Below are 57,194 nucleotides of genomic sequence, written 5' to 3'. Positions count from 1 at the left end.
TCGGCGTGCCAATCATGAGCGCCGCAGTCCGGGTCTTCCCGAGCAAGGTGACCTTCAGGTCCGCGTCTCCCCGGAAGTAGTACAGCGTGACCGCCAGCAGGACGGCGTCGAGAATCACCAAAAGCAGCAGCAGCCACAGGGGCAGGAAGCCGGCAAGGACCATGGTGATGACGACGGCGACCAGGGCCACCCGGTCAGCCAGCGGGTCCATGACCCGGCCCAGCTGGGACGTTTGATTCAGCTTGCGGGCAACAAATCCGTCGATCCAGTCGGTGCAGCCCATCATGGCCAGGACGAAAACGCCCCAACCGTATTCCTGCCGGGCCAGCACCAGCCAGACGAACAAGGGGGTGCCGAGGAACCGGACGATGGTGATGACATTGGGGATGGTGAAGATCGCATTGGAGCTATCCATGTAGGTCCGTGAGTTTTCGGGCATGTCAGTCACCTCCCCTGATAGTTGTGCGTGCAATGGCCGTGTCAATCAAGGCTGCGTCCGTGCGCTCCCGTGTGTCCTTGCTGGGCGGAGCTATTTCTTTATCAACTTTCGCAACAACACGATACAGAGGGTGCCCGATCCGGCAAGGACAGCAAGTGGCTTCCACCGCTCCTTCACCAGCGCTGTCGCCTGACTGGCGGTGCCGCCGGTGAACCGGTTGACCTTATCCATGGCCTTGTTCTTGGCTGTGTCAAGGAAATAGCCTGCCTGCTTCTTGACGTCGGCCTCCTCCACCAGCTCCTCGCGCAGATCGAGCAGGTGCGCCCGGCGTGCTTCCGTACGCTTAATCAGCTCGGAGGTGCTGGCCTGGGGTCCGTGCTCGGCCTCCTTGGCAACCCGTTCCGCAGCGGCCCGGGCCTTGTCTTCGGCGGCCTGTGCGTCGCGTGCCTTCTTTTCAGCGCGGGTCAGCACCGGCGCGTCAAGGGTCCCCGGGTCAAAGTCGCGGCCATGACGGGCAATGCCCAGGTCGTGGCGGATGCCTCGCCACGCATGCTCCGGAATGATCGGCAGCAGGGCCTTGGATTTCTTGTAGGCCACCAGGGCACAGATGCCAATGACCACCAGCAGGCCGGCGCTCACGAGCAACGCCGACAGCCACAGCGGCATGACGGTGGCCAGCCCGGCGATCCCGGCGACCGTCAGGGCGATGACCAGCAGCACCAGGAACACCAGGGCAGTTCCCGCGAACACGGCAATCCCGCCGAGGCGTGATTTCTTGTCCCCGAGTTCCAGCTTGGCCAATTCAACTTCGTCGTTCAGCTGGCGCGGGACAAGCCTGGCAGTGGTTTTAAGTGCCTCCACGAGCGTTGACCCGTCAGCCGTTCGGTTTCCCTCCGACGCGACATGCACGTCCGTTTGCGCATCCGTCACTGAGACCGCCTTCTTAATGAGGGTTCGTGCCACTTGCGAGCCAAGGAGTGCACGAACCCGAAATCTTTGCAGCGTCCGTTTGACGAACATTGCCGTATGGTCAAAATTACCATCCATCGGCGCGGCGGCGGGTCCCGCCAAGCCGGTACTTTGTTGCGGAATAGTAAAGCTCGTCCCGGAGTTGTTGGTTCTTGTGAAGCGGAACACAAGTAAAGCCGTCGTGCTTGGTTGGGGCATTTTCCGCATACCATAAACTCTGGGCACAGCATTCGACGCCTGTTCTTCATTCGCACGCACATGATTTCTTGCAAGGATTCCTTAGTTGACCAACTTGACCCACCCCGGGGACGCGCTGTCCCGCCGGCAAAAGCTCATCTACGTTCTGGTGCTGGGGCTGCTGACCGCCCTTGGACCGTTCACGATCGATCTTTACCTGCCGGCTTTTCCCATCATTGGCGAGGAGCTGGGCGTCAGCGCCACGGCGGTCCAGCTGACCCTGACGGCCACCACCATCGGCTTTGCGGCCGGGCAACTCATTGTGGGGCCCTTCAGCGACAAGTTTGGCCGCCGGATGCCGCTGATCCTGGCGACCGCCTTGCATGTGGGCGCCTCGATTGGTGCGGCACTGTCCACCGACATCACCATGCTGGGCGTCTTCCGCGTACTGCAGGGCATCGGCGCGGCCGGCGGCGGTGTCGTGGCGATGGCCATGGTGCGCGACCTCTTTGGCGGCTACCAGCTGGTGCGGATGCTCTCCCGCATGGCCCTCGTCAACGGCATGGCCCCCATTCTCGCCCCCGTGATCGGCTCGCAACTGCTGGGCATCATGCATTGGCCTGGCATCTTCTGGTTCCTGGCCGGGTATGGCGCGTTGGTGGTGGTGGCCGCCTTCGTGTTCATCGTCGAGACCCTGCCTCCTGAAAAGCGGCAGTCCGACGGCGTGAGCGTCGCCGACCGCTATAAGGTCGTGTTCAGTGACAGGATCTTTGTGGGCACCTTGGTCGTGGGCGGCTTCAACTTTGCCGCCTTGTTCACCTATCTGTCGGCCTCCACGTTCCTCTTTCAGGACACCTTTGGCTTCACACCCCAACAGTATGGCTACCTCTTTGCGGTGAACTCCCTGGGTGTGGTGGCTGGTGTTCAGATTGCCTCCCGCATCATGCGCCACACCGGTCCGCAGTGGGTCATCGCCTGGGCCACGGTGGCGCAGGTGGCTGCCGCCATCGCCATGGTGGTCTGTGACCAGCTGGGCCTTGGACTGTGGGGTGTCATGGTGCCGCTGTGGTTCTTCATTTGCGCCACAGGGTTCATGTTCCCCTCCGTCCAGGTCATGGGGCTGGCCCGCAATGGCAGCCAGGCCGGCACCGCAGCCTCGCTGCTCGGAGCCACCACCTTCGGCTTCGCCGGCATCATCACCCCGGTTGTGGGCTTCATTGGTGTGACAACAGCAACACCCATGGCCATCATCATGGGCGGCTGCATCCTGCTGGCCATTGCCGCGCTGTGGCTCATCGTGCGGCCCCGGATGGTGCCGCAAATCTAGCACCAAACAACAAAAGGACCCCCGCACTTCAGCTGAAGTGCGGGGGTCCTTTTGGTCAGAGACAATGTCTCTTTGGCTCCCCCACCTGGACTTGAACCAGGAACCTTTCGATTAACAGTCGAACGCTCTGCCAATTGAGCTATAGGGGAATGAGGCAAGTAAATCTTAGCAGTAATTTGCGGTTGAAATCAAAACCGAACATTCCTGCGCACGAAAAGCAATAATTGTCTGACGGTTTCACAACAAAACCGTCAGACAATATCGCCTTGGCTCCCCCACCTGGACTTGAACCAGGAACCTTTCGATTAACAGTCGAACGCTCTGCCAATTGAGCTATAGGGGATCGTGCAGGAACAACAATAACAAAGGGTTGCCCAGTTGTGAAATCGGGGCGGCGCACCCTTGCTAGTTGTCTCCGCGCAGCTGCCGGCGGGCCATTTCCAGTTCCATCAGCTCGCGTTGGAGCAGCCGGTAGCCCTCAGGGTCCACGGCAGGATCCATGCGTTGCAAGGCGCCCAGCCGCTCTTCCTTCAACCGCGTGATTTGCAGCTCGAACAGCCTGCGCAAAATGTCCCGGCAGTATCTGGCGAGGGTCTCCTCGCCCGTTGCCGGCAGGGGGCTGAGCGCCAATTCCGCCACCAGGGATTCCAGTTCGGGCGGCACATTCGCCCGCACGGCCTCCAACCATTGCGAGGTGGCCGCCACCGACTCACCGGCGTGCCCGATGCCCTCCTGAATGGCCCTGTAAGCGGGAACCACGAACTCCGTGGCGGCAAAATGCTGCCAATTTCCGGCCGACAGCAGACCTGGCTGCTGCAGCACCACTTCGAGGGCCTCCCGCTCCATGCGGCCCTGCGGATCGCGCGGATCCGGGCGCGCAATGACGGCAGGGGCAGGCTCGGCCGCAGGTGCCGTTGCGCCCTCCTGGCCATGTGCCTGACCCGTCGCCTGCCCGTGCGCTTGCCCTTGCGCTTGTCCGTGCGCTTGCCCTTGCGCCTGCCCATGCACGACGGCGGCACGCGCCTGCCCGTGGCCCGCCCCCCTGGTCTCCGGCTGGGTGTGTGAACGGCGCTCGGCGTTCTTCACCGCGCGCAGCACCTCGTTGGGGTCGGCCAACCCCAGCCAGCCGGCCAGTTCCTGGCTGTATCCCATACGGGTGGAGCCGTCGCGAATGGATGCCACCACCGGGGCGGAGGCCCGCAAACCGCTCACGCGCCCCTCGACGGTACTCAGGTCAAATTTTGCCAACGTGGTGCGGATGGCAAACTCAAACAGCGGCCGGCGGGAACGAATCAACGCATGCACCGCCTCGTCGCCCTTGTTTTGGCGCAGCTCACAGGGGTCCGCGCCGGAGGGCTCGACGGCCACAAACGTCTGCGCCACAAATCGCTGGTCCTCATCGAAGGCCTTCAGCGCAGCCTTTTGCCCGGCGGCGTCACCATCGAAGGTGAACACCACTTCGCCACCGCTGCCATCGTCGGAGAGCAGGCGCCGGGCCACCTTAATATGGTCGGCGCCGAACGCCGTGCCACAGGTGGCCACGGCGGTGTCGACACCGGCAAGGTGGCAGGCCATCACATCGGTGTAACCCTCAACCACCACCAGCTGGCGCTTTGAGGCAATGCTCTTCTTGGCCAGGTCGATCCCGTACAACACCTGGGATTTCTTATACAGCGTGGTTTCGGGGGTATTGAGATATTTGGGACCTTGGTCGTCCTCAAAAAGCTTTCGTGCACCAAAGCCCACGGTGTCCCCGGCAATGTCGCGAATGGGCCACATGAGCCGGCCGCGGAAGCGGTCATAAATGCCCCGGTTGCCTTCGGAAAACATGCCCGTCAATTTCAATTCATCGTGCGTAAAACCTTTACTGGTGAGGTGTTTGAGCAGCGCATCCCAGCCTTGCGGGGCAAAGCCCACGCCGAAGTGTTCGGCCGCATCACGGTCAAAGCCTCGCTCGTTCAGGAACTGGCGCCCTGTTGCTGCGGCGGGAGTGAGCAGCTGTTCACGAAAGAACTCCCCCGCGATCTTGTGCGCATCCAGCAGGCGCTGCCGGCGGCCGATGTCCTCACGGCGCGGCCCTGTGCCACCATCCTCGTAGCGCAATTCATAGCCAATGCGCCCGGCCAGTTTTTCCACGGCCTCGGAAAAGGAAATATGATCCATTTTCTGGATAAAGGAAATGACGTCGCCGCTTTCCTGGCAACCGAAACAATGAAAATACCCCATCTGCGGCCGCACATGAAATGACGGACTGCGTTCATCATGAAAGGGGCACAACCCCTTGAATGAACCAATTCCCGCCGATTTCAAGGTGACGTAGGCATCAACAATTTCCTTGAGGTCGGTGCGGGTACGCACCTCATCAATATCTTCACGTTTTATCAGGCCAGCCACCCCGCCAGTTTACGTGAGATTGCCGGCGAGTGACGCCGGTTGTGCACAGGGCTACAACAGCGTGCGTTCGGTGCCTACGAGCCGCTCGTGCAGCGCAAGCGCCGACACATCGGTGAGTGAGGCAATCTGGTCGATGACCACCCGAAGCCGGGCATCGTCGTCGTCCGCGTCACGCCAATCCTCGGCGAACATGGTCTCCAGGTGCGCGTCGCCGGTGGCATTGAGCGCGGCGACCAGCTCGCCCAGGATGTCCTGCTGGCGCTGGTAGATGGGTTGGCGGTGGTCGGTGGTCATGACAAAGGTGGTGGCCAGGCCCTTCATGACGGCGATTTCCAGCATGGTCTCGTGAGGCACGACGACGTCCGCCGCGTAACGCGTCAGCCGGCCGGTCCCATAGATGGCCTGGGTGGCGGTGACGGCGCTTTGGCAGAACCGGCCGATGAGCTGGCTGGTCATGTCCTTCAGGGCCGCCATGGAGCGGCGGCTGCCGTCGGCGTGGCGGACCCACACGGGGGTGGCCTCGAGCCGCAGCAGTGCCGCGTCAATTTCGGCGGTCCCCACCGACGGCAGGTACCACTGCTGCGTGTAGCCGAGGACACGGTTGCGCTGGTCCTGGTTCGCCAGCCACTTCAGCTGCACGTGCCCGGCGACGATGGCATCCTCCACGTCATGCACGGAGTACGAGATGTCATCGGAGAGGTCCATGACCTGCGCCTCGATGCATGTCTTGCCTTCCGGGGCGCCTTCGCGCAGCCAGGCAAAGACCGGCAGGTCGTCGGTGTAGGCGCCGAACTTGCTGGTGCGCGAGCCGTCGATCAGCGGCGCATCCGCAGCAAGCCATGGATATTTTGAGGAGGCGTCGAGGGAGGCGCGGCTCAGGTTCAGGCCGGCCGATCCGCCGTCGGCCGTCAACACCTTGGATTCCAGCCGGGTGAGCAGGCGCAGGGTCTGGGCGTTGCCCTCGAAGCCGCCGATGGTGTGGGAGAGGCCGTTCAGGACCGATTCGCCGTTGTGGCCGAAGGGTGGGTGGCCAAGGTCGTGGGCCAGGCAGGCGGTGTCCACCACGTCGGGGTCGCAGCCCAGCACCCGGCCCAGTTCGCGGCCAATCTGCGCCACTTCAAGGCTGTGGGTCAGGCGGGTCCGGACGAAGTCGTCGGTGTCGGGGGCCACCACCTGGGTCTTGGCCCCAAGCCGGCGCAGCGCCGAGGAATGCAACACCCGGGCCCTGTCACGTTCAAAAACGGTGCGGAAACTGGTCTTTGCTGCTTCCTGCACCCACCGCTGCTCATCGTGGGGGACGTACACTGGCTCTAAATCTGAGGACATGTCCCTAAGTTTAGGGCCAACGCGGGGCTGGCCGGGGACGTTCTCCACAGGCTGGCCGCCCGGCTGCGAGGACGGGCCGACCCTGCCCGCAACGGCGCAGGGTCCCGGCAAACGGAAAATGATCCCGATCCCGCTTTCCGAGCCCGGGGAGGAGCCGGGGATTACCCGCCCGAGGCGTCGATTTCCGCCCCGGCCAGCTCTGCTTCCTGGGTGTTGTTGACAGTGCGGTTGTCCAGCCAGCCGGCGGGAAGGGCCGTGCGCTTGGGCGTGCCGGCGCGGCCACGGGGGCCCTCGGCGTCGGCGCCGGGGTACTCCCCCGACATGTCAAGCTGGTCCAGCAGCCCGCGCAGCACCTCGAGGGTGGGCACCGAGGCCAATGCGGCGCGCAGTTCCCCGCCCACCACGTAACCCTTGAAGTACCAGGCCATGTGTTTGCGAATGTCGCGCAGCGCCTTGTTTTCGTCGTCGAAGGTGTCCACCAGCAGCTCCGCGTGGCGGTACACGGCGGCGGCGACCTCGGCCATGCCGGGCTTCAGGCGCGTGTCGCTGCCCTCGAACGCGGCCATGAGGTCACCGAACAGCCATGGCCGGCCCTGGCAGCCGCGGCCCACGACCACACCGTCAACACCTGTCTTGCGCACCATGGCGATGGCGTCCTCGGCGCTCCAGATGTCGCCGTTGCCCAGGACGGGCACATCCGGCAGGGCCTCGCGCAGGCGGGCGATGGCGTCCCAGTCGGCCTGGCCCGAGTAGAACTGGTTGGCGGTGCGCCCGTGCAGCGCCACCGCAGCCACTCCGGCGTCGCGCGCAATACGGCCGGCTTCAAGGTAGGTGAGGTGGTCCTCGTCGATGCCCTTGCGCATCTTGATGGTCAGTGGCAGCCCGCCCTTGGAGGCCTCGCGCACCGCCGTCTGGACGATGTCGGTGAACAGGTCAAGTTTCCACGGCAGGGCCGCGCCGCCGCCGCGCCGGGTCACCTTGGCCACTGGGCAGCCAAAGTTCAGGTCGATATGGTCTGCGTGGTCCTCCTCGACCAGCAGGCGCACGGCCTTGCCCACAGTTTCCGGGTCAACGCCGTACAGCTGGACGGAGCGGATCTGCTCGTCCGGATCGTGACTGATCAGCCGCATGGACTCCGGCGTGCGTTCCACCAGGGCGCGCGAGGTCACCATCTCGGAGACGAACACGCCGCCGCCATGTTCGCGACACAGCCTGCGGAACGCCGTGTTGGTAATGCCCGCCATGGGGGCCAGCACCACCGGGGTTTCCACGGTGATGTTGCCAAGTTTCAGGGGCGGGAGGTCCAGTTTGGTGTCGCTGGCGGGGATATCGGTAACAGTCACCGTCCAATTCTCTCAAATCCGGGCTCATTTTGTGCAACCGGGTTCGCCCGCCACCACCGTCACGCCAGGAACGGGCAGCCCCCAGTGAACAACATCACGAAATCTCCCCCAAAAAAGCGTTCCCTGTCAGGCCAAATTCTTGCTAAACTGACTGGTCAGTACAAAGAATTGGGAGCGGCCCAGCCCTCCCCCTTACAAAGGAACCACTGTGCAGATTCAGGCCACGCAGATCCATGCCACCAACCTCGCACTGTCAGCAGGCCGCGGTCCCGTCTACGGCCCCCTGACCTTCCACATCGAGCATCCCCTCTCCGTCCTGCGCGGGGACCCCGGCAGCGGGCGCACCTCACTCCTGCTCACCCTGGCCGGACGGATGAAGCACGACGCCGGATCCCTCACCGTGGGCGGACACAAACTTCCCCGCAGCCTCCGTACCGTGCAAAAGCTCAGCGCCATTGCCGGATTTACCGGCATCGACGAACTGGAGGAATCGGTCACCGTGGCCGCCACCCTGCGCGAACGCCTCGCCTGGATTTCGCCCTGGTGGGCCATAGTGCGCACACCCAACGATGCCGAGGTCGCCCGGCTCTGCGCCAACGTCTTTGGCGAGGAACCCATCCCCCCTGCCACGACCGTCATCTGGGACCTGTCCGAGACCCAGAAGTTCCTGCTGCGTATCACCGTGGCCCTGCTGAACAAGCCGCGGCTGTTGTTCGTGGACGACATTGAACAACTGCGCAGCACCGAGTCGCGCGCCGTGGTGTGGGGACGTCTGGCCCACATCAGTGGCGGGCGCACCGCCGTCGTGGTTTCCGCATCCTCCCTCGATGAGCAGCTGTGGGCGGAGCTGGACATGGCCCCGCACATCATCGACCTCAGTACCGCCGAAGACGCCGCCGGCCCGGTTGCAGATGAAGACGCTGCTGAAGAAGACACCGCCGAAGAACCCGTTGCAGCAGAAGAAACTGACGAAGAAGTTGCTGAACCGGCCGAACCCCGCCACGAACTGATCATGGAGAGCCTCTAAAATGTTTGCCTTTTTATCCTCCGGAACCGAGCTGAGCCGCTTCAAACGCGGCACGCTGCCCAAGATCGCGGTCGCCGTGATGCTGTTCATCCCGCTCATCTACGGGGCCCTGTACCTGTGGGCGTTCCAGGCGCCGGACAAGCACATGAGTGACCTACCCGTGGCCCTCGTCAACCAGGATGCGGGCGCGCAGCGGGACGGTGAGGCCGTACACGCCGGCGATGACCTGAGCAAGGAACTGCTGGACGGCATGGACCTGAAATGGGTGAAAACCGATTCCGCAACCGCCGCGCAGGGTGTGGCCGACGGCGAGTACTACTTCGCCATGACCATCCCCTCCGACTTCTCGGCGAACGCCGTGTCCGTGGGCACCGACGCCCCCGCGCAGACCAAGCTGGATGTGGAGTTCAACGACTCCAACAACTTCCTCTCCAGCGTCCTGGGCAAGCAGGCCATGGCCCAGGTCCGCGACGCCGTCGCCACGCAGCTCGGTGAGCAGACCTCCTCGACACTGCTGCTTGGCCTGCACGACGCCGGAGAAGGACTCCGCGCCGCAGCGGACGGTTCCGCGCAGGTCACCGAGGGCATCGACGCAGCCAAGGAAGGCGCCGGGGAACTGGTGGTCGGCATGAACGACCTGGCCTCCGGTTCACTCACGCTCAAGGATGGTGCGTGGCAGCTTTCCGAGGGTGCCACCAGCCTGTCAACAGGCGTCGGCACGCTGGCGGCCGGGGCGGACAGCCTCAACAGCGGCGCCTCCGCACTGTCCACCGGCGCCGACGCACTGGCAACGGGCGTGTCGCAACTGGACACCGGCGCAGCCGCCCTGGCCGAAGGCAGCGGCACACTGGCCGCCGGCAGCTCCGAACTGGCCACACAACTAAACAACGCCGTGCCCGGTGCCCAGCAGCTGGAGGCCGGCGCAACAACACTGTCCACCGGCGCAGGCACCCTGTCGGCGAGCGCAACCCAGATAGCAGATTCCACCTCTTCCCTGGCCGCCAGCGCCGACGGGCTGGCCACCGGTGCAACCCAAACCCAGGAACAGCTGGCTGCCTTGATCGCCGGTGCGCAAGCCCTGCCGGCAGGAACCCCGGCCAGTGCCCTGCTTGAAAACCTGAAAGCCTTGCAGGAGCAGGCCGTGACGCCGCTGGCGCAAGGTGCCGGACAACTGGCGGCAGGTGCCCAGCAGCTGTCACAGGAGGGAACCACCCCCCTGGCCGGAGGTGCAGCCCAGCTTGCCGCCGGCGCCAACGAGGTCTCCACGGGTGTCAGCTCGTTGTCCGGTGGTGTGGCACAGGCGGCTGCCGGAGCCGGCAAGCTGTCCGAGGGTGCCGACACGCTGAACACGGGTGCCACCACCTTGGCCGCAGGAGCCAAGAGCGCTTCCGGCGGTGCGACGGAGCTTGCCACCGGAGCGGGGGCGCTCTCCAACGGCGCCACTGAACTGGCAACAGGCGCCGGCACAGCCAAAACCGGTGCGGAGGCTCTTGCCACCGGCGCCGGCACCCTACACAACGGCACGTCGGAACTGGCCGACGGCACAGGCAAACTGCTCACGGGCGGCACAACACTGGCCGAAGGCGCGGACAAGCTCTCTACCGGCAGCCATGAGCTGACCGACAAGCTGTCCGACGGCGGCCAGAGCGTTCCCAACGACTCCACCACCCTGCAGGCCCAAAAGTCGGCTGTGCTGGCTGAGCCTGTTGCGCTCAACCAGCAGTGGGCCAATGAGTCCAAGAGCTTTGGTGAGGGCTTTGCCCCGTTCTTCATTGCCCTGGCCACCTTTGTGGGTGCGCTGATCTCCTGGCTACTGCTGCGGGCCCTGCCCACCCGCGCCCTGGCGGCCGGTGCCAGCGGCATCCGCACCGTCATGACCGGCCTGCTGCCGGCCCTGGCCATCGGCCTGGGCCAGGTGCTCATCATGGTGGGCGTGCTGCTGTGGGGGCTGGACCTGTCCCCCGTCCACCCCGTGGCCATGGCCGGCTTCATCTACCTGACAACCGTTGCCTTCCTGGCCCTGCAGCAGATGTTCATCATCGTGTTGGGCACGGCGGCCGGCCGAGTGGTCTCGCTGGTGCTGCTCATGCTGCAGCTGAGCTCCTCCGGTGGAACGTACCCTGTGGAAACCACTCCGGGCTTCTTCCAAGCACTGCACCCCTTCATGCCTGCCACCTATGTGGTGAACGGGCTTAGGCAGTTGATGACTGGTGGAATAGACTCCCGGTTGTGGGTTTCGGTGGTATTCCTTGCACTGCTCACAGTTGCGTCGGTGGCCATCAGCGCCTTCAGCGCTGGACGCCAAAGGGTTTTCTCCATCAAGCGCCTGCACCCTGAACTGGAGATGTAGCCGGCGAACTGGAGATATAGCCACCGGCACACGCGGCCAGCAGCGCAAGGCGGGCCGGCCGCCGTCGACCATGTCCTTTCGCCTTGAAGCCCTGCCCCCTGAAACCCTGTCCGCCTGACCCTAAGGAATCTAAGTGCCTCGCATCTCACCCACCAAACAAGCCATCCTCGCGGCCGCGCTGGAGCTCGGTGCGCTGCACGGGATTTCCGGGACCACCATGGAGGAGGTGGCGGAGCGGGCCGGGGTGGCCAAGGGCAGCGTATATTACAACTTTTCCTCCAAGGACAAGTTGTTCGAGGAGCTGCTGACAACCGGTGTGGCGTCGTTGGCGGAGACGTTGCGGACGGCCCGGGAATCGGCGGTTGGCTTTGCCGCGGTGGAGGCGATGGTCACGAACATGCTGTCGCTGATTGCGGAGAACAGGGCGCTCGCGAAGTTGATGGCGGCGGAGATTTTCCGCACCGACAGGGTGTGGCAGAACGCCGTGTCGGTGCTGCGCCGGGAGGCTGTGGGCGAGTTTTCCGCCGCGCTGGAGCCCCTGGTGCCTGCAGGCACGGGCGAAGGCACCCGGCTGCTGATGGCCGGCGGCATCTTTGGGGCAACCCTGATGGGCGGGCTGGAATGGCTGCTGTTCAGTCCTGAAACACCCTCCGCGGATGTCTCGGCCGCCATCCTGTACACCTTCTCAGGCAAGCTCGCCGCTTAGACTCCAGCTGCTGACCCATCCCCCCAAGACAAACGCTCCTTCACATCCGGGGCTGTTTTCGCCAACGCTCGCTCACTCTGATCCATTGAGTGCAGGAGCGTTGGCAAAAACACCCCGTGATGTGAAGGAGCGTTTTGGGTGGGGTTAGAGGCCGAGGATGCTGGTGGCGATCAGGAAGTAGATGATCAGCCCGGTCGCGTCCACGAACGTCGAGATGAACGGGTTGGAGAACACGGCCGGATCGGCCCTGACGGCCTTGCCCAGCAGCGGCATCAGGCCGCCGATGCTGGCGGCCATGGTGCACACGCCCAGCAGGGTCAGCCCGATCACCAAGCCAATGGGCACCGTGAACGCGATGGAGGCGATGGCGAATCCGAGCGATCCCAGGAGCAGTCCAAGGAACGCACCCACCCTGACCTCCCGGGCAAAGACCTTGAACACGTCCCGGGGCCGCACATCGCCCAGAGCCAGTGCCCGGGTGATGGTGGTGGCCGCCTGGTTGCCGGTGTTTCCTCCCGTGCCGATCAGCAGCGGGATGAACAGCGAGAGCACCACCTGCTGTTCCAGCGTCGCCTCGAACGCGCCAATGACCTGGACCGTCAACGTCGCCCCGAGCGCCAGGACGAGCAACCACACCACCCTGGCCCGCACAATGGCACTGACGGGCGTGGCCAGGTAGGGCCGTCGCAGCGGCTCGGTGCCGCCGGAGCGTGCGGCGTCCTCGGTCTCGGCATCCTCCAGGATCTGCAGGGCGTCATCCACGGTCAGGATCCCGACGAGGCGGTCCTCGGCGTCGACGATCGGCAGCACCAGGACCTTCGCGTCGGCACAGTACCGGGCGGCTTCCTCGGCATCCTCGGTGGCCGGAAAGCTCAGGGGTGACTTCATGATGTCGGCGACCAGCAGCGCATCATCTGCCCGGAGCACATCGCGAAGGGAGACGACCCCCACCAGGTGCCGGCCGCCGTCGGTCACGGGAATCGTGTAAACACTTTCGGCATCATCGAGGTGGGCGCGGACCCGGGCAAACGTTTCCTGCACCGTAAGCATCGGATGGGTGGTAACAAATTCCGGGCTCATGAAGCGGCCCACCGAACGCTGCGGGTATCCCAGGACGGTGCTGGTGAGAGCCCGTTCCTTCTCATCCAGTCCGGAGATCAGGCGGTGCGCCACGGAGGCCGGCAGCTCATCCAGCAGCGCCACCCGGTCATCCGGGCTCAGCTGCGCAAAAACCTCGGCTACGTCGGCTTCCTTCAGGCCGGCGACCAAATCGGCCTGCAGCGCCGCATCCAGGCGCTCAAAGACCTCCAACGCCTGGTCCTTGGGCAGGGTCCGGTAAGCCACCGCCCGTTCAATGGTGCTCAGCCGTTCCAACTGTTCAAGAATCTCGGAGGTGTTCAACGGCAACAGCGCCTGTGAAATACCCGCCAAATCGTGTTGGCCAAGGGCGCGGCTGAGCAGCTCGGCGCTGTCGTCAAAAGTCTGGACGGGGTACTTGATCATGGTCCGGGTCCCTCCGGTGCGGCACACTTTAAGCCGCGGCAGTGTTGGCCGCAGTGGTGAGCAGAAAATGGGTGTGTGAAAAGGTGCTGTGCAACCGCAACCGCACAATCCCCCAAAGCAACCAGGGAACACTAGCTGGGAATCTGAATTCCCCCGCCAAGGCCAGGCCGCTATGAAAAGGCCGGGTGGCTCCGTGCCTTGCGGCACGTCGTGGGAATGAAAGTCAGCGTGTCATCCGATGGCGCAGGCGAGGCTCGCGCGGTGAGGTAGATCGACTATGTCCGTCATCCATTTGTGCGGCTCACCTCCAGCTTTCTAAGGCCCATCCCGGGCGTAATAATCAAGCACCAGTCCCGCAAATTCAAGGTAATTGGCCCTCTAGCCATCCTAGGCCACGGCACCGTGGAAGCACGAATCACCCGGCGCGCCTATTGTGTGCCCATTGTGTTCCGTGCCCGCTGCGCCTAAGAATGGATCATGACGGTCACATTGAGGTCCCTGGAAACCGCACTTCCACCCACCATCCTGGTTCAGGAGCAGGCCCGGGATGTGTTTGCCGCCCAGCCCGGCCTCACCCGTCTGGGGCAGCGCCTCGTGCGCACCTGTTTTGATTCCGCCGCCATCGACACCAGGCACACGGCCGTGGCCGAGATGAGTGCCGACTTTCGCGGCCCCGATCCCGTATTTTACGACGGCGTCTCCGGATTGTTGCTGAACCCCACCACCCGCGAACGCAATGAACTGTTTACGACTGAGGCGTCCGCCTTGTTTGTGGAGGCGGCTTCCCGGGCCCTGGCCGCGTGCGACGGCGTGTCCCCGGCCGATGTTTCCCACGTCATCACCGTCTCCTGCACAGGCTTTTTCAACCCCGGGCCCGACTACAAGATTGTCCGTGCCCTGGGACTGGATCCATCGGTGCAGCGCTACCATCTGGGTTTCATGGGCTGCTACGCGGCCTTCCCTGCCCTGCGAGCGGCGAAGGCCTTTTGCGAGGCGGACCCGGACGCCGTGGTGCTGGTGGTTTCGGTGGAGCTGTGTTCGCTGCATGTACGCACCTCGAACAATCCCGACACCATCATGGGTTCCTCCCTTTTTGCCGACGGTGCCGCAGCCGCGGTGATCTCTGCCCGGGAGCTGCCGGGTGCCGGGACGGGCTCCGGCGCTGGTTCCAGGACGGGCTCCGGCGCTGGTGCCGGGACGGGCTCCGGGCAGGGTTCCGGCGCTGTCATTGAGCTGGACCATTTTGAGACCGTACTGACACCCGTGGGCGAGGATTCCATGGCCTGGAACATTGGCGACCACGGCTTTGAAATGGTCCTGGACAGCTACGTCCCAAAAATCATTGACGAGCACATCACGGGCGCCTTGGAACCACTGCTGGCGCAGGCTCCCTCCCTGCACGGGCGCCCCTACAACCACATCAAACATTGGGGCATCCACCCCGGCGGGCGCAGCATTCTGGACAAGGTGCAGGCCAAGCTGCAGCTCAGCGATGAACAGCTCACCCCGTCCCGGGAAACGCTGCGCAACTTTGGCAACATGAGCAGCGCAACGGTGTTGTTTGTCCTCAAGCACATCCTCGATGCGCCCATGGAGGCGGAGCGGGAGAGCATCTGCGCCATGGCCTTTGGGCCCGGACTGACAGTGGAATCAGGGCTGTTCACGAAGGCATCCCGTGCCTGAGCACTCCTCCGACGGAAACCGGAACACATCCCGGCGAACCCTTATGGGGTTGTTCCCGCGGCCATTCTTGGGGGCCTCCTGGCGGGCCTTCCCGGTGACGGTGCGGAGGGCCCTTCGGGCGGCATTGCCGCAGCCCTTCTTGGCAGATCGGGATGTGCACGCCATGGAGGAAATGGACAAACCGGACGCCGACCCCGCCATGCTGGAGCGCACCTACGCCCAGTTCCCGCTGGTCAACCGCGTGGTCTCGCGCTGGCACGGCGTGTACAAACACAGCATCAGGCCGCTGCTGTCGCCCACCTCGACAACCACCTTGCTGGACATCGGGTGCGGCGGAGGGGACATTCCCGCAGCCTTGGCCCGGTGGGCGGCGCGCGACGGGCTGCCCCTCCATATCACCGCGATCGACCCCGACCACCGCGCCATCGTCTTTGCCCGGACCCACCACGCGGGTGCCGGGGTGGAGTTTCGACAGGCCCACAGCAGCGCCCTGACAGCGGAAGGCGAGACGTTCGACGTCGTCATTTCCAACCACATGCTCCACCATCTGACCCCGGAGGAGCTGGCCGGCCTGCTGGCGGATTCCGCTCACTTGGCGCGGGGGCTGGTGGTGCACAGCGACATTGCCCGCAGCCCCCTGGCCTACGGCTTGTTCTGGGTGGGGACGCTGCCGTTTTTCCCGGGGTCGTTCATCCGGAGGGACGGGCTGACGTCCATCCGCCGCAGCTACACGCCCGGTGAATTGCGGTCCGTGCTGCCGCCGGGTTGGCGTGTGGAATCCGCCCGGCCAGCGCGCACTCTGGCCCTTTTCACGCCGGGTCCCGGGCATGTTTGACGTCATTATTGTGGGCGCCGGGCCCGTGGGCCTGCACCTTGGCGCACTGCTGCTGCAGGAGGGCCTTGCTGTGCGCATCCTGGAACAGCGCACAGCCCCCCGCCCGGATTCGCGCGCCATTGGCATCCACCCGCCGGCACTTGCGGCCCTGGCACTTGCGCAGGTGGAGGCTCCCCTGCTGGCCGAGGGCGTGCACATCACCTCCGGGGTGGCCCGCAGCGGCGGGGCGGAGGTGGCCCGGCTGGCGTTCTCCGGCGCCCGGCCCTTCGTGCTCACGCTCAAACAGGCCCGCACCGAGGCGATCCTGGCGGCGCGGGTCATGGAGCTTGACCCAACCGCCGTGGTGCGCGGTTTTTGCGTCGATGCCATGCATGACGGCGGCACCTTCATCACACTGTCCGGCTCGCTTGGCGGCGGGCAAGGTGGGGCAGGGGAACCCGGCGCCCAGGAACAGACCGGCGGGGAACCCGAGGCCGGGGACCAGACCGGCGGGGAACCAGATGCACAGGAGCGGCGCACGCATTGCCAGGCCCGGCTGGTGGTGGGTGCCGACGGTGCACACTCCGCTGTGCGCCGTCTGCTGAGCATCCCCACGAGCGGGCGCGACTACCCTGATTCGTACTTGATGGGCGACTTCGTCGATGACGGACACGACGGGCCCACGGCCGTGCTGTATTTGGAGCCCGCAGGAATCGTGGAATCGTTCCCGCTGCCCCACGGACTACGCCGTTGGGTGGTGCACACCGATTCACTGCTGCGGGACGTGGATGCCGCAGCTTTGGCGGCACTCATCCTGGATCGCACCGGGGTACGCGTGAATGCCGGCGCGAACAGCATGCTCAGCGCCTTTGCTGTTCGCACCCGGATGGCGCGGCGCATGGTGTCCGGCAGGGCGGTGTTGATTGGCGACGCCGCCCATGAAATCAGCCCCATCGGCGGTCAGGGCATGAACCTGGGCTGGCTGGATGCGGCCGACTTGGCACCCATCATTGTGGCAGCGTTGCACGGGCGCAACACGGGCCCGCACCTGGCCGCCTTTGAACGCAACCGCCTGCGCGCAGCCCGCACTGCCGCACGGCAGGCGCAGCTCAACATGGCGCTGGGACGGAAGGCCCCGCCGTCGTTCCTCCACGCACGGAACGCGGTGCTGGGGCGACTTGTTCGGCTACAGCCGGTCCAAAAACTTGTCGCCCGCCGCTTCACGATGCAGTGACGGCGACCGACGCCCGGATAGGGTATTCAGATGCTGACTATGCACGATGTTTGGCCCTTGTTTGACCTCACCATCACCTCTCCGCGCCTGGTCATGAGGGTTGTGCGGGATGAGGACCTGCCCGGCATCGTGGCTGCGGCGCTGGCTGGCATCCATGATCCGGCGCGCATGCCGTTTTCGGTGCCGTGGACCGACGCGGACCCCGTGGACCTGGCCCGGGGCATGGCCCGCCACCAGTGGGAGCTGCGCGCCGGCGTCCGTCCTGACCACTGGACCCTAAACTTCACCGTGCTGCTCGACGGCGTTCCGATTGGCACTCAGTCGGTCGGCGCCAGCGGGTTTTCCGCCAACCAGACAGTCAACTCCGGATCCTGGCTAACCCAGTCTCAGCAGGGCAAGGGGTACGGCAGGGAAATGCGGGCCACGGCACTGTTGTTTGCCTTCGACTTCCTCGGCGCCGAGGCTGCAGAATCCAGCGCGACCATTTGGAATGCGCCCTCGCTCGGTGTTTCTCGGAGCCTGGGCTACCACTTCGGGGCCACCAAGCCCATCGAGCCCCGACCAGGTCAGCCGGATATGTTGCAAGAACTGAGTGTGGCCGCTGCCGAGTTCAAGCGACCCGCGTGGGACATCTTGGTCGAGGGCTTCGATGCCGTGGCGCAGGATTTGCTGCTGGCGGGGCCGCACGGCAGGCGCAACTGAACATGGCGCTGGGACGGCAGGTCCCGCCGTCGTTCCTCCACGCACGAAAAACGGTGCTGGGACGAATCCTTCGGCTACACCCGGCCCAAAAACTTGTCGCCCGCCGCTTCACCAGGCAGTGAATCCTTCAGGGATGGTGCGGCAGGCCGGCCCGTGGCCTTGACGACGGCGACGGCCACCAGCGTGGTGACGGGAATGGCCAGGACCAGGCCGATGGAACCAACCAGGATCCGCACGATTTCCTCCGCCAGTTCGCTGCCGGTCAGTGCCGACAGCAGCGGCTGGTCGAACAGGGAGACCATGAGCAGTACCGGCAGGGCACTTCCCGCGTAGGCAAAGGCGATGGTGTACACGGTGGAGGCGATGTGGTCGCGGCCGATCCGCATGGCCGCGGTGAACAGTTCGCGGCTGCTCGTGTGCGGGGCGAGCTCGTACAGTTCCCACACGGCCGAAGACTGGGTGATGGTCACGTCGTTCAGCACGCCGAGACCCGAAATGACGAGGCCGCACAGGATCATGCCGGACAGGGACATGCCCTGGGTCAGGTTCAGGAGCTGGTAGCCGTAGTCGCCGGTCGTTCCCGTCAGGGCCGCGGCATCCACCGCCCAGGCCGCCAGCCCCGCGGTGACGAGCAGGCCGAACAGGGTGCCCAGCAGCGCGGTGGACGTCCGGGCCGAGAATCCGTGGGCAAAATACAGCACACCAAACATGATGGCCGAGGAACCCACCAACGCCACCAGCAACGGCGGCTGGCCCTGCGCGAGTGCGGGCAGGATGAACCACGCCAGCACCCCAAACGCCCCAATCAGCCCCACCATGGCGCGCAGTCCACGCCATCTGGCCACCACCACGACGACCAGCGCGTACAGCACCGCCAGAAAGCCCATGGGCAGGGTGCGCACAAAATCCATGAAGATATAGGTGGGCCCGTTGTGGTCCGCACCCGTGATGGCGGCCAGGCCCGACAGGTTCAGGTACCTGATGGTTTCCCCGGCATTGACCCCGCGCGTCTGCACAATGTCGGGGCTGATGAGCACCGGCACCTCGGCCAGGCCCTTGACCTCAGTGAAGGCAATGAAGCACTCTGTCCCCGCGGTGCCGCCCGCATTGAGCGAGCAGTCTTCGGTGGCCGTGCGCACCACCTTGCCGGTGTCGATGCTCGCCCCCGGCGCCGCGGCGTAGGGGTTGCCGGACGGCTCGGTTGTTGTGCCTGCCCCGGGCCACATGACCACCATCGCGACAATGGTCAGCACGGCCAACGGTGCCAATATCCAGCTCAGCAGCACCACGGCACGCCGCCGCATCGCCTTGCGGCGGCGCAACTCCGGACGGCTCAGTGTGGATTCATCAGCGTGCGAATGTGAATGGCCCATGGGCTGGAGTTGGTCCTTCGATTGGGTCGGTCGTCAGAGGGCTCCGGGCGGAGCCGGCTAGCGCAGGCGGCAAACGCCGGGTCCAGAAAGCGAGCGCGGATTTTTTCGGCGAAGAATGAGCCCTAAAAAATCTTTCTGCGAGCGGTGGGCCCGGCGTCTGCCGCCGGCGGATCTATTCCCCGAGGACCAGTGTTTCGGCGCCGCGGACCTTGGCCGCACCCACGGAAATCATGGGATTGACGACGGCGGACAGGACCTCCATGGAGTCGTCCAGTTCCAGCAGGACCGGGTACTGGTGGGTGATGAGGGCTAGCAGGTCGTACACGGCCTGCACCGCCTCATCACGTTCCAGCACCGGCTCAACACCGAGGAACACCTCGGAGGCGCCCGCGGCAACCTCTTCCGTGGTCTCGATGCTGCCCTGCGAATAGCTGAGCGCAAAGGCCTGGATCTTGCCCTTCTTGCTGGGTGCAACACCGGTGCCGAAGGCGCTGGCGGGCTCGGCCCGCAGCACCAGAGCACCGTGGGCGCCCGTGAGATCGTCCAGGAACATGCGCTGGACCAGGCCCGGGCTCAATGGACCGGTGGGATCCCACTGGTTCACGGACTCGTAGTAGCGGCCCACCACGCCGGTCAGTTCAACCGAGCCGGTGGCCAGATCCTGCACTCGGGCTTCGGCTTCCGCCTCGGTGCCGCCGCCAAACTCGGGCAGCTTCAGCGCGCCGGGGCCCACCTCAACCACACGGTTGCGCTGCAGCACAGCCAACCCCATCGTCTCGGCGAAAGCAGCACCCGAGGTGCCGGGGGCAGCCTTGGTGCGCAACGCCGTCGTGCTTACCAAACCGGCAGCAAGTGCACCGTCGGCTTCACGGCGCAGCATAGTCAGCAAGGTGGCGCCAACGCCTGCGCGCCGGTGGTCCTTGGCAACCTCGACGTACGCCCACAGGCGCGCCGGGTGCAACTTCGTGGAGTACACGACGCCGGCCGCGACCGGGATGCCCTGGTCCTCGGCGACGATGGTGCGCCGCCACGGGCCGCTGTCCGATTCCGGCGCCAGTGCGGCGCGGAACTGCCCGGCCGGGGCCGAATCGGCGTCTCCCCAGATCTCCAGAAGAGTCAGGTCATCGCCGTCCTGCCACGGCCGGTAGACAAGTTCAGCCATGCTTACGCACCCAGGAGGCGGGTTGCCAGGTAGGCCTGCACCTGGTCCAGGGGCACGCGCTCCTGGCTCATGGTGTCGCGTTCGCGGATGGTCACGGCGTTGTCCTCGAGGGTTTCAAAGTCGACCGTGATGCAGAACGGGGTGCCGATCTCATCCTGGCGGCGGTAGCGGCGGCCGATGGCGCCGGCGTCGTCGAACTCGATGTTCCAGTGCTTGCGCAGCGTGTTGGCAAGCTCCTTGGCCTTCGGGGACAGCTCCTCATTCCTCGAAAGCGGCAGGACAGCGGCCTTGACGGGGGCCAGGCGCGGGTCCAGCTTCAGGACGGTGCGCTTGTCCACGCCGCCCTTGGCGTTGGGTGCCTCGTCCTCGACGAACGCATCCACCAGGAATGCCATCATGGAGCGGGTCAGGCCGAAGGACGGCTCGATCACGTAGGGGGTGAAGCGCTCGCCCGTGGCCTGATTGAAGTAGCTCAGGTCGGTGCCGGATCCCTTGGTGTGCGAGTTCAAGTCGTAGTCGGTGCGGTTGGCGACGCCCATGAGCTCGCCCCACTCGGAGCCCTTGAAGCCGAACTTGTACTCGAAGTCGATGGTGCCGGCGGAGTAATGCGCGCGCTCGTCATCGGGGACGTCAAAGCGGCGCATGTTCTCCGGGTCGATGCCCAGATCCATGAACCAGTCCCAGCACAGCTCGACCCATTCCTTGAACCACTTGTCGGCGTCTTCGCCGGGCACAAAGAACTCAATTTCCATCTGTTCGAACTCGCGCGTGCGGAAGATGAAGTTTCCGGGCGTGATCTCGTTGCGGAACGCCTTGCCGATCTGGCCGATGCCGAACGGGGGCTTCTTGCGGCTGGTGGTCAGCACGTTGTTGAAGTTCACGAAGATGCCCTGGGCGGTTTCCGGACGCAGGTACTGCAGGCCGGTTTCGTTGTCGACCGGGCCCAGGAAGGTCTTGATCAGGCCGGAGAACATCTGTGGCTCGGTCCATTGGCCCTTGGTGCCGCAGTCGGGGCACACGATGTCTTCCATGCCGTTTTCCGGCTGGCGGTTTTTCTTCGCCTCGTAGGCCTCAAGGAGGTGGTCTTCGCGGTGGCGCTTGTGGCACTGGGTGCACTCAACCAGCGGGTCGGTGAACGTGGCGACGTGGCCCGAGGCTTCCCACACGGCCTTGGGCAAGATGATGGAGGAATCCAGTCCCACCATGTCCTCGCGGCCGCGCACAAATGCCTGCCACCATTCGCGCTTGATGTTTTCCTTCAGCTCAACGCCGAGGGGCCCGTAATCCCAGGCCGACCGCGTGCCGCCGTAAATCTCACCGGCCTGAAAAACAAAGCCGCGACGTTTCGCGAGTGAAATGACCTGGTCAAGCTTGGACTGAGGCGCCACTGTTTACTCCTATTTATTACGAGGCCGCTGGGTGCGGTCCGTTCCGCGCTCAAGCCTACCTTTGGGTGCCGCTTTGGGGGAATTCCCCGGCCGCCCGTGGGCATGCTTGTGAGATGCCCAACGCCCGCACCTTTTCCCAAGCACGACGGCGTGTCCCGGCGTGCGCTGCCCGGCCCGCCTGCTGACGCATTGCCAGATCCCTGCCACGTCATCAGTTATCGAAACTTTCTTTGGGTAACTATTGCGGTCTGATTACGGTGAGCGTATCCTTGGTGTGTGAGTATTCGGGAGCAGTTCCCCGGGGACCGGGGTGGTGGGGCCACACAGGATGTGACCTCAATCCTCGCTGCGATCACTCTTCCTTCCATTGAACCCTTTGGGTCTGACAATGTTGAGCTGGCGGGCTTGCCCGAACGTCCCGTCTATCCGGTACCTGATCCGCTGCCGGTGACCCAGCTCTCCGTGGCACAGTGCGCTTATGACGCCGCGATGGCATCCTTGGCTGAGATTAAACGCCACGAGGACGCGCTCGACGGGGCCAAAGCACGCTTGATTGCCCGTGCCGTCGGGGCAGCCGGTGTGGAGGCTGAACTGCTGGGACTGGACACCTGGCAGGACGGGATCGCGGCTTCCTCCACAGCGACGGAAATCGCACTAACCCTCGGCATCCCCGAACGTACGGCAGCAGCCCTGGAGTATCACAGCGTGGTACTGGTCAAGGAACGCCCCGACGTCCTGGCCGCGTTGGAGGCTGGGGAACTTTCCTGGCATCACGCCACGATCATCAACGACGAAGTCCGTACATTGCAGGAAACCCCCACGACAACCGTTGAGGATGCGACCCTTCTTGAGGCCCGGCTGCTGGTGCTGTCAGAGAACACGACGGCGGCCTCCTTTGCCGGGAAGGCCCGGCGGGCGCGGGAGAAAATGCACCCGGAAACCATGGCAACCCGGACCAAGGAAGCCTTTCGCAAACGCACCATCAGCTGCGACCCCGGCAAAGACGGCATGTCCTGGCTGACCATGCACCTGCCCACGGTCAGCGCCTCCGCGATTTACACGCACTGCACCCGCCTGGCCCGCGCCATCAAGGCCGAGGCCCACCGCGCGCAGCACGCAGCAGACGCATTCGGCACCGGCCAGGACTGCCGGGAATACAGGACCCTCGATCAGCTGCGGGCCGACATCGCCGCGATCCTGCTCCTGGGCCAGGACCTGCCCCTGTGCCCGGCGGGCTCAACCGGCGCCTCAGACACCGGCACTGGCACTGGCACCGATACTGGCACCGGCACCGCAAAGGGTGGGTCGCCTCCGGTGTTCGGAGATTCCGGAACTGCTCCGTGGCCTGCGAAAGGGGCTCAGGCTACGGCCGACCCCGGCAAGTCAACTAAGCCGGGCAGTTCAAGCGAGCCGGGCATGTCGTCCTTGGGGCAGGCCTCCGCCTTCGAGGTATCACTGGTCGAGCAATTCGACGTGCCTCCCTGGTCACACGAGCGGGGCAGCAAGGACATCGTGGCCGGTGACGATCCCGACCAGAACATCAGCACCAGCACCGTTGAGGACCTAGGGACCAGCGACACCGCGTCCACCGCGTCCACCGCGTCCACCGCGTCCACCGGGCAGCGTGCCCCTACCCCCTCAGCTCCCTCCAGCCACCGCCAGGAACCCTTGGCGGAGGGGACAGTTCTGCCCTCCCAGGCTGACCCCGCTGTTCTAGCCGACAGTTTCATCGCACCGCGGGGCTCCAACAGCTCCCACAGCGCACAGGACGCCGACAACTCCTCTTCGCAGGTTGCCGACGATGGTGGACAGGAACCGGCCAGAGGCCCTGACGGGGGAACTGGTCGGGGACGGGTCCGGGCTGGTGGGGTGGATCGTTGACGGGATTCCCGAAGACCCGCAAACCCGAATACCAACAGCAGCTTCAGGAGCTGGCCCACTCAAAGGTCCTGACCGATCCGCCCCTGCCCGAAGCCCTGGTGATCGTCACGGTGCCCTACCTGGGGCTGTTGGGGATTACCGATGAACCAGGGGAACTCGCCGGCCCGCAAGGCGGACCCGTCCCAGCAGAAATCGCCCGGAAACTCCTAGCCCATTCCTCCTCGTTCCTGCGCGTGCTCACCGACCCGATCAGCGGCGAAGCCCTGCCACTGCAACCAGAACGCTACACACTCCGAGCGGCAGAGAAAGCCGTGCTGCAAGCACTCGCCGGAGGCTGCTACGTCCCGAACTGTCCAAACCCTGTCATGGACACCGAACTCGACCACCTGCGCGCCTTCGAGTTCGGCGGCGCCTCCACCCTGACAAACCTGCGCGCGGCCTGCAAACGCCACCACACCCTAAAGCACTTCAAAGACGACAAAAACCGGCGCGGAGAACGTCGCAGCATCAACGAACCCGAACGCCATGGCATCAAACTACGCGGCTGGACCGCCAAGGTCACCGACGATGGCCGCGTCGGCTGGATCGCACCCAGCGGCACCTACCAACCACCACTGAATACCGACCCGCAACGACCCATGTACCCCAAATGGCTCAAGAAACTCATCAACAAGTCCCTCGGCGGCACCAGAAAGCCCGGGAACTAGCTGCTTAGCAGGATGCAGGCGGGGCTGCCGAACTCCACAATTTGGACCGGCTCGGCGCCAGGCAGACCGTGTTGGTCCAGCTCAAAGACGGCAACATTATTGGAAAGCTGGTTGGCGACATACAGCTTGTGGCTGCCGCTCCCCTCCGGAGAAAGCGCAAAGTGGCGCGGCCAGTTGCCACCACTGGGCACCTGAAGGAGAAAGGACGGCGGTGTGGGCGCTTGCCCGCCCAGCTCTAAGTCCGGCAATTCTGAGTCCGGCAGCCGGCTCACATCCAGAACCACCAGGGTGTCGGGTCCACGGACTGCCGCATAAAGCTTCCTGCCATCGCCGGAGAGCTGGATGTGGGAGGGGAAGAACTCTTCCACCGAGGAAATCTGTTCGGCGTTTTCTGCCAGGGGTGTTTTGAACAGCCAGTGCCAGAAATACCCGCCCGCGCTCTTGCCTGCTTGTTCCCCTTGAGTGTGGGCCACAGCCGTCCGCCGCAGCACATGCAGGTGGCCGTCGAGCTCGCCGGCCACCAGCAGGAAGTCACCCTTAAGGGCAACATGGCGTGGACCGGTACCCGGAGGAAGCTCCGCGGACCCCAACAGGACGAGGGAGGCGGCCGAATACTCATCCACCCTGTCGGAGCCGAGATCGGAAACCAGCACAGTGCCCCACTTGGTGGCCGTGACCTGGTGCGCGTGCGACTCCCCTTGCCGGTCGGCCACTGGCCCGCTGCCTGGGTGGGAGACGAGCTCCAGCGGCTCAGGTGCCATTTCCGCGAGCAAGCTCGAAAGTGGCGTGACGGAAGCCGTTCCGGAGGAGTAATTGGCGGCCCAAACATTGCCGTCCACGAGTGCCACATGGCAGGTATCGGCGCCCCCACTCGACGCCCGGCCCATGACGTCCAGTGATTGCGGGTCCAGCGCCAGGACAGTGCCGTTGGTCAGCTCTTCAACCGCAAGCAGCACATCTCCGCCGTTGGCCAGGAAGGACGCATTTAATACAGCGGAGCTTTCAACCTGCCGCTCCCCCAACAATCCATCTTCGGCCAGGACGAAGCGTGAGATGCCAGGCCCGGCCCCGTAGCCCGCTTCGGTGTAGCCACTGATGATGATGCTTGCGCTGGAGGGCATGGCTGGTTCCTTCTCGGGACGTAGATGAGTTCTGCTGCCACGCTATCGCGGACGACAAGAAATGTCGTGACATTACTCCACATCGCAAGGTACTATGCATTGCATGGTACCTAATGACGCCGTCAGCACGAACCTCCGCAAGGGGGTCTTGGAGTACTGCGTCTTGGCCATGATCGGAGCCGGTGAAATGTACGGACTGGACATCGCCAACGGCCTGCAACAGCGCGGCCTCCTCACCAGCGAGGGGACACTGTACCCATTGTTGGCAAGGTTGCGCCGCAATGGCCAGGTGGAGACGAGCTGGCGTGAATCCAGCCAGGGCGCACCCCGCCGCTACTATACGTTGACGGCCGAGGGGCAGGATTCCCTGACTTCGTTTGCCGACGTCTGGGAATCCTTCAGTGCATCCGTCAGCGACACGCTCAAGTCAACACGCTCAAATCCACACCAAGGGGACAGCAATGAATCACCACACCGATGAGTCCGCGGTCCACGACTATCTGGCAGCACTGGAGGCGAGGCTGGCACAGCTGCCCACAGACCAGTCGGAGGAAGTCCTGTTCGGAGTTCGCGAGCACATTGCGGAGGCCCTGGAGCGAGGAGGACAATCCACCAGCGAAATCCTGGCCGGACTGGGCAGCCCCGACGACATCGCTGCCGGGCTGACAGGAGCCGGCATGGACGGTCCCGGGCCCGCGGCATCCAGCCCCTACGCTTCGGGTCCATACTCTTCGGGCAGCCACTTTCCCAACGCCGCTTCTGTTCCTGGCACCTTCCAGTACCCAAACAACACTCCACCGGCGGCCCCTGGTTACCAGTCCTCAACCGTGTGGGTGGTGGCCACCTGCATCCTCCTCCCCTTTGGTGGGTTCTTGGCGGGAATCGGCTGGCTGTTCGGAGTAGCCGGATTGTGGCTGGGCACGCGCTGGAAAACGTGGGAGAAGATCATGGGTACGGTGCTGTTTCCGGGCGGCCTTGTGGGCAGCTTGTGGATGGGCTTGGTGGCGGCATCCGCAGTGGGTACCACCACCTCGGCCACGGTGACAACGGGTATGACAAATGGCGGAGTCGACTCAGCTGTCAATCCCCTCTTGCCTGTCCTGCCGGGCCCTGCGGCTGTGGCGCTCATTCTCCTACCACTGGCGGTGGCCGTTTACCTGCTGGTTGTCGGCCTGCGCCGCGGTCCGGCAACGAAGTGAGCCAGCAAACGCTCTCGCGTCACCGCGCGCCCCATTCATGCGGCACAATTAACCCATGAGTTCACACGAGATCATTGACATCCCCATCCGCGACGACATGATCCGCCTGGGCCAGCTGCTCAAGCTTGCCAGCCTGGTTGAGGACGGCGTTGAAGCCACCGAGCTCATCAAGAATGGCCTGGTCAAGGTCAACGGCGAGATCGACGAACGCCGCGGCCGCCAGCTCCACCCCGGCGACACCGTCACCATCAACGGCGAAACGGTCCGCATCACCACCGGCGGCTGACGTCCCCTGCGGGACCAAAGCGGAAGAGAGCTGCCGAAGGACCCAATCCGAGCCTGCGAGGTTTGGGAGGCAGCGAACGCGAACGCGGCGGCACCCAACCTGAGTGCCGCCGTCGTTCGTTAAATGGGAGCTACTTGGTGGTCTGCACGTTCAGGACCTTGTACTGTAGGAACTCGCCCACGTGCGCGATTTCCTGGGCGTTGATGCCATGGAAAATGCCCGTGTAAAGCACCTTGGTGAGCTTCACATGGCCGTGCATCCAGGTGTTGGTGGCCTCGACGGCGGTCTGCGGGATGACCGGGTCGGCTTGGTCGCGGCCCCAGAAAATCTCCGGCTTGGCGGCGGCCACGGCGGCGTCGTCGAAGAACGGATCACCCTCGTCATCGACCACAAATCCCGACAGTCCCACCACTGCGGCATAGTCGGTGGGGCGGTGGCGCAGCAGCGAGGTGGCCATGCACATGCCCTGCGAGAAGCCCAGCAGCGTCACGGATGTGTGGGCCTCGCGGACGCCGTCCAGCCAAAGTTCGACGGCGGTCGCGGCCTCCGTCACGGCCGTCACCGAGTAGCTGAGGTCGTTGCGCAACGGGAACCAGGCGTAGCCGGGTCCGGCCTGCAGCGGCGCCCGGACCGAGGCCACGGTGAAGTCGGAGGGGAGCTGGCTGGCCAGCGAGAACAGGTCCGCCTCGTCGGCGCCGTAGCCGTGGAAAATTACCAAAAGTGGTGTTCCGGCGCGTTCAGTTTCAGGGCGTGACCAAAGGACTGTGGGGGTTTCACTCATGTTCACATCTTTCCATGCAGACCGGCAGGCCCAAAAATGCGGGAGGGGAAATCTGTGGATTCCGGTGCATAGGGGTGGCGCCGCAACGAGGTTACCGGGCAGTATGTAAGTGTGAATGATTCTTTGCTGCAGCATCCCTGGACCCGCTACGTCGCCATGGGCGACTCATTTACCGAGGGCATCGGCGACCCCGAGCCGTCAAGCCCCGGCGGCTACCGCGGCTGGGCTGACCGCGTGGCTGAGGAATTGAGCCACGGCACAGCAGATTTCCGCTATGCCAATCTGGCCATTCGGGGGCGCCTTCTGGGCCAGATTCTCGGCGAACAGCTGGAACCTGCCTTAGCACTCAAGCCGGACTTGATCAGTATTTCCGCCGGCGGCAACGACCTCATCCGGCCCGGTTCGGATCCCGATGCCCTTGCAGAGCAGTTGGACAGGGCTGTGGGGCGGATGGCTGCCGCCGGAGCCACCGTGCTGTTGTTAAACGGACCCGACATTCGCGACACCCCCGTTCTTGGCATGGTGCGCGGCCGGGTGGCCGTCTACAACGAAAACCTGCGCACCATCGCCGCCCGGCACGACGCGGTCGTGGGTGACATGTGGTCGCTGCGGCAACTCAGCGACACGCAGATGTGGGCTGATGACAGACTGCATTTCTCCCCGCTCGGCCACCACACCATCGCCATCATGGTGTTGGCGGCCTTGAACGTCCGCCACGGCCTCGTGCCACTTGAGCCGACACCGCTCCCTCCGCAAAATTGGCAAACTGCCCGCGCCGGAGACCTTGTCTGGGCCAGGGAATTCCTGGTTCCGTGGGTGCTGCGCCGGATCCGGCACCAATCTTCCGGCGACGGCATCACCGCCAAACGCCCCACGCCCGGGCCGGTGTTCGGCCCCGGCTTGTAAGGCTGCCCCAGCAAAAGATGGACGACGGGGCATGCTCGGCGAGGTGCACGCCGTCGTTCATGGTTTGCCCCGTCATCTCAGCCGCCGCTTCCGCTGGCTCAGCACCCGCTTGCGCAACCACGGCGTCAGCGTCATTGAGTGACTGGCCCTGCCCGTTTGAACAATAGCGCTGCCAGTACCGCACCGAAGGCAGCACCAAGGGGGCTGCCGTCACCTGGCAGCCGGGCCTCTGCATGGGACATGTGCGCCACATGAGTCTCCACCCTTGTGCAATACGTCCGAAAAGCCTTCGAATTGTCTCTGATTGCGAGCCCGTCCCGGCACGCCGGGGCCGGTGCACAGCCAAGGCGACTAGGATGAGTGGAGGCGCTGTGGGGTTGTGCGCCCTATCAGAAGAGGTGCATTGTGACAGTCATGTTTGGGCCACTAGCTGTGGGCAGTGTTGCCGCGTCATCGACCCCATCATTCTCCCTCCAACCATTCTTTGTGCTGGTCATCATGGGCGTGATCCTGATCAGTTCATTTGTCCGGGCCGCCAACCGCAAGAAGCGCTCCCAGCAGGCCAGCACCCATGTTGGCACCCCGGCCCATCCAGTGGCCGGGTCCCCGTCTGGTGCGAATCCGGCAGGACGTCAGGGTGTCGCCCACCAGGCTTCCGGGACACCCTATGTCGGGACCTTGCTCAACGGTGTTCCGCTGCAAAATTACGACAACTCCCACGGCCACCAGACCACCGGGTTCGCCAATGAGCGCATGCGTGCCGAAGCTGAGCTCAAGCGTCAGCTCGACGCACTGGATGCGGCCCGCCGAGCCGGCCAGGTCACGGCCGAGCAGTACGCCACACACCGGGAAGCGATCTTCAAGAACTTCTAACGAAGGTACGCAAAAGATTGCCCCTGCAAATCTTCTGCAGGGGCAATCTCTTTGGGCCCACGCACCCGAGGGCCCAATACGGAGACCCGCCAGTGGTAACGCGCCGGCTGATCCGCAGTGGGTGGATGTGGGGAGGGGCGGCGGTCAGGGCTGGAAGAAGGACTCCTGCAGCAACGCACCCACGGCGGTAACTTCCGTGAGGAAACCGTCGTGCCCAATGGGTGAATCTATTCGGCCCACCGGCACATGCCCCGGCAGTGCTGCGGCCAGCGCTTCCGATTGTGCCGGGAAGTACAGCCGGTCGCTGTTGACGGCTGCCACGATAAATTCGACGCCGTCCGTCACGGCAAGTGCCTCCTCGAGGCTGCCCCGGCCACGCGCCACGTCATGACTCATGAGCGCCTCGGTGATGGCGATGTAGCTGTTGGCATCGAAGCGGCCCACCAGCTTGTGCGCCTGGTGGTCAAGGTAGCTTTCCACCCGGTACCTGGCGGATTCGGCGGACTCCAGCCTGTCATGGCTGATGGTCCCGTCTCCCTGTGCCAGCCGCCCAAAACGCCCGTCCATCTCCGTCTCGGAGCGGTAGGTGATGTGGGCAATCCGGCGGGCCAGCCCCAAGCCCAAGGCGGGTGCTGCGCCGTCGTAATAGTCCCCGCCGGCAAAGTTGGGATCCTGGCGGATCGCCAACACCTGCGCCTGGGCAAAGGCAATCTGCTCGGCAGTGCTTGCCGCGCAGGACGCGATCACGGCGCAACGCCGCACCCGCTCCGGGTGGCTTGCGGCCCATTCCAACGCCCGCGCACCACCCATGGAACCGCCAATGACGGCGTTCCAAGAGGCGATTCCCAGCCTGTCGGCCAGCAGCGCCTCAGCGTCGACCGAATCACGGATGGTGACGAAGGGAAAGCGGGAGCCGTAGGGCCGGCCGTCGGAGGCGATGCTGGAGGGCCCGGTGGTGCCGTAGCAACCGCCGAGCATGTTGGCGCAGACCACGAAGTACTTGTTGGTGTCGATGACCTCGCCGGGACCGACGAGACCTTCCCACCAGCCGTCCTCCTCGGAGTCGCCGCGGCTGACGTGGGTGCTGCCGGTCAACGCGTGTTGGATGAGGACGGCGTTGTCACCGGAGGCGTTCAGGGTGCCCCAGCATTCAAAGGCCATGGTGACCGAGGGCAGCACGCCCCCGGCTTCGAGCGGCAGTTCGCCGATGTGGATTGAACGCAGCACACCGCCGCCCTGGCCAACAGCGGCGGAGAAGTCACTGCCGACTGGTTCTGGTGCGTCGATTTCTGCTTCGGGGGAAAACACGTTGCCCTCCACAGCCGTCGGAATCACTAGGCTCACTGGACTCACGCTGATTTGGCTGCGCGGAATCCGGCTTCGAGGTCGGCGATGATGTCCGCGACGTTTTCCAGCCCGACGGACAGCCGGACCGCTCCCGGGCGCACACCTGCGGCAAGCTGCTGCTCGGGTGAGAGCTGGGCGTGGGTGGTGGAGGCCGGGTGGATGACGAGGGAACGCACGTCACCGAGGTTGGCGACGTGCGAGTGCAGCTCGAGGCCGTCCACAAAGCGCTTTCCGGCCTCGAGGCCGCCCTTGATGTCGAAGGAGATGATGGCGCCAACACCGTTGGGACCGTACTTGCGGCCGCGTTCAAACCAGGGGCTTGAGGGGATGCCGGCGTAGGCCACGGCTGCAACGTTCTCGTTGGCCTCAAGCCATTCGGCGACCGTGACGGCGTTGCTGACGTGGCGTTCCACGCGCAGGCTCAACGTCTCAACGCCCTGGGCAATGAGGAAGGCGTTGAACGGTGAGATGGCTGCGCCAAGGTCGCGCAGCAGCTGGACCCGGGCCTTGAGCACGTATGCCAGGTTGGCGCCCAGCGCGCAGCCGACGCCGAGGTCGCGGGCAAAGACAATGCCGTTGTAGGTTTCGTCGGGCGTGTTGAAGCCCGGGAACTTCTCGGGGTTGGCTGCAAAGTCGAACTTGCCGCCGTCCACAATCACGCCGCCGATGGCAGTGCCGTGTCCGCCCAGGTACTTGGTGGCGGAGTGGATGACGATGTCGGCACCCCACTCGAGCGGGCGGATCAGGTACGGGGTGGCAAGGGTGTTGTCCACGATGAGCGGCACGCCGGCTTCGTGGGCGATCGCGCTGATGTTTTCCAAATCCAGCACGTCTTGGCGCGGGTTGGAGACCGTCTCGCCGAAGAACGCCTTGGTGTTGGGACGCACGGCTGCACGCCATTCGTCCAGGTTGTCGGGGTCGGAGACGAACGTGGTCTCGATGCCGAGCTTCTTCAGCGAGTGGGCCAGCAGGTTGAATGTGCCTCCGTAGACGCTGGGGCTGGAGACAATGTGATCGCCGGCTTCGGCAATATTCAGGATCGCAAAAGTGGTTGCCGCCTGGCCCGACGCCAGCAGCAATGCGCCGACGCCGCCTTCGAGGTTGGCAATGCGGTCTTCGACCACTGCCGTGGTGGGGTTGCCGATGCGGGTGTAGATCGGCTCCAGCTCCGCCAGGGCAAACCGCGCCGCGGCGCTCTCGGCCGACGGGAACACGAATGATGTTGTCTGGTAGATCGGCAGTGCGCGGGCGCCGGTGGTGGCGTCGGGCTCCTGGCCTACGTGGATCTGACGGGTTTCAAATGACCAACCGTTGCTCATGGCTGTTTCCTTTAACACTAGAGGCCTGCAACGAAAGCCCCCGACACGTCAAGCGGTCGCAGGGTTGCGTTGCGGATGGCCCGCGCTTGCACCGGAACCGGTCGGTTCGATGCCAGGTCCTCACCCGGGGCACCCCACCGCGGAAGGAGGGTTGCCGGTCAGCAAGCCGGGGCTGTGCGCTGACACTCATGACCTGCATCCAGTGTGAAAGAATCGCCGCGCGCTTGCAAGATTGTGACGAGTTTATGACTTTTACCGAAGAACTGTTTGAATTCTGGCCCCGAAAGTGCCGTTACCTGAATGAATGACTGACCGTTTGTCACATTCGGACTTATTTGGCCGCCAACCCGGTGTGGAGCTGAGCGCTGCAAGGATGTACGATGCATCTCGCAGCTCCAGACCCGTCATGCGAATTTATGCATGGGTGGGCCGGCCGCGACACCCACCTTCCAGCTCCCGCCCCCTGCCGCCGGGCTGCGTCGGAACGCTGATGGCGTCGGAACAGTAAACACCTGCGCACCGTTACGGCACAACCACGCGCCACTTTTGAAGCTGCGAAAATTGTCAAGCTGTGCACCGTTACGGCACAACCACGCGCAGCAGCAGTGCAGCGAGTCCGAGCGCCGGCGGAATCGCGGACACAGACGCACCACTCGCCACGAGTGGTGCGTCCAAGCGTCTATACGCGCCAGTAGGGATGACCTGTGCGTATGAGCTCACGCAACGGTGGTAGTCGTGTCGACCAGGCCCACGTGGTGTTTTCGTTCCGGAATTCGTGGAACTATTTGCCCAGCCCCGCCCGCCGCAGTGCCTCCGCCATTGCTGTGTTGGCCGACGGTGCCGCCGTGTTGGCTGACGGGGCGGCAGTGTTGGGGCGGGTCTGCGCGCCGGTCCCCCGGGGACCACGTTGCCCACCCTTCTGCCCACCCGGTTGGCGGCCCTGGCCGGAGTTGGAGCCCTGTGCGGAGCCAGGGTTGGAGCCTTGTGCGGAGCCAGGGTTGGAGCCCTGTCCACGGCCAGGGTTGGCACCTTGTCCGCGGCCGCGCGCAACCGCACCACCGCCCTGAGGCGAGGGCCGGCTGGACGCGCGGGAGCCGGCGTCGGGCTTCCCGGCCACGCGCTCCCCCGCCTTCGACTCATCATCCAGGCGCAGCGTCAGCGAAATCCGCTTCCGCTCGGGCTCCACCTCAAGGACCTTCACGCGCACAACCTGGCCGGACTTGACCACTGAATGCGGGTCGGAGACGAAGGAGTTGCTCATGGCGGAGACGTGGACCAGCCCGTCCTGGTGCACGCCGATGTCAACGAACGCGCCAAATGCGGCCACGTTGGAGACGGTGCCTTCCAGGATCATGCCGGGGCGCAGGTCGGTGATCTTCTCGATGCCGTCGGCGAAGGTGGCCGTTTCGAAGCGGGGGCGGGGGTCGCGCCCGGTCTTTTGCAGCTCGGCAACGATGTCTTGGACGGTGGGCAGGCCGAAGTCGCCATCGACAAAATCGGCCGGGTTGACCGATGCCACGGCACCCACGCCGACGGTAATCTCGGCCGGTTTGGCACCCACCGCGGCGAGGATTTTGCGTGCCACACCGTACGCTTCGGGGTGCACGCTTGAGGCGTCGAGGGGCTCCGCTCCGCCGGTGATCCGCAGGAAGCCGGCGCACTGTTCAAAGGCCTTGGGGCCGAGGCGCGCAACCTTCAACAATTCCCGGCGCTTGCTGAACGGGCCGTGCTCGTTCCTGTGCGCCACAATGTTTTCGCTCAGGAGGGGCCCGACGCCGGCCACCCTCGCCAGGAGCGCGGGCGAGGCCATGTTCAGGTCAACACCCACTGCGTTGACACAGTCTTCAACGACGGCGTCGAGGGAGCGGTCGAGCTTGGCGGGGGTGAGGTCGTGCTGGTACTGGCCCACGCCGATGGACTTGGGCTCGATCTTGACCAGTTCGGCGAGCGGGTCTTGCAGGCGGCGCGCGATGGACACCGCACCACGGAGCGAGACGTCCATGCCGGGAAGTTCGGCACCGGCCAGTGCCGAGGCCGAGTAGACCGAGGCGCCAGCCTCGGAAACGACGAGCTTGCTGACCTTGCTCTCCGGGTTTTGGCGCTTAAGTTCGGCCACCAGCTCTGCAGCCAATTTGTCGGTCTCGCGGCTGGCCGTTCCATTGCCAATGGCCACCAACTCAACGTCATACCTCTGTGCCAGTGAGACCAGGGTTGCGAGTGCCTCGTTCCAGCGCCTGGCCGGGGCGTGCGGGTAGATGGTGTCGGTGGCGGCAACCTTGCCCGTGCCATCAACCACGGCCACCTTGGTGCCGGTGCGCAGGCCAGGGTCGAGGCCCAAGGTGGCGCGGTTGCCGGCCGGGGCCGCCAGCAAAACGTCCCTGAGGTTGGCGGCAAAAACCCGCACGGATTCCTCTTCGGCACTTTGGAAGAGCCGCACGCGCAGGTCAACTGACAGGCGGGTCAGGATGCGGGTCCGCCAGGCCAACCGGGCGCTGGTCATGAGCCAGGTGTCGGCTGCACGCCCAGATTCGGCAATGCCGAGCGAACGCGCCACGGCGCCTTCGTACGCGGCGCGGGCCTGCGTCTGGGCGTCGGCGTCACGGGAGTCGGCCTCCGACAGGTCGAGCGAAAGCACGCCCTCCTTTTCACCACGCAGCAGGGCCAGGACCCGGTGGCTGGGCAGGGTGTGGGGTGGCTGGGCGAAGTCAAAGTAGTCCTTGAACTTCTCTCCTGCGTTGTCCTTGCCGGTCTTGACGGAGGAGCGCAGCCGGCCGGTTTTCCACAGCCGTTCGCGCAATTCCCCCACCAGGACGGGGTCCTGGCCTGCGCGTTCGATCAGGATGGAGCGGGCCCCGGCCAGGGCATCGTCGGCGTTGGCGACACCGCGGGCAGCATCGACAAAGGCGTCGGCTGCCACCGCGGGGAACGTGGCAGGATCCGCGAGCAGTGCATCAAGCAGCGGCTCCAGACCGGCCTCGCGGGCGGCGTCCGCCTTGGTTTTGCGGGTCGACTTGTACGGCAGGTACAGGTCCTCCAGTTCGGACTTCGTGGCGGCCGACTCAACAGAGCGGCGCAACGCCTCGCTCAACTTACCCAAGCCGTGGATGGTTTCCAACACCACCACGCGCCGGGCTTCCAAGTCGCGCAGGTACCGCAAGCGCTCGTCCAGATCACGCAGCTGGGCGTCATCCAGCGTCCCGGTGACTTCTTTTCTGTACCGGGCAATAAAGGGGACGCTGGCGCCGTCGTCCATCAGTCCAATCGCGGCACGAACGTGGGCGGCACGCACACCCAGCTCGGCGGCGATGGCGGCAATGATGCGCTCGGCCTGTGCAGCGGCGGTGGGCAGGGTCAGCGGGGCGTGCAAAATGTCAGTCACACCTCAATTCTGCCCCACGTGGCGGGCAACGCGAAGCCCCTCACAGAAGTCCCTAACATCAGACGTCCCATGTGACTTAGGTAACGCTAAGTCGAGCGCCGTTGAACAAAGTGCCAAGATGAAGTCATGCGAATGGACCATGTTTCTTATGCCAGTGAATCAGACGGATTGGCTGCCACCACGGAGCGAATCGCCGGTGCCCTCGGGGTCAAAGCGGTGAAGGGCGGCATCCACCCGCGCTTCGGCACCCGCAATATGATCATCCCCCTCACCGACCACCACTATGTGGAAATTGTCGAGTGCCTCAACCACCCCGCGTCCGACAAGGCGCCGTTCGGCCAGGCCGTCAAGGCGCGTTCGGCAGCAGGCGGCGGATGGATGGGCTGGTGCGTCGCCGTTGACGACCTCACCCCCTTTGAAGAACGCCTCGGCCGCAGCGCCGTCCCCGGCAACCGCAAGTTCCCCGACGGCCAGGAGTTGATCTGGCAGCAGATCGGCATCATGGGCCTGATCGCCGACCCGCAGGTGCCGTACATGCTCAAATGGGAGGGCGACCCCGCCCTGCACCCGTCACTGGCCCGCGAGTCCACCGTCAAGCTGTCCTCGCTGACCATCGCCGGCAGCGCCGAACGCGTCACCGAATGGCTCGGCGAACCCGTCGAGGCACCCCTGAACGACGTCGCCGTGGAGTGGATCGCCCCGCGCGGCACCCCCGGCATCATGTCCGTAACCTTCGAAACGGCCGGCGGCCAGGTCACGATCTAGCTTTTCTTGGGGGCCCACTTTGTGGGCCCACGACCGCGGCATCCACCTTCGAGGGTGGGTGCCGTTTTCGTTGAGTCACCGTCCCGAAATCCATTAAGCAGTTGTTGGACGAAAAGGACGCATGAAAGCGCTTTCCAGTGCAACAACTGCGTACTCGATTTGAATGACGGGGAGGGCAGGTTGCGGGTGAGGAAAGTCCAGGAGGACATGAAGGGAAAGGCACAAAGCTCAGCCGCCGAAACCCAGCGACGGACCCAGCGTGAAGGCCGCGATGTCCACCAGCGCGTGTGCGGCCACGAGCGGCGCGACCCGGCCCCATTTCTTGTACACCCAGCCAAACAGCAGCCCCATCACAAAGTTGCCGATGAACGGTCCGAACCCCTGATATAGGTGGTAGCTGCCGCGCAGCAGGGCGGCCAGGAAAATCGCGGACCACCAGCCCAGCCCGATTTTCTGCAGCCGCCCCAGCAGGTAGCCGTTCAGGATCACTTCCTCCAGTACGCCGGCCCGGATCGCCGAGAGCACCAGCACCGGCACCGTCCACCAGTACTGGTTCAGGGCGCTGGGAATGATCTCGGTTGTCACACCAAGCGCCCGCCCCGCAGCATAGAGGCCCAACGACGGCACACCAATAATGACCAGCAGCCCCAGCGCGCCGAGCCCGTCACGCCACGGATGCCGCCAATCCAGCCCCATCTTCAAGAACACCGACTTCCCCGGTTCAGCCAGCAGGTAAAACACGAGCAAGACCGGCACCAGCGCAAAGACAATGTCCAGGATCTGGTAGGTAAAGTCAAAGAATTCGCGGTTGTTGCGCACCGCATTCAACGTGGCGGTGCCCTGCGAAATCGGCGCCCGGCTCATCTTGTCCAGCAACGACACCACCGAGTACACCGCCGACTGCCCCAGCGACACACCCAGCACCAGCAGCACCTCCATGATCAGCCGCCGCCGTGATTTGTTTCCCCAGCCCTGATGGTCGACGCCGGACCCCGCACCTTTCGCAGTTGGCGACCCCGCACCCAAGGGGGTTGGGGCCGGAACGGGAGGAACGGCGTCGTGCTTGGAAATAGCGGGAACAGGATCACTCATAGTCCCAATCATGCCGTCCTTGGACGGAAATCGCATGCGCCGGGCCCCTGCACCCCAGGGACCCGGGCCGGGCTTGCGAGGTTTGGGCGGGCGTGGGGAATACGCTAGGTGGCATGGGTGCACCGCGACAGATCATCATGGTGCGGCACGGACAGTCGGCCGCGAATGTTGACCAGACCATTTACAACAGGATTCCCGATTACCGGATTCCGCTTACCGAGCTCGGCGTGGAGCAGGCGAAGGCGGCCGGTGAGAGGATCCGACGGCAGCTGGATGGGCAACAGGTGCGCGTTTATGTCTCGCCGTATCTGCGTGCGTACCAGACGCTCGAGGCGATGAAGCTGGGCGATCTTGTGGAGACGACCATGGAGGAGCCGCGGCTGCGGGAGCAGGACTGGGCGAACTTCCAGAACCCGGAGGAGATTGCCGACCAGAAGGAACTGCGCAACGCTTACGGGCATTTTTTCTACAGGTTCCGGGAGGGCGAATCGGGCTCGGACGTGTACGACAGGGTGTCCTCGTTCATGGAGACCCTGTTCAGGCACTGGGACCGGACCGATTCCGCCCCCAACGCCTTGTTCGTCACGCACGGGCTGACCATGCGGCTGTTCTGCATGCGCTGGTTCCACTGGTCGGTGGAGTATTTTGAGTCGCTGAACAACCCGGAGAACGCTGAAACGCGCACGCTTATCAAAGACGGCGACCGCTACACGTTGGACAGGGCGTTCGCGCAGTGGACCCCCGCTGAACCGGGCACCACCGTGTTGGACGCCCCCGACCGCATTTGGTGATCCGCGGGGCTTCCCTGCCCGAAACGTCCCTCGAACTCGCAGTAGATGCCCTCCCTGTTGAAAAGGAGGGCATCTACTGCGAGTTCACGGCCGCATCCGGCGCGGCGGCGCATCTGGCGCGGCGATGCATCTGGCGCGGCGGCGCGGAACGTTTTGGTGAGGGAGCGTCGGCCAAAACACCCGTTTGGAGGGAGCGTTTGAAGAGCTACAGCGCGGGTGCCACGATCACGTTGGTGCTTGCATCCTTGAACGCCTGCAACTGTTCGTCGGTGATGGTGGAGTCTGTGATGAGCGTGCCCAGGTTTGTCAGGTCCATGGTGGCGAACGCGCGGCGGCCAATCTTGGAGGCGTCGGCCAGGATGAATGCCTCGGAGGCGCGGCGGGCCATCTTGGAATTGACCGATGCCTCACCCTCATCGTTGATGGTGGGAGCGGCACCGGGCTCAATGCCGTTGACGCCAATGAAGGCAAAGTCCAGGGCCACCCGCTGCAGGATGGAATCCGCGTACGGTCCCACGAGTTCATAGGAACGCGGGTTCACAATGCCGCCCGTGACCATGATCTTGAAGTTGGGCCGGATGGCCAGCTGGGCGGCAATGTTGATGGCGTTCGTAACCACCGTGAGGGTGGGCCGGTTGGACTGCTCCATGAGGTCCTCTCGCGTGGAGAGCACCTGTGCCAGGGCCGTGCTGGTGGTGCCGCCACACAAACCAATGACGGCCCCCTTGGGGATCAAGGCGCTGGCGGCGTGGGCGATCTGCTGCTTTTCCAGCGCGTAGTCGTCCCGGTTGTACCGCCCGGGCAGGTCATAGGAAACTGAACCGCTCGTGGCACCGCCGCGGGTGCGCGTCAGCAACCGCTCATTGGCCAGTGAATCGAGGTCTCGGCGTGCGGTGGCCGGGGAGACGCCAAGCTTCTCGACGATCTCATCCACTTCCACCTGACCGTCGGAGGCCAGAATGTCCAAGATGGCGGTGAGTCGTTCAGTTCTGTTCATGTGGCACTCCTGGGCGGCGAACCGCCATTTTGGGTTAGTTGGCGGCGGCAAACAGGGACAGCAGGCGGGACACTTCCGGAACCAGTGCGTCCCGGCCGGCGCCCAGGTACTTGCGTGAGTCCACCACCGCCGGGTTGGCGTCGAGGTATTCGCGCACGGCACGGGTGAAGAAGCCGTTCAGGTGGGTGGAGACGTTAATCTTCGTCATGCCGGCCGCAATGGCCGCCACGATGTTCTCATCGGAAACACCCGAGGAACCATGCAGCACCAGGGGCACCTGAAGGGCGGCCTTCAACTGGGCGATGCGTTCCAGGTTTAACGCGGCGGAACGCTCGGTCATGGCGTGTGAAGAGCCAACGGCAACGGCCAGCGCGTCAACACCGGTCGCGGCTACGAAGGCGGCAGCTTCGGTCGGATCGGTCAGCACGCCGGGAGCGTGGGCACCGTCCTTGCCGCCAACCTTGCCCAGCTCGGCCTCAACATACACGCCGCGTGCGTGGGCGTAGGCCGCCACACGGGCCGTGGTCTCCACATTTTCCGCATACTCGAGGTGGGCGCCGTCGTACATGATGGAGCCGAAGCCCAAGTCCACCGCCTCGTACGCCAGCGCCTCGGACTCGGCGTGGTCGAGGTGCACGGCCACCGGCACGGACGCCTTGCGGGCCGCGGCCAGCGTGGCCACCGCAACCGGCTCCAGCCCGCCATGGAACTTGGCACAATTCTCGGAGATCTGCAGGATGACCGGACGCCCGGCGGCCTCGGCCCCGCCGATCAGCCCCTCGATGGTCTCGAGGTGGATCACGTTGAACGCGCCCTGCCCCGTGCCGGCCTTCGCCGCCAGGTCCATGATGTCGCGCGTGTTTGTCAAAGCCATGAAATGAGATCCTTAGTGGTCTGAGAGGATAAGTTGTTGGGCCAGCTCGGCGTGCCGGGGTGAGATTTCCCCGGCGCCCGGCATGAGCACGGCGGCGGCGCTCCATGAGGTGGCCTGGCGCAGAATCTCGCGCAGGTCCGTGGTTCCGTTGGCAAGTGCGACGGCGGCCGCGCTCACCGCCGCGTCTCCCGCCCCTGTCGGGTTGCCGCTGAGCGGGGCCGGCAGTTGCGCCTGGATGTATGTGCCGGGCATGTCGGCGCTGAAGGCCAGCATGCCTTCCTCACCCACGCTGACCAGGACTCGCTTGGCGCCCAGGTCCATGAGCTTGCGGGCGGCGGCGACCAGGTCGTTCTCCCCCACGGCTTCCATGAGTTCGTGGTTGTTGGGCTTGAGCAGATCCGCCCCTGCCCTGGCGGCGGCCAGGATGCCGGCACCCGAGGTGTCGATGATGGCGGGCACCCCGGCCGCGTGGGCCAGGGCAACCAGGGCGGGATAAAAGTCGGCCGGTGCCTGCTCCGGGAGGGAGCCGGAGCCGACGAGGACGCCCGGGCGGCGCACGCCGTCGGACGTCTGGACACCGGCCAGGTTGTCAACGACAGCTGCGGCCAGCGCCTGCCATTCGGCGGCGGACAGGGCCGGGCCGGCCTCGTTGAAAATGCTGGTGGTGTTCTCGGCCGCGGTGTCCACCAGGGCCACAGTGCGGCGGGTTGCGGCGGCCACGGGAACCAGGTGGTGCAGCATGCCGGAGTCGGCAACGTCGTCGCGGAACTGCTCGCCGGAAGGCCCGCCAACCGTGGCGATGGCGAGCGTGGGGTGGCCCAGCTGGTGCGCTACACGGGAAACGTTCAGTCCCTTGCCGCCTGCCCGGTATAGCGGGGTGGGGACGCGGTGCGAGGAGCCCAGATGAATGCCAGCCACGGTGTAGGTGACGTCGACGGCCGGGTTGGGGGTGACGGTCAAAACGAGGTTGTTCATGATGCTGCCTCCGTTGTGCCAACTCCGGCATCGGCAGTGCCACCACCACTGAGGCTGCGGGCCTTCAGTGCCGATCCGATCAGGCCGGCGTTTTCACCCAGTGCCGCGTGCACGTATTCGGGTCGGCGGTGGAATGTCAGCAGCTCATCCACCCGGGCTGCGAGCGGTTCAAACAGGGCGGGGCCGGCCATGGACAGCCCGCCGCCGAGCACCACGGTGTGGGTGCCGAGGATGGAAACACACTGGGCCACGCTGAACGCGAGGGCGTTGATGGCGTCCTTCCAGACCTGCGCTGCCACCGCATCGCCTTCTCCGGCCAGAGCCAGCACCGCGCGGGCACCGGCCACGGAGGATCCGGTCGCTTCGGTGTAGCGGCGCGCTATGGCACCGGCCGAGCCGAGCGACTCCATGATCGCCAGGCTGCCATCCGGCGCCGGGACCATGGCGTGGCCGATCTCCCCGGCATAACCGCCGCCGGCAACACGGTGGCCGTCGCACAATACCGCCCCGGCGATGCCCGTGCCAATCACCAGGACGAGCACATCTTTCTTGCCTACAGCGGCGCCGAGACGGAATTCAGCCTCACCGGCCATGCCGACGTCGTGCCCAAAACCAACGGGCAGCCCCAGCGCAGCGGTCAGCGTCGCCGTGAACGGGAAGTCTTTCCAGCCCAGGTTGGCCGAGTACACGCCCACTCCGGCCGCCTCATCGACGATGCCCGGCACCGTCACGCCCACCGCGGAAATCTGCAGTTCCGGATGCGCCGCCCGGTATTCGGCCGTCAGTTCCACGATCCGCGCACAGACGCTCTCCCCCGATCGTGCACCGTCCAGCGGGGTGGGGTGGCGCTGCACATCGTGCACCTCGACGCCGCCTTGGAGCGCATCGCCGCGCACGATGCCCACTTTCATGTCGGTGCCGCCAATGTCAAAGGCAAGTACGACGTCGTTGCCTCCCTGGGCGGCAACGACGGGCTGGGTGCCGGGCTGAGTGCCGTTGGACTGGGGGCCGGGATGGCCGGCCTGGTTCGTCACGGTGTTCATAAAGTTCAGGTACTTTCGCAGGAAAACGCACAGGGCAAAGGTGGACGGAAAAACAAGTGGTTAAACAGCAGGCACCCCACCTTGATAAAAGTGGGGTGCCTGCCATTTTAGCCGGTACCCGGTGTTGTTAGTCGTCCAGGATGACCGAGCGTGACAGGTTGCGCGGCAGGTCCGGGTTCATGCCGCGGGCCCGGGCACGCTCCAGGGTGATGCGGTGGATGCCGGCCAGTTCCGCGAGCGGGTGCACGGTGGTGTTGACGTACAGCGCACCGGTCTTGGCAACGTCGCGGTCCAGGCCCTCGGGCTGCTCGCCGAACATCCAGGTGACGCGGTTCGGGGCGGCGATGGAGATGGGGCCGTGGCGGTATTCCTTGGCCGGGTAGGACTCGGTCCAGCCCTGCACTGCTTCGCGCATCTTCAAACCCGCCTCGTGTGCCAGGCCCACGGTCCAACCGGTGCCCAGGAAGGTGAACTGCTCGGCGTCGATCAGTTCCTGCGAAACCGGGGCGGTCACCGTAATCTTGGCGTCTTCCACGGCCGCACTCAGGTCCATGCCAACGCTGGTCAGCAGGTACGTCAGGGCGGTGGTGGCAAAGCGGGTCTGCACCACTGACTGCTCGTCGGCGTAGGGCAGTTCGACGACGGCATCGACCAAGGTCATGATCGGCGAGTTGACGTCGCCCACCAGGGCAACGGTGTGCACGGTGCCCTTGATGGCGGTCAGGATTTCCAGCACCTCGGTGGTGGTGCCCGAGCGGGTAATGGCGATGACGGCGTCATAGCCGCGCTCGGCGCCCAGGAAAGCCTCGGACGCGGCGAAGGCGTCGGTGACACCCTTGCCTGCAGCTTCGCGGGCCGTGGCGTAGCTCTGGGCCATGAACCAGGAGGTGCCGCAGCCAATCACGGCAACGCGTGCGCCGTCTGCCGGGAGCAGGTTCTCGCTCTTGGCCTGGGCAATGGCCTTGGCCCAAACCTCAGGCTGGCTGGTGAGTTCGGCATCCATGAAGGGGCCAAGTTGGGTGTTCTCGCTCATGCTGGCGTGCTCCTTGTTTCAGGTCTTGGTCCGGCGGCACTTCTGTGGCGTGCGGAAGACGTTTTCTTTAGCCCAAGTCTAACACATGATGATTATTAGTGATCGTAAAACGTCAACTTCAATCATTCTTCCTGCAACGTTTTCAACCCGGAACCGGAGGCTGCAAGCACGAGCCTTCCCTTCCACACGCAATTTCCGCTCCACGTCCCGCCCAGCAACTTCGAAAGAGCAGCTGATGCGATCATTCAGCTGACGTGGTCAAGTGGGCGTTGCAGCGCGCTTCGACATTGGCCCTAAACCACGCCGCAGCGAGCCCCCTCCCGCGAGAATGGGTCGATCTCGCGAGGAGGGCGCGACTTTGGCGGCAGGTGGCGACTCGGACCCATTTTCGGTGAACCGGGGCAGAGGTGCTGCGGGTTCGTCCCATTTTCGGTGCCACTTCGGCCCGTGGAGGTTGAAACAGCTGCTGTTTCAACCTCCACGGGATCGGGGACGGCCACGAGCACGGGTGAACCGGCCACACCACCCAGGGCACTAACCACCCAGGGCATTAGATCTTGCGGACGCCTTCACGCCACACTGCGGCCGTCAGCGGGACCCCCGGCCGGTAGGCCAGGTGCGTGGCGGATGTGGCCTTGAGCATGTGCAGGTCCGCCCGGTGCCCCACGGCAAGTGTGCCAACGGCCCGTTTGCCGTCCTCATCCAGTCCGGATGCGCGGCCCAGGGCCAGTGCTCCCCCATAGGTTGCAGCGCGTACGGCCTCGTGCACGCTGAGCCCCATCTGCAGCACGGCGGTCGTCACGCAGAAAGCCATCGAGGACGTGTATGAAGTGCCCGGATTGGCATTCGTGGCGATGGCCAGCTGCACGCCGGCATCCAACAGTTCACGGGCCGGAGCCAGCGGGGCGCGGGTCGAGAGGTCACAGGCTGGCAGCACGGTGGCGACAGTTCCGCGCACACCGGAACCACGCCCCGCATTGGCTCCCCCATCCCAGGCGGCCCATGACTGCGCAAGGCGGGACACGTCGTCGTCCGTCAGGAAATTCACGTGGTCAACACTGGCGGCGGCAAACTCGACGGCGAGCGCCACCCCTGCGCCGGGACCCAGCTGGTTGCCGTGGACGCGCAACCCCAGCCCGGCGTCGCGGCAGGCGGACAGCACCTGGCGGGACTGTTCCGGGGTGAAGGCGCCGCGCTCACAAAAAACGTCGGCCCAGGCAACGTACGGGCGGACGGCGGCGAGCATGTCGCCGCAGACCAGCTCGGTGTACTCGTCGGCGTCCATGCCGGCCGGGACCAGGTGAGCGCCGAGGTAGGTGACCTCGTCGGCCACAGTGGAGGCGATCCTGGCGCTGCGCCCTTCCTGGTCCACGTCCAGCCCGTAGCCGGTTTTCGTCTCGAGGTACGTGGTGCCCTGCGAGACCGCCTCGGCCACCCGACCCAGGCCCATCCGGGTGAGGTCGTAGTCGGAGGCGTCGCGCGTGGCGTCCACCGTGACGGCAATCCCGCCTGCACTGTAGCTCTCCCCTGCCATGCGCGCCTCAAATTCGGCGGTGCGGTCCCCGGCAAAGATCAGGTGCGTGTGCGAATCCACCCACCCGGGCAGCACCGCCCGCCCCTGCGCGTCCGTGTGACTGTCGGCGGCCGGGGCCTTGTTGCTTGGCCCGATCCACGCGATCCGCTCCCCCTCCATCACCACGGCCGCATCCCGCAGCGTGCCCAGCTCGCCGTCCTGGGTCATCAATTCACCGATGTTGCTGATCAGTTCACTCATGCCATCAGCCTACGACGGCGTGGCTCACCTGCGGTGCCCGGCGTTCAGGCGGCGTCTGGCATGGCAGATACCGGCGCCCGTTTCGCTTGCACGCAGCACCCGACAGCCGTGACAATAGTGGTATGACGTTTGTTTCCCTTCTGGGCTTTGCCGGGCTGTGCCTGATGCTGGCCCTGATTCCCGGCCCCGACACCTTCCTGGTGCTGCGCATTTCCATGAACCGGGTCTCTGCCGGGATTTGCGCGGCCGCCGGCAGCGGGACCGGTGCGATTGTGTGGGGCGCCCTGGTGGGATTTGGCTTGGCCGCTGTCTTGGAGCAATCCGCTGAGGTGTTTAGGTGGATCAAGATCGCCGGCGGGCTGTACCTGATGTACCTGGGCATTTCGGCGCTCCTGAAGGCACGCAAGGCACGCAAGGCAGGGATCGCCGCGGGCGGCTCGAAGGAGGCGCCGCTGCCCTACAGCCGCGGTGCCGCGTATGGCGCCGGCACAGTTTCCACGCTGCTGAACCCCAAGGTCGGCTTGTTTTACCTGGCCGTTGTGCCGCAGTTCATTCCCCACGGTGGCAACACGCTCGGCACGGCATTGCTGCTGGGCCTGACACTTGCCATCATCGGCTTCGTCTACCTGGTGGTCATCGCCTTGGTGGCCTATAAGACCATGAAGTGGCTGAAGAAGCCCAAGGTCAACACCGTCATCGAACGCATCAGCAGCGCCATCTTGGCTGTGCTCGGGGCCGGTGTGCTGGCTTCCGGGGCCACCAGCTAGGCCCGCACGGCGCCACCAGCTAGGCCGGCACGGGCTTCACGCCTCCCCCAGCATTGGGGCTGTGGGCGGTTAAGTCACCATGGTGCGCCACTTCTGAGGTGGCGCACCATGGTGCGTTAACGGGCCGCAGGAGTCGGGTTAGTGCCGCCCCGAACCCTGCAGCCCCGCCCGCTGCGGGCTCAGCGCCGCAGCCCATGGCGCGTCTTTGGCCGGCACGGTCCCCGCGATGAGCTGCGCGGCCAACGTTGCGAGCGCCGCCGAGGTCTGGATGCCGTAGCCGCCCTGCCCCGCCAGCCAAAAGAAGTTCGGCACTGCCGCGTCGAAGCCCGCCACCGGCACGCCGTCGGGCGCTTCCGTCCGCAACCCCGTCCAGGCACGTACGACGCCGGTTATCGCCAACGTTGTGACGGCGTCAATGCGGTGGATCAGTTTGGTGATGTCGGCGTCGAGCACCTGCGCGTCGCCCGGCTCGGCCGGCACGGATTCGCAGGGCGAGATCAGGAGGTGTCCGCCGTCGGGCCTGTAGTAGTACGACTCGTCGGCGGGCTCCACCATGGGCCCGGCAGGGTTCACCGGGGAGGCGGTGGACACGATGGCCACGCTGCGCCGGTACGGCACCAGATTCTTGGTCTGCGCACCGAAGATGGCTGCCACCGGCTCCGCCCAGGCGCCTGCGGCATTGACCACGACATTGGCGGTGATCCGGTGTTGGCCGGCCATGAGGGTGAACGAGCCGGTGAACGAGCCGGGCGAGGCTTCGGCAGCAGTGACGGGAGCCGCGGTCAGCACCACGGCACCGGCGGCCTGTGCCTGGCTGCGGTAAAACTCCAACAGCGCAGGGACGTCCACCTCCATGGCGGAATCGTCCAGCGCGGCAGCTGTAAACCCTCCCGGCCGCAGATCCGGGCTGAGCTGCAGGGTTTCAGCATGGTCCAGTGCCACCAGGGCGGGGTGCTGCGCCACCAGCGCCGCAACCTCCGCGTGGCTGCCAAGGGTCAGCAGCGGCCTCGGCCTGAGGATCGGCTCCGGCAGGGAGGCCGAGATTTCCTGCACCAAGGCGATGCTGCGCAGCGTCAGTTCCCGGATGACGGGCGGCCCGTAGTTGGGCTGCATCTGACGGGCCGAGCGCGATGACGTGTGATGGGCCAGCTCTTCTTCGGCCTCAACCAGCACCACACGCCTCGAGGGTGCCAGTGCCCACGCCAGTGATAGCCCGGCAATCCCGCCGCCAATGATCAAAATGTCCGTATCCATGGCGCCATCGTGGCACACCAGCACGGTCCATTGCCAACGCACCCGCGGCCGTTGTGCAGATGATCTGGGCCACTGCATAGACTGTAGCCAGTCCCAGAATCCGGCGCAGAGAGAGTGTGTGAAGAGAGTCCATGTCAAGTTGTTGCAGTCCCGAAGGCCGTGCGGCCGGCCATGCCGAGCACTCCCCCTCAGCTCCCCAGGTGTTTTCCCTCAGCGTGCCCACAGCCACGGCGGAACGTACTCCCCGGGCAACGCACCTGAGCGTGCAGGCGGCGATACCGGGCGGCACCTTCGCCATGGGCGACCCCTTCGATGAGGGCTACCCGGCCGACGGGGAAACACCCGTCCACCAGGTCGCCGTCTCAGCGTTCAGCATCGACACCACCGCCGTGAGCAATGCCGCCTTTGCCGCATTCATCGACGCCACTGGCTATCGCACGGAATCCGAGCTCTACGGCACCTCGGCCGTATTCCATCTGGCCGTACAGGCTGCTGCGGCGGACATTTTGGGCACCGCCGCCGGCACGCCCTGGTGGCTCAATGTCCGCGGCGCCGACTGGGCACACCCGGCGGGCCCCCTGTCCAACTGGCGGGACTTCCCCGAGCACCCAGTCACCCAGGTTTCCCACACCGATGCACTGGCTTATTGTGCTTGGGCCGGGCGAGCACTGCCCACCGAGGCGCAGTGGGAATTTGCTGCGCGCGGCGGTCTGGCGCAATCGCGCTACCCGTGGGGCAACGAGCTGCACGGCGTTGATGGGGACGGTGGCACGGTCCACCGCTGCAACATTTGGCAGGGCACCTTCCCCACCGTCAACACGTGCGACGACGGATTCCTCACCACCGCGCCTGCCGAGAGTTTCGAGCCGAACGGCTATGGGCTGTATCAAACCAGCGGCAACGTCTGGGAGTGGTGCGCCGACTGGTTCCTGCCCAAGTACTACAAGAGCTGCCTGGCCGAGGGCACCGTGACGGACCCGGCCGGTCCCACGATCGGCCGCGGCCGGGTCATGCGCGGCGGCTCCTACCTGTGCCACGATTCCTATTGCAACCGCTACCGTCTCGCAGCCCGCAGCTCCAACTCCCCCGAATCCGCCAGCGGCAACTTGGGGTTCCGGACGGTCAGCCTGGCTGGCTGAGGCGGGACCTGAGCCAGCCGAGTACGGCGTCGCCCTGCTTTCGCTGAAAGGAACGCAGCGTGGTGATGCTTGGCGGTGCCGGACGGCGGGACATGTCCAGAAAATAGCCGGCGTACCCAGCCAGGACGCCATTGATGGCGTCCTGGCTGGCTCCCGAGAACACCGGATGGGCCGTGAACCAGTGCTCCACATTTGTGTCCGGCGCTGTTGTTTTCACGTTGATGAGCACGGCCAGGGCATCGGACCAGGGTGAGCCAATATCCGCCCAGGGCCAGTCGAGCAGAACCGCGCGGTGCTCCGTCAGCAGGATGTTGTCGGCCCGCAGGTCGCCGTGGACCAGCGAGTTTCCGGCCAGCGCCGTGACACCTTTTTGGGCAAGTTCCGCAAGTTCCGCCAGATGGGCAGCAGCCCATGGATCCATGGCGTGGTCGGTTCCGTCCATGGGGCGCCGGGTGAGTTTTTCCCATCCCAGAAAGGCCTGGCTAAGCGATTCTTCATGGCGGTTCAGCTCAAGTCCGGACGGCAGTTGCAGCGAAACTATGCCGGCCAGCGCGTCAAGAACCGTTGAGACTTCAGCCTCAACCCACGGTTCCTGCGGATGCCGGCCCGGCACATCGGCGAGGACCAGCGCAACCCAGGTGCCGTCGTCGTACATCCCGAGAAATTTCGGTGCGGGAACGGCCGTCGGCAGGGCAGCGGAAATGACTGCTTCACGGCGGTGGAGTTCCGGGGACGTGGCGTTGGCGTCGGCGCTGACGGCCTTCACGAACGCGCGGCGCCCCGACGCCAGGAGCACCCTGTCCGCCGATCCCGGGGAGAATCCGCCCGGCTGGGAGACCGCCTCGACTACCGCTTCGCCGAGAATTTCCTCGACTCCTGCGCGGACCTGCTGCGGGAGCTGGGACCAGGCAATGCGCTGGCTCATGTCATCGCCGGGGCCGAGGGGCGAGCGCGAGGATGGTGGCGTCGTCGGCGATCTCGCCAATTTCCGCCTGCCGTACGCGCAGCTCGTGCATGAGACCCAGCGCGTCCACGGTGGTGGCGGTGCGGGCGAGGAATTCCTCCGGCCCGCTGACAATGCCAAGGTCGACGGCGCGCCAGGCCCCGTCGCTGGCCATCACCATCAGCTCGGGCTGGCCAAGCTGCACGACGTGGGCGTGGTCGGCCGCCTCGGGTTCGCGCCGCGCCACCCAGAGCCGGCCGGGGGTGTTGCGCAGTTCGCGGTCGCGGATGAGGAGGTCACGGCGGGTTGGCAGCTCCTGGGACTTGCTCGCCGTGGCCTCGAAAGGCTCGACCAACGGTGCCGGCGGGACCAGCTCGACAGGCTCGACCAGCGGAACCCCCGCGTCGGCGTCGCCTGCGCGCACGAGGTGGGTGGCGCCGTCGTGCATCCTGACAACCACGGTGCAATCCGCCAGGCTGGCGATTTCCACACCGCCGGCATTCAGCTGGGCCACGGAGATGGCGGCACTGGGAAAGCGGACTTTCTCGGCGCCCACCAGCTCCGTGCCGGCAGCGTCGATGGCGGCCAACGCACCGGCCAGCACGGCCCGAACCCCCTGCCGGGCTGGATCAGGGGCTCCGGCACCCAGCACCTGCGTGAGTTCCTGGGCCAGCCATTGCGGGTTCGATGCGGCGGGAAGCACCAGGGGCTCCAACAGTGAGGTGGCACCGTCGATGATCCAGGCGTTGGGCCCGTTGAAGCCGCAACTGTCCTCGATCACATGGGCGTCGCCCTCGAATTGCACGCGTGCGCGGATGTCCCAGCCGTAAGTCATGTTTTCATCCTGCCATGCCGAAGCGTGGCGGGGAGGCTGGCCGGGCCTCGGAGCGAGGATGGATTTTGCTCGCGAAGACTGAGCGGCAAAATCTTACTGCTCGCGAGAGGCCGGGCCTGCCGTCCCCAAGCGGCTACCCTTCGGCGCGGGCGGCGATGAACGCCTGGACGCAGGCCTCGACATCGTCGGTGCTGTGCGCTGCCGAAAGCTGGACCCGGATGCGGGCCTCGCCGCGCGGCACCACGGGGAAGCTGAAGGCCGTGACGAACACGCCGTGATCCAGCATGGCGTCGGCCACGCGGGCGGCCTCGACGGCGTCGCCGAACATGACGGGCACGATGGCGTGCTCGCCGGGGAGCAGCGTGAAGCCTTCTTCTTCCATGCGGCGCCGGAACAGTGCGGCGTTCTCGAACAGCTTGCCGCGCAGTTCCACGGAACCCGCCACAAGTTCCAGTGCCTTTAGCGTTGCAGCAACGATGGCGGGTGCGAGCGAGTTGGAGAACAAGTAGGGGCGTGCCTTCTGGCGCAGCATGGCGACGATCTCCCCGCGTCCTGCAACGTAGCCGCCCGATGCGCCGCCGAGGGCCTTGCCGAAGGTGCCGGTGTAGATGTCGATCCGGTCCGAAACCCCTGCATGCTCCGGCGTTCCGGCGCCCGTGGCACCCATGAAGCCGACGGCGTGGGAGTCGTCCACCATGACGAGGGCGTCATACTTGTCGGCAAGGTCGCAGATGGCGCCCAGCGGGGCCAGGAAACCGTCCATCGAGAACACGCCGTCGGTGACGATGATGGTGCGGCGGGCTCCGGCGCCATCATTCAGCGCGGCGGCAGCCTGCAGCTGGGCCTCAAGGTCGGCCATGTCCTGGTTGGCGTAGCGGAAACGCGCGGCCTTGGACAGGCGGATGCCGTCGATGATGGAGGCGTGGTTCAGGGAGTCGGAGATGATGGCGTCCTCGGCGCCGAACAGCGATTCAAACACGCCGCCGTTGGCGTCGAAGCAGGAGGAGAACAGGATGGTGTCCTCGGTGCCCAGGAATGCCGAGACGGCCGCCTCCAGTTCCAGGTGCAGGTCCTGCGTGCCGCAGATGAAGCGGACGCTGGCCATGCCGAAGCCGTGGCTGTCCAGGGCCGACTTCGCGGCGGCAATGATGTCCGGGTGGTTGGCCAGGCCCAGGTAGTTGTTGGCGCAGAAGTTCAGCACGCCGGCGGTGGCCCCGCCCAGCGGGCCTGCCTCGATGTGGCTGGACTGCGCCGTGGTGATCTGGCGTTCGGTCTTGAACAGGCCGGCGGCGCTGATTTCGGCCAGTTCGGTGGCGAGCTGGTCCTTCATGGAGGAGAACATTATCGATCCTTACGTTCGTGGTGGGGGTGCTGGGAGGAAGCACGACGGCGGATGGCGGGGTCCCGCCGTCGTGCTTGGAAACGCTGTGGCTACTTAGGCACTGTGGTTGCGCAGGCGCTGTGGTTCAGCAAACACAGGCTTGCGCAGGCTCAAAAGTCTAGGAGAAGACCGACCAGTCGAGCACGATCTTGCCGCCGGTGCCGGCGCGGGCCGTGCTGAACGCCTGCTCCCATTCGGTGGCGGGCAGGACATCGGTGACCACGGAGGCGACGGCCTTGCGCAGGACCGGGTTGGAGGAGAGCATGGCACTCATGGCATACCAGGTTTCATACATTTCCCGTCCGTAAATGCCCTTCAGCGTGAGCATGTGGGTGACGACCTTGCCCCAGTTGATGTCGATCGACTCGCTGGGCAGGCCCAACATGGCGATGCGGCCGCCGTGGTTCATGTTGTCGATCATTTCAGGCAGGGCGGTGGGATGGCCAGACATTTCCATGCCGACATCGAATCCTTCACGCAGGCCGAGCTGCTGCTGGGCTTCGCGCAGGGTGGTGGTGGCGACGTTGACGGCGAGGTCGGCACCCATGGCGGTGGCCATCGCAAGGCGGGGCGCGGAGACGTCGGTGATGGCGATCTTGCGGGCGCCGGCGTGGCGGGCCACGGCGATGGCCATGAGGCCGATGGGGCCGGCTCCGGTGATGAGGACGTCCTCGCCTATGAGGTCGAAGCTCAGCGCGGTGTGGACGGCGTTGCCCAGCGGGTCAAAGATGGCGCCGAGTTCCGGGGTGATGGAGGGGTCGTGGTGCACCCAGACGTTGGATTCGGGGATGACGACGTATTCGGCGAAGGCGCCGTCGCGCTGGACGCCCACGGAGATGGTGTTGATGCACATGTGGCGGCGGCCGGCACGGCAGTTGCGGCACAGTCCGCACACGATGTGGCCCTCGCCGGAGACCTTGTCGCCCACCTTGACGCTGTGGACGTCGGAGCCGATTTCCACGATTTCGCCGTAGAACTCGTGCCCGGCGATCAGCGGCGCCACGATGGTGGAGGCCGCCCACGCATCCCACGCCTGGATGTGGAGGTCGGTGCCGCAGAGGCCCGTGGTGTGGACCTTGATCTTGACCTCGCGCGGCCCGGCAACCGGTTCGGGCCGGTCAACCAGTTCGAAGCCTGCGTGGGGGCCGGATTTGTACAGAGCTTTCATGGGCGTGCAGTCCTGTCGTGGAGGGGTGCGGGCCCGTCGCGGGCGTTGAATTCCATTACAGCCCCTGAAACCGTTTAGCACAATCGACAATTTCTCCATCGTCAATTAAGTATTTACTTAGCTATATGCTGGGTGGATGGAACTTCACCAACTGCACATGCTGCGTGAGCTCGGCGAATTGGGCAGCATCAAGGCGGTCGCCGACACCCTGTCTGTCACACCCTCCGCCGTCTCGCAGCAAATCACCTCGCTCCAGCGCCAAGTGGACACGCCGCTGACGCGCAAGGATGGCCGGAACCTGGTTTTGACAGAGGCCGGCAAGGTGCTTGCCACAGCAGGCGCCCAAGTCATCGACGCCATGGCCACGGCCAAAGCCGCGATCGGCGCGTACCAGCACGACGCCGGCGGCACCGTCACGATCAGCGGTTTCCACAGCGCCGGGCAGGCCCTGTTCGCCCCGCTGGTGCGGCGGCTGGCGGCGGCCCAGTCTTCGCCCGCCCAGTCCTCCTCCTTGATGTTCGACGCCGGCCACCCGCCGACCATTTCCCCGGAGGCTGTGCCCCGGGTCAAGTTTTCGGACGAGGACGTGGCCCAACAGGATTTTCCCGGCCTGACCGCCCGTTACGATCTGGTCCTGGCCCACCGCATGGACCACAGCCCGGAATGGCCGGAGGAGCGGGTGACGGTCATTCCGCTGGCGCACGAGCCACTGGACGTGGCGATGGCCGTGGACCACCCGCTGGCGGGCCGGCACTCGCTGACGGCGGCCGACGTCGTCAGTTTTCCCTGGGTGAGCAGCCGCAGCGGCTATTCCCCCGCCGATGTTTTGGTGGCCGTGGGGGCCATGGCGAGCCGTCCGGTGGAGGTGGTGCACCGGATCAACGATTACTCCACCGTTGCCGCGCTCGTCTCCACGGGCGAGGTGATTGGGCTGTTGCCACGCTACACCTCGAGCCCTGCGCTGAACGACGGCGTGGTGCTGCGGCCGTTGGCCGGGATCAACACGCAGCGGCGCATTGATTTGCTGGTGCGGCCGGAAAACTACAAGCGCCGCTCGGTGCAGCTCGTGGCGCAGGCGTTGCAGGAGGTCATGGCGGAGCTGGCGGGCGGGTAGCCTCCGCCAGCCCCTCATTTCGCCGAGATGTAAGATCATGCCCTCCCGGGGGTGTGCCCCGGAGGCGGCGGGCAGCGATTGCGAAAATGCCGTGGTTTGCCGGAAATGCCATGGTTTGATCTACGGCATTTCCGGCAAACGGCGGCATTTTTCACAAAGTGGGGCATTTGTTGGAAAACGTGTCAGCCTAGGAGCGTGCTCCCGGGCCACACAGCCACCGCCGCGTTGCGGTCCATGAAGTCCTCATAGCCCAGTTCGGGAACGGCGCCGGCCCACATCTTCTGTGCCAGCACCCCGAACGCCGGCTTCACAAGTTCATAAACCGCACGCTCGTCATAGTCCAGCAGCACCAGGTCATTCCAGAGCGCCGACGCCGCGCCGAGGAGCTGCGGGTGGCCCGGGTACAGGTTGTAGCCGGTGCCGAAGATGTGCGGTTCCCAGTTTTCGAAGAGGTCCCGGGCGTCCAGCCCCTGGCCGTGGTAGTAGTCGGCGAACGGCACAATGTAGAGCAGGCGGTCATCGGTGTTGATGACGTTGTAGCCGTCTGCCACAGCCGCCTGGCCGCTGTACCAGTCCCTGCTCCAGGCGCACATGGTCACGTCCCGGTTGTAGCCGCCGGGGCCGGGCGCCCCGGCACCCTCGGACATCATGGTCAGACTCCCCCACGCCACAGGGTCTTTGCCAAGGGAGCGCAGGTGTGTGCTGACGGCGTTGAAGAATCCGCGGTAGGTCTTCGAATGTCCGCGGGCATATTCATCGGCGCCGAAGTGCACGGCCGGGCCACGGAACCACGGCACAAACTCCTCAAACACGTTCTTGACCAGCTCCACCGTCTCCGGCTTTTCCAGATCCAGCATGTCCGAATCCCCGCCGTTCAGGCCCAGTTCCGGGCGCCAGCGGATGAAGGAGCGCGAGTGTGCGGGCACGTCGATTTCCGGGATCAGCTGCACGTGCCGCTGGGCCGCCAGGTCCTCGAAGGAGTCCCACTCGGCGCGGCTGTAGGCGCCGTCCTCCGCCGCGAGCCCTGCCAGCCAGGGTGAATCCGAGGCCAGCCGGAAGCCCTGCTGCGCCTGATCCCAGCTGCGCTTGGTGTCCTTGGTGATTTCATTGTCATTGAGGTGCACCATAAAGGTGTTGAGTTTGTACCAGCTCAGGAAACGGATGTAGTCGCGCAGCGCCTCCGGGCGCGCAAAGCGGCGTCCGACATCGAGCATGAACCCGCGCACCGGATAGTTCGGCCAGTCGGTCGCGATGCCGGCCGGCAGTTCCGTGGAGGCCGACAGCATTTGCAGCAGGCTTCGCGTCCCCCAGTAAACGCCGGTGGCCGTCCGCGCACTGATGCGCACACCGCCGTCGATCGCCAGCACGTACCCCTCGTCCGGTGCCGTGGCATTATCGGTGCCAAACTCCAGCTCCGGGTCCAGCACCAGCGTGATCTTCCCGGCACCGGTGTCCGCGCCAATGCCGCCTGCCAGCCCGGTGACGTCGGCGATGTCCGCGCGCAGCGTCCGCGCCAAACCAGCCAGATCCTCTGGATGTTCGACGACGAACCCCTCACCCAGGCCAGTGGTGCCGGGCTGCGCCTCCCAGCGCTGGAGCGATGGCACCACGACGGGTGCGGTGGGCGTGGCTGAGTCTGTGGTGCTGTTCATGGCTGAAATGTTTCCTTTCACGGCGTTGCGCCGGCAATGGCCTCGTTGACCTGTTGGCGGCTGCGCAAATAATGCACGGGGTCGTAGTTGAAACTGTCCATGGCGAGCGGACCACCTTGGCCGTTGCTGTCAATAATGTCCATGACCGCCGCACGCCCGGCCAGCTCTTCGAGCAGCGTGAACGCCCGGTGGTCGGCCATCGCCTGGGCAAAAATCTTGAAGCGGATGGACGCCCACGGTGTGCCTTCATCGCCCGGGTAGACCATGAACGAGTCCCCGCCCTGAAAATTCCCGCCAGCGCAGGTGTCCTTGAACGGGTCGATGCTGCTCACGGAATAGGCGGTGTTGTAGAAGTTGAATCCCCAGTGCAGGAAGCCCGAGCATTTCATGGCGAACAGCTGGTGGCCCAGGACCCTGTTCCTTGCTGAGGGCATCGCGATGAACCGGTTGGCGACCCCGGCATCCTGCGCCGTGCAGTAATAGACCCACAGCCGGTCCATGCCAGCTTCCAAGAATGGTCCGACGGCGTCTGTCGCCACGATGGGTCGGTTGACGGCGCCGCTGGTATAAAACGCATAGTCGCTGAGCGCGTCGACAACCTCCACGCCCTCCAGCAGATCGGCCACAACAGCTTTTGCTTCCAGGTAGCTGGCCAGGGCCTTTTCGCCATGCGGTTCATCGGAAATATGAAAAAACACCCGGTCCAAGGACCAGTGCTCAGACAAGACCACTCGTAGTTCGGGCAGGAGCGCGGCCATCAGCCGGCGATAGGAGGGGTCGGTGGCCGGGACATCCCACCCGAATCGACGTACTGCCTCCGTCCCGGTGGTGACGTAGATGGCGGGAGTGAAGCGGGCGCCCCACTGTGTGAACAGGTGGGCAATTTCGAGGTACTTGATGCCGTGACGGGCACAGATCTCCAGCCAGCGCTCAAGGAGGCTGAAATCGAAACTGTACTCCCCGCCGCCCTCCGCTATGCCAATGAGCTGGGTGGGCAGGCGCTCGCCCCCGATGGCGGTGTCCAGTGGCGGGGTCCAGGTGGGGGTGAGCAGGGAGTTAACGCCCATCTCTGCTGCCGAGGCGATGAACTTGTCGATGGCGTTCCAGTGTTCTTCGCTGAAAACCTCGACGCCGTAGAAGCTCGCCAGCCCGTCGCAATGGAACCAGTGGGAATTCACGATGGCCAGCTCGGGCAGGCGGCGGCCTAGGACGGTGATGGTGAGGCGGTCTTCAAACAACACCTCCCCGGCGGAACCGGTGACGCGCACGGGGACTTCATGGCTCCCGGCCAGTTCAGCACCCTCAACCGTGATATCGACCCAGGCTGAGGTCCACGAACTGGCAAGGGGCCTGATGCCGCCGTCGGGTTTGGGACGCAGCAGATCCGGGTAGAGGCCGGGGGTGTCGCGATCGTAGCCTCCGTCGTGGCCAGGGAACGCCGCCACGGTGCAGGGCACCAGTTCCACCTGGTGGACCACCGCCCATGCACTCAATGCGCCGCCGATACTGACGGTAAGGTCCCCTGCGGGAGCGAAGTACCGGGTCAGGGGCGGGCGGATCGCGATTTGGAATGAAAAAGTTTCGCCCAGGAACGTGGACGTGGGCACGGACGGATCGTGCGGGCGCGGGACAGCATCCGGATAGACCTTTTCCAGCGAATCGACAAGCATGAAGGCCCATGAGTCGCTGGCAAGAGTGAGTTTCCGTGAGTTCATTTTCAGGGGGAGGCTTTCTTAATAGAGGTGTCCCGTTGAAGGTGACGGGCGTGACGGGCTGTGTGTGGAATCAGTCCTGGTTTGACCCGTTGCCATACGGATTCCACATGGTCAGGCGTGGGAGCGGGACATTTTTTCCGCACACGAACATAACTGATCTTGAGGA

48 protein-coding genes, 2 tRNA genes and 1 riboswitch (1 of these 51 running past the window's edge) are annotated in these 57,194 nt (G+C 65.1%); of the genes, 20 read left to right on the top strand and 30 right to left on the bottom strand.

What is annotated here, in order from left to right; genetic code table 11:
* Together art_RS19855 and art_RS19850 are read right to left on the bottom strand one after the other, a co-directional pair.
* Positions 1–439, bottom strand: the 5' portion of a protein-coding gene (locus tag art_RS19855; protein ID WP_038467713.1) for a CDP-alcohol phosphatidyltransferase family protein. Its footprint begins 173 nt before the window's first position; the window shows 439 of its 612 coding nt (coding positions 1–439); it begins with the start codon at positions 437–439; the stop codon falls past the left edge of the window.
* Positions 440–529: 90 nt separating this feature from the next.
* On the bottom strand, positions 530–1,369 hold the full coding sequence (locus art_RS19850) for a phage holin family protein (protein WP_157875383.1): 840 nt from the start codon (positions 1,367–1,369) through the stop codon (positions 530–532).
* 322 nt (positions 1,370–1,691) lie between these two features.
* Here art_RS19850 and art_RS19845 point away from each other — a divergent pair, with 322 nt between their 5' ends.
* A complete protein-coding gene (locus art_RS19845; RefSeq protein ID WP_038467710.1) occupies positions 1,692–2,912 on the top strand; it encodes a multidrug effflux MFS transporter in 1,221 nt (406 codons plus the stop codon).
* 73 nt (positions 2,913–2,985) lie between these two features.
* On the opposite strand, the gene art_RS19840 is transcribed toward art_RS19845, so the two are convergent.
* From art_RS19840 to dusB, 5 genes are all read right to left on the bottom strand, one after another.
* A tRNA-Asn gene (locus tag art_RS19840) sits at positions 2,986–3,061 on the bottom strand.
* 118 nt (positions 3,062–3,179) lie between these two features.
* Positions 3,180–3,255: transfer RNA gene (locus art_RS19835), tRNA-Asn, on the bottom strand.
* Positions 3,256–3,317: 62 nt separating this feature from the next.
* Positions 3,318–5,306 carry a DNA primase gene (gene dnaG, locus art_RS19830; protein ID WP_038467707.1) on the bottom strand — a complete coding sequence of 663 codons (1,989 nt, stop codon included), beginning with the start codon at positions 5,304–5,306 and terminating at the stop codon, positions 3,318–3,320.
* A 51-nt stretch (positions 5,307–5,357) separates the two neighbouring features.
* A complete protein-coding gene (locus art_RS19825) occupies positions 5,358–6,632 on the bottom strand; it encodes a deoxyguanosinetriphosphate triphosphohydrolase (RefSeq protein WP_038467704.1) in 1,275 nt (424 codons plus the stop codon).
* Between the two features lie 161 nt (positions 6,633–6,793).
* The gene (gene dusB, locus art_RS19820) at positions 6,794–7,975 is read right to left on the bottom strand and encodes a tRNA dihydrouridine synthase DusB (protein WP_038467702.1); all 1,182 of its coding nucleotides are present in this window, start codon (positions 7,973–7,975) and stop codon (positions 6,794–6,796) included.
* Between the two features lie 208 nt (positions 7,976–8,183).
* On the opposite strand from dusB, the gene art_RS19815 reads away from it, so the two are divergent.
* The 3 genes from art_RS19815 (at position 8,184) to art_RS19805 (ending at position 12,058) form a co-directional block, all read left to right on the top strand.
* Complete coding sequence (locus art_RS19815) at positions 8,184–9,002, top strand: ATP-binding cassette domain-containing protein (protein WP_052136823.1); 819 nt, start codon at positions 8,184–8,186, stop codon at positions 9,000–9,002.
* Position 9,003: 1 nt separating this feature from the next.
* Complete coding sequence (locus art_RS19810; RefSeq protein ID WP_038467699.1) at positions 9,004–11,352, top strand: YhgE/Pip domain-containing protein; 2,349 nt, start codon at positions 9,004–9,006, stop codon at positions 11,350–11,352.
* A gap of 133 nt (positions 11,353–11,485) precedes the next feature.
* Positions 11,486–12,058, top strand: a complete 573-nt coding sequence (locus tag art_RS19805; protein ID WP_038467695.1) for a TetR/AcrR family transcriptional regulator — start codon at positions 11,486–11,488, stop codon at positions 12,056–12,058.
* Positions 12,059–12,202: 144 nt separating this feature from the next.
* On the opposite strand, the gene mgtE is transcribed toward art_RS19805, so the two are convergent.
* Positions 12,203–13,561 (bottom strand): magnesium transporter, encoded by a 1,359-nt coding sequence (mgtE, locus tag art_RS19800; protein ID WP_038467692.1) that lies wholly within the window; start codon positions 13,559–13,561, stop codon positions 12,203–12,205.
* 477 nt (positions 13,562–14,038) lie between these two features.
* Here mgtE and art_RS19795 point away from each other — a divergent pair, with 477 nt between their 5' ends.
* The 4 genes from art_RS19795 (at position 14,039) to art_RS19780 (ending at position 17,994) form a co-directional block, all read left to right on the top strand.
* Positions 14,039–15,244: a type III polyketide synthase gene (locus tag art_RS19795; RefSeq protein ID WP_038467689.1), complete on the top strand. Its 1,206-nt coding sequence runs from the start codon at positions 14,039–14,041 to the stop codon at positions 15,242–15,244.
* A 94-nt stretch (positions 15,245–15,338) separates the two neighbouring features.
* Positions 15,339–16,079, top strand: a complete 741-nt coding sequence (locus art_RS19790) for a class I SAM-dependent methyltransferase (RefSeq protein ID WP_325169870.1) — start codon at positions 15,339–15,341, stop codon at positions 16,077–16,079.
* A complete protein-coding gene (locus art_RS19785) occupies positions 16,072–17,292 on the top strand; it encodes an NAD(P)/FAD-dependent oxidoreductase (RefSeq protein WP_038467686.1) in 1,221 nt (406 codons plus the stop codon). The genes art_RS19790 and art_RS19785 overlap by 8 nt, the downstream gene beginning before the upstream one ends.
* 30 nt (positions 17,293–17,322) lie before the next feature.
* Positions 17,323–17,994, top strand: coding sequence for a GNAT family N-acetyltransferase (locus tag art_RS19780; RefSeq protein ID WP_038467683.1), 672 nt, complete (start codon positions 17,323–17,325; stop codon positions 17,992–17,994).
* Positions 17,995–18,068: 74 nt separating this feature from the next.
* Here the strand turns inward: art_RS19780 and art_RS19775 are convergent, their stop codons facing one another.
* The 3 genes from art_RS19775 to art_RS19765 all read right to left on the bottom strand — a co-directional run bounded on the left by art_RS19775 (position 18,069) and on the right by art_RS19765 (position 21,917).
* On the bottom strand, positions 18,069–19,367 hold the full coding sequence (locus art_RS19775) for a YibE/F family protein (protein WP_052136822.1): 1,299 nt from the start codon (positions 19,365–19,367) through the stop codon (positions 18,069–18,071).
* A 172-nt stretch (positions 19,368–19,539) separates the two neighbouring features.
* The gene (locus art_RS19770; protein WP_038467681.1) at positions 19,540–20,529 is read right to left on the bottom strand and encodes a GNAT family N-acetyltransferase; all 990 of its coding nucleotides are present in this window, start codon (positions 20,527–20,529) and stop codon (positions 19,540–19,542) included.
* A gap of 2 nt (positions 20,530–20,531) precedes the next feature.
* Positions 20,532–21,917: a glycine--tRNA ligase gene (locus art_RS19765; protein ID WP_038467678.1), complete on the bottom strand. Its 1,386-nt coding sequence runs from the start codon at positions 21,915–21,917 to the stop codon at positions 20,532–20,534.
* A gap of 276 nt (positions 21,918–22,193) precedes the next feature.
* Between art_RS19765 and art_RS19760 the strand changes: the two genes are divergently transcribed.
* Positions 22,194–23,798, top strand: a complete 1,605-nt coding sequence (locus art_RS19760; RefSeq protein WP_157875382.1) for a DUF222 domain-containing protein — start codon at positions 22,194–22,196, stop codon at positions 23,796–23,798.
* The gene (locus tag art_RS21360) at positions 23,795–24,505 is read left to right on the top strand and encodes an HNH endonuclease signature motif containing protein (RefSeq protein ID WP_052136821.1); all 711 of its coding nucleotides are present in this window, start codon (positions 23,795–23,797) and stop codon (positions 24,503–24,505) included. Before art_RS19760 ends, art_RS21360 begins: the two co-directional genes overlap by 4 nt.
* On the opposite strand, the gene art_RS19750 is transcribed toward art_RS21360, so the two are convergent.
* Entirely contained in the window at positions 24,502–25,626 is a 1,125-nt protein-coding gene (locus art_RS19750; RefSeq protein WP_038467673.1) for a beta-propeller fold lactonase family protein, read from the bottom strand. The genes art_RS21360 and art_RS19750 overlap by 4 nt on opposite strands.
* A 103-nt stretch (positions 25,627–25,729) precedes the next feature.
* Between art_RS19750 and art_RS19745 the strand changes: the two genes are divergently transcribed.
* Genes art_RS19745 through art_RS19735 form a run of 3 tightly spaced genes read left to right on the top strand, consistent with a single transcriptional unit; the run spans position 25,730 to position 27,111 of the window.
* The gene (locus art_RS19745) at positions 25,730–26,107 is read left to right on the top strand and encodes a PadR family transcriptional regulator (protein ID WP_038467670.1); all 378 of its coding nucleotides are present in this window, start codon (positions 25,730–25,732) and stop codon (positions 26,105–26,107) included.
* The gene (locus art_RS19740) at positions 26,088–26,825 is read left to right on the top strand and encodes a hypothetical protein (protein ID WP_038467667.1); all 738 of its coding nucleotides are present in this window, start codon (positions 26,088–26,090) and stop codon (positions 26,823–26,825) included. Before art_RS19745 ends, art_RS19740 begins: the two co-directional genes overlap by 20 nt.
* 55 nt (positions 26,826–26,880) lie before the next feature.
* The gene (locus tag art_RS19735; RefSeq protein ID WP_038467664.1) at positions 26,881–27,111 is read left to right on the top strand and encodes an RNA-binding S4 domain-containing protein; all 231 of its coding nucleotides are present in this window, start codon (positions 26,881–26,883) and stop codon (positions 27,109–27,111) included.
* Positions 27,112–27,241: 130 nt separating this feature from the next.
* On the opposite strand, the gene art_RS19730 is transcribed toward art_RS19735, so the two are convergent.
* Positions 27,242–27,892, bottom strand: a complete 651-nt coding sequence (locus tag art_RS19730; RefSeq protein WP_038467661.1) for an alpha/beta hydrolase — start codon at positions 27,890–27,892, stop codon at positions 27,242–27,244.
* Between the two features lie 156 nt (positions 27,893–28,048).
* Here art_RS19730 and art_RS19725 point away from each other — a divergent pair, with 156 nt between their 5' ends.
* Positions 28,049–28,798: an SGNH/GDSL hydrolase family protein gene (locus tag art_RS19725; protein ID WP_082000607.1), complete on the top strand. Its 750-nt coding sequence runs from the start codon at positions 28,049–28,051 to the stop codon at positions 28,796–28,798.
* A gap of 414 nt (positions 28,799–29,212) precedes the next feature.
* Positions 29,213–29,671, top strand: coding sequence for a hypothetical protein (locus art_RS19720; protein WP_038467655.1), 459 nt, complete (start codon positions 29,213–29,215; stop codon positions 29,669–29,671).
* Between the two features lie 144 nt (positions 29,672–29,815).
* On the opposite strand, the gene art_RS19715 is transcribed toward art_RS19720, so the two are convergent.
* From art_RS19715 to art_RS19705, 3 genes are all read right to left on the bottom strand, one after another.
* Positions 29,816–30,898 (bottom strand): homoserine O-acetyltransferase, encoded by a 1,083-nt coding sequence (locus tag art_RS19715; protein WP_225437402.1) that lies wholly within the window; start codon positions 30,896–30,898, stop codon positions 29,816–29,818.
* 122 nt (positions 30,899–31,020) lie between these two features.
* Entirely contained in the window at positions 31,021–32,337 is a 1,317-nt protein-coding gene (locus art_RS19710) for a bifunctional o-acetylhomoserine/o-acetylserine sulfhydrylase (protein ID WP_038467651.1), read from the bottom strand.
* Positions 32,338–32,414: 77 nt separating this feature from the next.
* Positions 32,415–32,531: riboswitch (SAM riboswitch) on the bottom strand.
* Between the two features lie 587 nt (positions 32,532–33,118).
* On the bottom strand, positions 33,119–35,716 hold the full coding sequence (locus art_RS19705) for a Tex family protein (protein ID WP_082000465.1): 2,598 nt from the start codon (positions 35,714–35,716) through the stop codon (positions 33,119–33,121).
* A 126-nt stretch (positions 35,717–35,842) separates the two neighbouring features.
* Between art_RS19705 and art_RS19700 the strand changes: the two genes are divergently transcribed.
* The gene (locus art_RS19700) at positions 35,843–36,481 is read left to right on the top strand and encodes a VOC family protein (protein ID WP_038467648.1); all 639 of its coding nucleotides are present in this window, start codon (positions 35,843–35,845) and stop codon (positions 36,479–36,481) included.
* 228 nt (positions 36,482–36,709) lie between these two features.
* Here the strand turns inward: art_RS19700 and art_RS19695 are convergent, their stop codons facing one another.
* On the bottom strand, positions 36,710–37,420 hold the full coding sequence (locus art_RS19695; RefSeq protein ID WP_038471147.1) for a CPBP family intramembrane glutamic endopeptidase: 711 nt from the start codon (positions 37,418–37,420) through the stop codon (positions 36,710–36,712).
* A 266-nt stretch (positions 37,421–37,686) separates the two neighbouring features.
* Between art_RS19695 and art_RS19690 the strand changes: the two genes are divergently transcribed.
* Positions 37,687–38,364, top strand: coding sequence for a histidine phosphatase family protein (locus tag art_RS19690; protein WP_038467645.1), 678 nt, complete (start codon positions 37,687–37,689; stop codon positions 38,362–38,364).
* 205 nt (positions 38,365–38,569) lie between these two features.
* Here the strand turns inward: art_RS19690 and art_RS19685 are convergent, their stop codons facing one another.
* The 6 genes from art_RS19685 to hutI form a co-directional block, all read right to left on the bottom strand.
* Positions 38,570–39,361, bottom strand: coding sequence for a DeoR/GlpR family DNA-binding transcription regulator (locus art_RS19685; RefSeq protein WP_038467642.1), 792 nt, complete (start codon positions 39,359–39,361; stop codon positions 38,570–38,572).
* 34 nt (positions 39,362–39,395) lie between these two features.
* Positions 39,396–40,235 carry a class II fructose-bisphosphate aldolase gene (locus art_RS19680; RefSeq protein WP_038467639.1) on the bottom strand — a complete coding sequence of 280 codons (840 nt, stop codon included), beginning with the start codon at positions 40,233–40,235 and terminating at the stop codon, positions 39,396–39,398.
* A gap of 12 nt (positions 40,236–40,247) precedes the next feature.
* The gene (locus art_RS19675; RefSeq protein ID WP_038467636.1) at positions 40,248–41,210 is read right to left on the bottom strand and encodes a 1-phosphofructokinase family hexose kinase; all 963 of its coding nucleotides are present in this window, start codon (positions 41,208–41,210) and stop codon (positions 40,248–40,250) included.
* A complete protein-coding gene (locus art_RS19670) occupies positions 41,207–42,253 on the bottom strand; it encodes an ROK family protein (protein ID WP_082000464.1) in 1,047 nt (348 codons plus the stop codon). The genes art_RS19675 and art_RS19670 overlap by 4 nt, the downstream gene beginning before the upstream one ends.
* Positions 42,254–42,380: 127 nt before the next feature.
* Entirely contained in the window at positions 42,381–43,286 is a 906-nt protein-coding gene (locus tag art_RS19665; RefSeq protein ID WP_038467633.1) for an SIS domain-containing protein, read from the bottom strand.
* Positions 43,287–43,836: 550 nt separating this feature from the next.
* Positions 43,837–45,060: an imidazolonepropionase gene (gene hutI / locus art_RS19660; protein ID WP_038467630.1), complete on the bottom strand. Its 1,224-nt coding sequence runs from the start codon at positions 45,058–45,060 to the stop codon at positions 43,837–43,839.
* 122 nt (positions 45,061–45,182) lie between these two features.
* On the opposite strand from hutI, the gene art_RS19655 reads away from it, so the two are divergent.
* Positions 45,183–45,827 carry a LysE family translocator gene (locus art_RS19655; RefSeq protein ID WP_038467627.1) on the top strand — a complete coding sequence of 215 codons (645 nt, stop codon included), beginning with the start codon at positions 45,183–45,185 and terminating at the stop codon, positions 45,825–45,827.
* A gap of 138 nt (positions 45,828–45,965) precedes the next feature.
* Here the strand turns inward: art_RS19655 and art_RS19650 are convergent, their stop codons facing one another.
* Complete coding sequence (locus tag art_RS19650) at positions 45,966–47,081, bottom strand: FAD-binding oxidoreductase (RefSeq protein WP_038471143.1); 1,116 nt, start codon at positions 47,079–47,081, stop codon at positions 45,966–45,968.
* A 131-nt stretch (positions 47,082–47,212) separates the two neighbouring features.
* Between art_RS19650 and art_RS19645 the strand changes: the two genes are divergently transcribed.
* A complete protein-coding gene (locus art_RS19645) occupies positions 47,213–48,220 on the top strand; it encodes a formylglycine-generating enzyme family protein (protein ID WP_082000462.1) in 1,008 nt (335 codons plus the stop codon).
* Here art_RS19645 and art_RS19640 read toward each other — a convergent pair.
* The 4 genes from art_RS19640 to tdh all read right to left on the bottom strand — a co-directional run bounded on the left by art_RS19640 (position 48,204) and on the right by tdh (position 52,547).
* Positions 48,204–49,145 (bottom strand): phosphotransferase family protein, encoded by a 942-nt coding sequence (locus art_RS19640; RefSeq protein WP_038467624.1) that lies wholly within the window; start codon positions 49,143–49,145, stop codon positions 48,204–48,206. The genes art_RS19645 and art_RS19640 overlap by 17 nt on opposite strands.
* 1 nt (position 49,146) lies before the next feature.
* Positions 49,147–49,998 (bottom strand): hypothetical protein, encoded by an 852-nt coding sequence (locus tag art_RS19635; protein ID WP_038467621.1) that lies wholly within the window; start codon positions 49,996–49,998, stop codon positions 49,147–49,149.
* A 133-nt stretch (positions 49,999–50,131) separates the two neighbouring features.
* Positions 50,132–51,340, bottom strand: a complete 1,209-nt coding sequence (locus art_RS19630; RefSeq protein ID WP_038467618.1) for a glycine C-acetyltransferase — start codon at positions 51,338–51,340, stop codon at positions 50,132–50,134.
* 157 nt (positions 51,341–51,497) lie between these two features.
* Positions 51,498–52,547, bottom strand: coding sequence for an L-threonine 3-dehydrogenase (gene tdh, locus art_RS19625; protein ID WP_038467615.1), 1,050 nt, complete (start codon positions 52,545–52,547; stop codon positions 51,498–51,500).
* 136 nt (positions 52,548–52,683) lie between these two features.
* On the opposite strand from tdh, the gene art_RS19620 reads away from it, so the two are divergent.
* The gene (locus art_RS19620) at positions 52,684–53,661 is read left to right on the top strand and encodes a LysR family transcriptional regulator (RefSeq protein ID WP_038467612.1); all 978 of its coding nucleotides are present in this window, start codon (positions 52,684–52,686) and stop codon (positions 53,659–53,661) included.
* Positions 53,662–53,843: 182 nt separating this feature from the next.
* On the opposite strand, the gene art_RS19615 is transcribed toward art_RS19620, so the two are convergent.
* Both art_RS19615 and art_RS19610 read right to left on the bottom strand, forming a co-directional pair.
* The gene (locus tag art_RS19615; RefSeq protein WP_052136820.1) at positions 53,844–55,313 is read right to left on the bottom strand and encodes a family 20 glycosylhydrolase; all 1,470 of its coding nucleotides are present in this window, start codon (positions 55,311–55,313) and stop codon (positions 53,844–53,846) included.
* Positions 55,314–55,330: 17 nt separating this feature from the next.
* Complete coding sequence (locus art_RS19610) at positions 55,331–57,028, bottom strand: DUF4091 domain-containing protein (RefSeq protein ID WP_052136819.1); 1,698 nt, start codon at positions 57,026–57,028, stop codon at positions 55,331–55,333.
* Between the last annotated feature and the right edge of the window lie 166 nt (positions 57,029–57,194).

It is taken from the genome of Arthrobacter sp. PAMC 25486, assembly GCF_000785535.1.
Lineage (GTDB): Bacteria > Actinomycetota > Actinomycetes > Actinomycetales > Micrococcaceae > Specibacter.
The sequence above is the reverse complement of the archived record's forward strand: the minus strand, read 5'-3'. Positions and strand labels throughout refer to the sequence as shown.

What these genes read in the sequence shown, in the direction of transcription:
- art_RS19700 (WP_038467648.1), top strand. Translation starts at nt 35,843, where the DNA reads ATGCGAATGGACCATGTTTCTTATGCCAGTGAATCAGACGGATTGGCT.
- art_RS19620 (WP_038467612.1), top strand. Translation starts at nt 52,684, where the DNA reads ATGGAACTTCACCAACTGCACATGCTGCGTGAGCTCGGCGAATTGGGC.
- art_RS19665 (WP_038467633.1), bottom strand. Translation starts at nt 43,286, where the DNA reads ATGAGCGAGAACACCCAACTTGGCCCCTTCATGGATGCCGAACTCACC.
- art_RS19785 (WP_038467686.1), top strand. Translation starts at nt 16,072, where the DNA reads ATGTTTGACGTCATTATTGTGGGCGCCGGGCCCGTGGGCCTGCACCTT.
- art_RS19825 (WP_038467704.1), bottom strand. Translation starts at nt 6,632, where the DNA reads ATGTCCTCAGATTTAGAGCCAGTGTACGTCCCCCACGATGAGCAGCGG.
- art_RS19695 (WP_038471147.1), bottom strand. Translation starts at nt 37,420, where the DNA reads ATGGAGGTGCTGCTGGTGCTGGGTGTGTCGCTGGGGCAGTCGGCGGTG.
- art_RS19635 (WP_038467621.1), bottom strand. Translation starts at nt 49,998, where the DNA reads ATGACTTACGGCTGGGACATCCGCGCACGCGTGCAATTCGAGGGCGAC.
- art_RS19810 (WP_038467699.1), top strand. Translation starts at nt 9,004, where the DNA reads ATGTTTGCCTTTTTATCCTCCGGAACCGAGCTGAGCCGCTTCAAACGC.
- art_RS19630 (WP_038467618.1), bottom strand. Translation starts at nt 51,340, where the DNA reads ATGTTCTCCTCCATGAAGGACCAGCTCGCCACCGAACTGGCCGAAATC.
- art_RS19745 (WP_038467670.1), top strand. Translation starts at nt 25,730, where the DNA reads ATGGTACCTAATGACGCCGTCAGCACGAACCTCCGCAAGGGGGTCTTG.
- art_RS19795 (WP_038467689.1), top strand. Translation starts at nt 14,039, where the DNA reads ATGACGGTCACATTGAGGTCCCTGGAAACCGCACTTCCACCCACCATC.
- art_RS19670 (WP_082000464.1), bottom strand. Translation starts at nt 42,253, where the DNA reads ATGAACACCGTGACGAACCAGGCCGGCCATCCCGGCCCCCAGTCCAAC.
- art_RS19735 (WP_038467664.1), top strand. Translation starts at nt 26,881, where the DNA reads ATGAGTTCACACGAGATCATTGACATCCCCATCCGCGACGACATGATC.
- art_RS19710 (WP_038467651.1), bottom strand. Translation starts at nt 32,337, where the DNA reads ATGAGCAACGGTTGGTCATTTGAAACCCGTCAGATCCACGTAGGCCAG.
- art_RS19685 (WP_038467642.1), bottom strand. Translation starts at nt 39,361, where the DNA reads ATGAACAGAACTGAACGACTCACCGCCATCTTGGACATTCTGGCCTCC.
- art_RS19615 (WP_052136820.1), bottom strand. Translation starts at nt 55,313, where the DNA reads ATGAACAGCACCACAGACTCAGCCACGCCCACCGCACCCGTCGTGGTG.
- hutI (WP_038467630.1), bottom strand. Translation starts at nt 45,060, where the DNA reads ATGAGTGAACTGATCAGCAACATCGGTGAATTGATGACCCAGGACGGC.
- art_RS19640 (WP_038467624.1), bottom strand. Translation starts at nt 49,145, where the DNA reads ATGAGCCAGCGCATTGCCTGGTCCCAGCTCCCGCAGCAGGTCCGCGCA.
- art_RS19650 (WP_038471143.1), bottom strand. Translation starts at nt 47,081, where the DNA reads ATGGATACGGACATTTTGATCATTGGCGGCGGGATTGCCGGGCTATCA.
- art_RS19750 (WP_038467673.1), bottom strand. Translation starts at nt 25,626, where the DNA reads ATGCCCTCCAGCGCAAGCATCATCATCAGTGGCTACACCGAAGCGGGC.
- art_RS19690 (WP_038467645.1), top strand. Translation starts at nt 37,687, where the DNA reads ATGGGTGCACCGCGACAGATCATCATGGTGCGGCACGGACAGTCGGCC.
- art_RS19740 (WP_038467667.1), top strand. Translation starts at nt 26,088, where the DNA reads ATGAATCACCACACCGATGAGTCCGCGGTCCACGACTATCTGGCAGCA.
- art_RS19680 (WP_038467639.1), bottom strand. Translation starts at nt 40,235, where the DNA reads ATGGCTTTGACAAACACGCGCGACATCATGGACCTGGCGGCGAAGGCC.
- art_RS19610 (WP_052136819.1), bottom strand. Translation starts at nt 57,028, where the DNA reads ATGAACTCACGGAAACTCACTCTTGCCAGCGACTCATGGGCCTTCATG.
- art_RS19725 (WP_082000607.1), top strand. Translation starts at nt 28,049, where the DNA reads ATGGGCGACTCATTTACCGAGGGCATCGGCGACCCCGAGCCGTCAAGC.
- art_RS19645 (WP_082000462.1), top strand. Translation starts at nt 47,213, where the DNA reads ATGTCAAGTTGTTGCAGTCCCGAAGGCCGTGCGGCCGGCCATGCCGAG.
- art_RS19720 (WP_038467655.1), top strand. Translation starts at nt 29,213, where the DNA reads ATGTTTGGGCCACTAGCTGTGGGCAGTGTTGCCGCGTCATCGACCCCA.
- art_RS19730 (WP_038467661.1), bottom strand. Translation starts at nt 27,892, where the DNA reads ATGAGTGAAACCCCCACAGTCCTTTGGTCACGCCCTGAAACTGAACGC.
- art_RS19655 (WP_038467627.1), top strand. Translation starts at nt 45,183, where the DNA reads ATGACGTTTGTTTCCCTTCTGGGCTTTGCCGGGCTGTGCCTGATGCTG.
- art_RS19775 (WP_052136822.1), bottom strand. Translation starts at nt 19,367, where the DNA reads ATGGGCCATTCACATTCGCACGCTGATGAATCCACACTGAGCCGTCCG.
- art_RS19770 (WP_038467681.1), bottom strand. Translation starts at nt 20,529, where the DNA reads ATGGCTGAACTTGTCTACCGGCCGTGGCAGGACGGCGATGACCTGACT.
- art_RS19780 (WP_038467683.1), top strand. Translation starts at nt 17,323, where the DNA reads ATGCTGACTATGCACGATGTTTGGCCCTTGTTTGACCTCACCATCACC.
- art_RS19675 (WP_038467636.1), bottom strand. Translation starts at nt 41,210, where the DNA reads ATGAACAACCTCGTTTTGACCGTCACCCCCAACCCGGCCGTCGACGTC.
- tdh (WP_038467615.1), bottom strand. Translation starts at nt 52,547, where the DNA reads ATGAAAGCTCTGTACAAATCCGGCCCCCACGCAGGCTTCGAACTGGTT.
- mgtE (WP_038467692.1), bottom strand. Translation starts at nt 13,561, where the DNA reads ATGATCAAGTACCCCGTCCAGACTTTTGACGACAGCGCCGAGCTGCTC.